We start from the raw sequence: 56,174 nt of genomic DNA, 5'->3' as shown, positions 1-56,174 counted from the left end.
GAGTGGGATGAGTTCGACGCCGGGATGGCGCGCCGACTCCTCGACCGGCACCAGTCCGACGCCGAGCCCCGCGGCGACGAGGCCGGACACCGTCGCGAGCTCCGACGATTCGAAGGCGATCGTCGGCGTGAGATCGTGTGCGGCGCAGATCTCGTCGAAGATCCGCCGCATGCCGTAGCCGTGCTGCATCACGATGAACTCCTCGTCTGCGGCCTCAGCGATACCTATGGTCTCCCGGCCCGAGAAGCGGTGATCGCGGGGTACCACGAGCGCGAGTTCTTGTTCGGCGACGCGCGCCCAGGCCATGTCGGTGCGCATAGGGCGGGGGGCGACGATCGCGAGGTCGGCGTCGCCGTCGACCACATGCCCGACGACGGTCGCCGCCGCATCTTGGGTCAGCGTGAAACGTGCCGATGGGTTCTCCACCCGGAACCGGCTGATGAGGTCGGGCACCAACCCCAGTCCGAACGAATGCAGGAACGCCAACCGCACCGCACCGCGGGCTGGAGCGCGCATCTCCTCGATCTCCCGACGTCCGGCTTCCAACTGCGACGCCGCGCGACGCGCCCTGTCGAGGTAGGCGCGTCCGAACCGGTTCAGCACGAGGCGTCGACCATCGCGGTCGAAGAGCGGCACGCCGAGGTCGCGTTCCAGACGACCCAGGAAGCGCGAGAGCGTCGGCTGCGACGAATGGACCCGGTCGGCGGCCGCGGTCAGGTTCTCTGCCTCGGCGATGGCGATGAACCACCGCAGGTCGTCGTACATCTGGCCATTCTAGCTGTGGTTATTCATTACTGAATGACTCAGTGGTCAAACATTCATTTCCTAATGACCACTGCGCGGCTCAGACTCGATGGAGTGACAGCAACCGTCCTCCCCGCGACCCCCGACCGCGCGCCCGTCAAACACTCCCCCGGCTCGCCCGGATACCGACGTGCCACACTCTCGCTGTTCGCCGCCGGGATGACGACGTTCATGGCGCTGTACTACGTGCAGGGCCTGCTGCCGCAACTCTCGTCGCACTTCGACGTCTCGCCGACGACGTCGGCTCTGGCCGTCTCGCTCACGACCGGCCTGCTCGCAGTTGCGATCATCCCGGCCAGCGCGCTGTCGGAGCGTTATGGCCGGGTGCGACTCATGGTCGGGTCCGCAGTTGCCGCCTCGGTCATCGGACTCCTGCTTCCGTGGGCGCCGTCGATCGAGTTACTCCTGGCCGGCCGCGCCCTGCAGGGACTGCTGTGCGCCGGAGTGCCCGCCGTCGCCATGGCGTATCTGGCCGAAGAAGTCGACGGCATGTCGCTCGGCGGTGCGATGGGGCGCTACGTCGCGGGCACTACGATCGGCGGTCTCGTCGGACGGCTCATTCCGGGTTTTGCTGTCGACTTTGTGTCCTGGCAGTGGGCACTCGAGATCGCCGCGCTGGTGTCTCTTGCATTCGCGATTGCGTTCTGGCGCATGGTGCCCGGCTCACAGTTCTTCACTCCACAGCCAGTCTCGCTGCGCACGACCGGGCGCAATCTGGTTGCGCACCTTCGTGATCCGGGTCTGCTGTCGCTCTTCGCCCTGGCCTTCGTGCTGATGGGCGGCTTTGTCACCGTCTACAACTTCATCGGATATCGGCTTCTGGGTGGACCTTTCGGACTGCCGGCGGGAATCGTCGCGGCAATCTTCTTCATGTATCTGGCGGGTACGGTGTCGTCGGCGTGGGGCGGCAGACTGGCCGACCGGCTCGGTCGACGCCGGGTACTCGTGACTGCGACGTCGATCATGCTTGTGGGATTGTTGATCACGATTCCGGATCATCTGTGGTCGGTGATCGTCGGGCTATTCCTGTTCACCGCAGGGTTTTTCGCCGCGCACTCGGTGGCAAGCGGTTGGGTGTCCGCACGGGCGACCGAGCATCGCGCCGAGGCGTCGTCGCTGTATCTCTTCCACTACTACCTCGGCAGCTCCGTGGTCGGTGCGCTCGGCGGCCTGATGTACTCGGCATTCGGCTGGGCGGGGGTCGCGGTGTACGTCGGAACGCTCACCGCCGCAGGGGTTCTGCTCGCGGCGCTTCCGCGCCGTCGACGTTCGGCGTAATGCGCTCAGGCGCCGTACCGAGCAGCCGCGGCAGCGAGGGCGTCGACCACCGAAGTCACCGCGCGACGCGGTCGCGGCCTGGTCAGCGCCTCGTACACGCGCGCCGCCCGAACACCCTGCAATTCAAGTGGTTTCACTCCGGGATGGCGTGATGCGTGACGCGGCATCAAGGCGATTCCCTGACCAGCCGCGACGAGTGCCTCGATGGTCGTGAAGTCGAGCATTCGCTGCGTGACTCTCGGCGCAACGCCTGTGATGGCCGAGATCGACAGCAGCACATCGTCGACGGGAAAGCCGCCCTCGACGCTGATCCAGTCATGGTCTGCAAGCTCGGTGACCGCGACCGAATCACGCTCTGCAAGAGACGAGTTGCGCGATACGACGACGTCGAGCGGCTCGCGCATCAACTCGGTGACGCGCACACGCGGCGAACTGACAGGTGGCGTGCGCTCGTCTCGGTGTGTCACCACGACGTCGAAGTCGGCGAGAGCGGGCGGAGCGTCGGGGTAGCCGACGTCGAGGTGCGACGCGTCGATCTCGATCGCATCGGAGGCCGCACGGTCGAGGACGGTCGGCAAGAGGAGTGTCGCGCCAGAGGGGAACATCGCGAGCCGGACCCGCGATCGACCCGAGCGGTACGCGGCCATCTCCTCCTGTGCTCGCTCGACCGCAGCGATCACCTCGTCGGCGCGCAGCACGAGAGCCTGCCCCGCCGAAGTCAGTCGCACCCGCCGACCATCGGCCTCGAGCAACTCGACGCCCGCCTCCTTGGTGAGCACCTTGAACTGCTGCGAGACGGCCGACGGCGTCATGTGCATCGCGTCGGCGACCGCCCCAACGGAACCGCGGTCGGCGAACTCCCTCAGCAGCCGCAGGCGCTTGACGTCCATGAAGCGATGCTACGACGACGCTTGGTCATGCGGCCTTGATGCTTAACGATTCCGCGACACGTAGCACCTCTGTTTCTGGCGTCCGTCACGGAATAAATGGACCACGGTCCGGTTATATCTGACATGACCAAGAAAATCGGCTTCCTGTCCTTTGGACACTGGTCGGCGTCTCCGGGTTCGCAAGCCCAGACGGCGTCAGATGTCTTGCATCAATCCATCGACCTCGCCGTTGCCGCCGAAGAGCTCGGCGCAGACGGCGCGTACTTCCGCGTGCACCACTTCGCACGCCAGCTCGGCTCACCATTTCCGCTGCTCGCAGCGGTTGGCGCAAAGACCAACAGCATCGAGATCGGCACCGGCGTGATCGACATGCGCTACGAAAATCCCATGTACATGGCCGAGGACGCGGGCGCAGCCGACCTCATCTCCGACGGTCGACTCCAACTCGGCATCAGCAGGGGATCCCCCGAGCAGGTGATCGACGGGTACAAGTACTTCGGGTACGTCCCGGCCGAGGGTGAAACCGACGCCGACATGGCACGCCAGCACACCGACGTCTTCCTCAAGGTGATCGAGGGCGCGGAGTTCGCACAGCCGAACCCGCGGCCGATGTTCCCCCACCCGCCGGGCATGCTTCGCATCGAGCCCTACTCCGAGGGTCTGCGCGACCGCATCTGGTGGGGCGCGGGCAGCCGGGCCACCGCAAAGTGGACGGCCGAGAAGGGCATGAACCTCATGAGTTCGACGCTGCTGACCGAGGACACGGGCATCCCGTTCCACAAGTTGCAGGCCGAGCAGATCGAGCGCTTCCGCGACGCGTGGGAGAAGGCCGGCCACACTCGCGAGCCACGAGTTTCAGTGAGCCGCAGCATCTTCCCGCTGACCACCGACATGGACCGCGCCTACTTCGGACGTGATCGCAACGACCAGGATCAGGTCGGTCACCTCGAAGGCGGACTGGCACGGTTCGGACGTAGCTACGCCGCAGAGCCCGACAAGCTCATCGAGGAGCTGCGCGAAGACGAGGCCATCGCGGCCGCCGACACGCTGCTGCTGACGATCCCCAACCAGCTCGGCGTCGAATACAACGCCCACGTGATGGAGTCGATCCTCAACGACGTCGCTCCCGCACTCGGCTGGCGGTAACGCTCCGCTGGCGGCAATACGCCTCTGACCCAACGCCGACGGCACCGACTTCCGGTGCCGTCGGCGTTTTGCGTTGTGGGCTGCGATCCTTCGACGCCGTCAGCGCGCCGGCGCGGCGATTTTATGAAGCTGTCCTACATCTTTAGTGCACTTTATTTCGATTGTGCTTCACTCCCGAAGCCTCGAACATGAGTACATGACAACGCGCGACCGCATGCTGGCACTCACCGTCGTCGTGCTGTGGGGTTTGAACTTCATCGCGATTCGCCTGGGCCTCAACCACTTCCCTCCGTTCTTCTTCGCCGCACTCCGGTTCGCGGGCATGGCCGTGCCGGTGGTGCTGTTCGTGCGGTTCCCGCGAATGCAGATCAAATGGTTTCTGTTGTACGCGTTCGGATTCGGCGTCGGACAGTTCGCATTCCTTTTTCTCGCGATGAACATCGGAATGCCGACAGGCCTCGCGTCGCTGGTGCTGCAGACGTCGGCCCCGTTCACGGTGCTGCTCGGCGTCGTGTTCTTGCGGGAGCGACTCGTGCCGGCGCAGGTGGTCGGAATCGCAGTCGCAGTTGGCGGAATCGTTCTGATCGGAGTCGACCGCGCGGGCCACAGTTCGCTCGGAGTCGGCATCGTCGTTCCGATCCTTCTCACCGTTCTGGCGGGACTGTCCTGGGCATTCGGCAACATCGGAAACCGCCTCGCGTTGCCGCCGAACTCCGGTGATGCGCTGCGGATGACGCTGTGGATGTCGGTGGTGCCGCCGATCCCGCTGTATTTGCTGAGTCTCGCTGTCGATGGACCATCCGCGGGCTTCCACGCCATGGCCACACTCGGCTCCACGTCAGGTCTCATCGCGCTGGCTGGGCTGGCATATGTGGTGCTGCTCGGGACCATCGCCGGGTCAGGTCTGTGGACGTCGCTGATGCAGCGCTACCCGGCCAGCCGAGTCGCGCCGATGTCGCTGCTGGTTCCCGTCGTGGGGATCACCGCAGCGTGGCTCTTCCTCGGCGAGCAACCTACCTACGTCGAGATCGGCGGAGCCGCGCTGGTCATCGCCGGATGCGCGGCAGGAGCGCTCGCCGCCCCACGATCACGCGCCCACACCACACCCCCTCCCGTTTTCAGTCATTCCCACGGCGACTCCGCCGCAAAAGACCAGGTCGGAGTAGGCAGCGCCGCCGAAAATGACTGAAAACGGGGCGCGGCAACTAGCTCCCCATCCGAAAGCTCCGGCGCGATCGATACGTTGCCATCGATAGCCGCCCCGCTGCACATGGCGTCGTCGCAGGACGTCGTCACGACCGCAACTGTTAGACGCCCTAGTATTCAGTGGTCGAACCAGCATCAGGGGGTGGGCGATGAGCCCGCCGAGGGACGCACGAGGGGATGATCAACGAGATGTCGCACGCCGAAGGCTCACAGCCGTCATCGTGGCCGAAGTCCGATAGCCACGAAGACGACGAAAGCCGTCTCGACGCGCCGGTCGGTGCGGGTCAGCATCCGTCAGACGCTCCCCAACCGCCGCAAGCGCAGTTCGCGCCACCCGCCGCGCAGGTCAACTGGTACACGGGCCGCTCGGGCGAGACGCCACAGACGCCAGCACCGCCGGTCGCGCAGTACCTCCCGCCCGATCAGCATTTCGAACCACAGCAGCCGAGCCCCGCACCAGCCGCTCCCAACCCGACTGCGCCCGGCACGTCCTACCCGAATGCGCCTGCACAGCAGCCCACTCCCCCGTGGCCCCACCATCCCGAGCCCGGTCAGTACGGCGGCCTCTACGTGGGTGGCGCGCAACAGCCGGGAATGCACCCGGGTGCTCAATTCCCCGGAGGGCCCGGTGCCGGCAATCCGAATCAACAGGCAGCGATACCGTTTTCGGCGCGCGGAACCGGATGGCGTCGTGCACTGAGTACCGTGTCGGGCGGTCTGATCAATCTGGGCCAAAGCAAGTCGCAGCAACAACTCGACGAAATGGTCGCACGCATCCGTCGGCCGATGGCCGGCGATTTCCGCCTGGCGGTGCTCTCCCTCAAGGGTGGCGTCGGAAAGACCACGACCACAATCGGTCTCGGGTCGGCGTTCGCGTCGCTGCGCGGCGACCGGGTGATCGCGGTCGATGCGAATCCCGACTTCGGGACGCTCGGCCGACGTGTCCCGCAGCAAACCGGTTCGACTGTGCGCTCACTACTGAACGATCCGAACGTCACCCGATACGGCGACGTTCGGCGCCATACGTCGCAGTCCGCGAGCCGTCTGGAAGTGCTTGCATCCGAACGTGATCCGGCAGTATCGGAATCTTTCAGCGCCGACGACTACCTCGACGTCATCGGAATTCTGGAGAACTACTACAACATCATCATGACCGACTGCGGTACCGGTCTGTTGCACTCGGCGATGGAGGGGGTCCTGAGTTCGGCGACCGCTATCGTCCTGGTCACGTCACCGGCCGTCGACGGTGCCGAAAGTGCCGCAGCGACACTCGATTGGCTCAACGCTCACGGCTATCAGCGACTCGTCCAGCAAGCTGTCGTGGTGATCTCTGCGTCGAAGCCGGGAGGTGCGCCGATCGATCTGGACATGCTGACGCAGCGCTTCCTCGGCCGCACGCGGGCGGTGCAGATCATCCCGTTCGACGACCATCTCGCGACCGGTGCGCAGATCGACCTCGACCAGATGAATCGCGACACCCGCAATGCGTTCCTTGAACTCGCTGCGACAGTGTCTGATTCGTTCAACCCGGGCATGCCTCCCGCTGGTGCCGGAATCCCGGGATTCCAAGGACCGCCGCCCGGATATCAAGCACCTCCGCCCGGATACCAAGCACCTCCACCCGGCTACCAGGCGCCTCCTGCCGGGTATCAAGCACCTCCACCCGGATTCCAAGGAACACCGCCCGGCTATCAAGCGCCTCCTGCCGGGTATCAGGGTCCCCCGCCTGGATACCAGCCTCCGGCGGGCGCACAGGGGTATCCGACCGGGGAGTCCACCACCCCGCCGCAGCCGTATCCGGCTGCGGCGCAGAGTCATTACGAGCCGGCACCACCGGGATCGATCCCGCAGGCCGACGAACGCTTCTGAGTCAGCTCTCCGACTGGACGCCGCTGAGCTTTCCGAGCTGATCGGGGCAATAGGTCTGTGCCGCGAGGCCGACGACCTGGCCGGACTCGGCGTCGTCGAGTCCGTTGCCCACCTTGCGTATGGCGTCGAGGAGACCGTCGCCCGCCTTCAGATTCGCGCACACCTGCTTGCCCGCTGCAACCGCGGCGGCGTCGTCGGCGAAGCGCACGTTGAGCTGCTTCAGCCCCGCGAGGTAGAGCTGATCACCTTGCAGCGGTGACGCTTTCGCGGCGTCGGGAGTCGAGGAGCTCGGCGGCGTCGAATCGCTCTCGCCTCCGCCGCATCCCGCGAGTCCGACGACCACCGCGGCCGCCGCAGGGATCAGCATTGCCCTGATCCCCGTCGTCCTGATCCCCGTTGCCCCGATCACCGAGCGTCCACTTTTCGGCATCCTCACGCCACATCCCCCATGTAAAAACAGCTGAACTCGCCCCGAACCGTCGACCACTCTACTGATGCACGGTCCGCGTCAGCGCAGGGCGTCGGAAGCCACGGCGGTGAACCGCGAGATCGCTTGATCTGCAACAGAACTGAACGCAGCCATGTTGGCGAACCCGTGGATCAGCGCCCCCTCGCGCTGCAGCGTGACGGGCACCCCCGCGGCACCGAGAGCGTCGGCGTATGCGATGCCCTCGTCGCGCAGAGGATCGAATCCAGCAACTACCACGTGTGCAGGCGGTAGTCCTGAAAGGTCTTGTGCCAGTAGCGGAGAGACGCGTGGATCGGCTCGCTGGGCAGGATCGGGCACGTAGATGTCTGTGAAGTCAGCGATGCGCTCGGCGGTCAAGAAGTAGCCCTTCGAGAACTCGCGGGTTGAGCCGTATTCGCCGACGGAATCGGTCTTCGGGTAGAGCAAGAGTTGCAGGAGCGGCGTCACCTGCTCGCCACGAACTTGCTGCGCGATGACCGCCGCGAGGTTGCCGCCTGCGCTGTCGCCCGCCACGACGATCCGGTCGCTGGGGATACCCCAGCCCGGGGCGGCGGCGACCACACCGCGCCAGGCGGCGAGAGCGTCGTCGACCGCTGCGGGGAAGGGATTCTCCGGCGCGAGCCGATACTCGACCGAGACGACGTCGGCGCCGGTGTCGAGGGCGAGCCTGCGCGCCAGCGGGTCGTGACTCCTGCGACTGCCCGTGGTGAACCCTCCGCCGTGGAAGAACAGGATCAACCCGCGGCTCTCGACACCCGCGCGGTAGCGCGTCACCGGGATCGGGCCTGCCGGGCCGTCGAACTCCAAATCCTCCTCGACTGCAAGCACCGGGAGTTTTTCTGCGGTGAGCGCGGCGACCCGCGCCAAACCGCTGCGCGCCCTGCCGATCGTCGGGCCTCCCATGTCGGCATCCGGGAGGACTGCGGTGGCCACCGCCGCGGCCAGCATCTCGACGCTGACGTGGTCGCCGTCTGCGTTGACCGGACACCATCGCGACACTGCACCGAACACCTGCGGTGGTACGTGGCCGATGACTCGCAACAGCGAGCGAACGGGTCGTAGCGGCGGGGACAGCGTGGGATTGGAGGCGCGACTCACGGCCGCGAGACTACCCGCACGAGGGCGTGGTCTCGACAAGCTCAACCAGCGAAGAGACAGCTCAACCAGCGGGGGTGGTCTCGACAAGCTCGACCAGCGAGGGGGCGGCTCGACCAGCCGGGGGTGGTCTCGACAAGCCCGACCAGCGGGGGGCGGCTCGGCCAGTGGGGGTGGTCTCGACAAGCTCGACCAGCGAAGGGCAGCTCGACCAGCGCGATGCGGCCCGACCAGCGCGGGCGCTGCGCCCCGACGGCACGGCGTGGGGCGCTGTGAAAGACTCTCCCCATGCCCGACCGCGTCCCCGCTCCGGGTGGCTCGACCACCCGTGTCCCCCTTCGTACGTCGCTAGCCCTCGGAGCTGCGTCGGCTGCCCGCTGGGCGTCGCGCACCGCGGGGCGTGGCAAGGGATCGATGATCGGCGGCCTGGTCGCCGAAAAGATCGACCCGAACATCATGGGGCGTCTCGCCGCCGGAAAACGGACCGCGCTGATCACCGGGACGAACGGAAAGTCGACGACCACACGCATGACCGCCGCGGCCCTGGCCGAACTCGGCGAGGTCGCCACCCAGGCCGACGGCGCCAACATGGACGCGGGCATCATCGCGACGCTCAGCTTGCAGCGGACGGCGCCCGTCGCCGCACTCGAGGTCGACGAGTTGCACGTTCCGCACGTGAGCGACGCCGTCGACCCCGAGGTCGTGGTGATGCTCAACCTCTCACGCGACCAGCTCGACCGCGTCGGAGAGATCAACATGATCGAACGACGGCTCCGCGAAGGCCTGGCACGCCACCCCGATACGACGGTGATCGCCAACTGCGACGACGTCCTGATCACCTCTGCCGCGTTCGACGCTCCGAAGATCGTCTGGGTGGCTGCGGGCGCGAGCTGGGTCGGCGACTCGGTGAGCTGCCCGCGCACCGGCGAGCCGATCGCGCGCACCTCCGGCGACCCCACCGACCCGTCGATTCAGAGCGGCGTCGACTGGTATTCGACGGGCGATCCGACGTTCCGCCGCCCGACACCCCAGTGGTGGGTCGACGACGAAAAGATCTATGGCCCTGACGGATTCGAGGCCCCGATGACGCTGAGCGTGCCCGGCCGCGCCAACCGTGGCAACGCCGCGCAGGCCGTGGCCGCTGCCGTCGCGATGGGTGCCGATCCCGCGAAGGCCGTTGCCGCCGTCAGCACCGTCGGCGAGGTGGCCGGACGCTACGGCATCCACCAGGTGGGCAACCATTCCGTGCGCACGCTGCTCGCCAAGAATCCCGCGGGTTGGCAGGAAGCGCTCTCGATGATCGATCAGGACGCCGACGGCCTTGTCATTGCGGTCAACGGTCAGGTCCCCGACGGCGAGGATCTCTCCTGGCTGTGGGACGTGCGCTTCGAGGCGTTCGAGACGATGCAGGTGGTCGCGGCCGGCGAACGCGCCGCCGACCTGTCGGTCCGACTGCTCTACGCGGGCGCAGAGCACACCACCATCCCCGACACCATGAAAGCCATCGCCTCGTGCCCGCCCGGACGCGTCGAGGTGTTGGCCAATTACACGGCGTTCCGCGACCTCGGCGTCGCAATCGAACGCGCCGAGCGCGCACGGAAGGGACAGCAATGAGTACGTCGACTCTGCGCATCGGCCTCGTCCTGCCCGACGTCATGGGCACCTACGGCGACGGCGGCAACGCATTGATCCTGCGTCAGCGGGCGCGCATGCGCGGGGTCGACGCCGAGATCGTGCAGATCACCCTCGACGACGAGGTGCCCGACTCGCTCGACGTCTACACCCTCGGCGGCGCTGAAGACTATGCGCAGCGGCTGGCCACGCGGCACCTCACGCGGTACCCGGGTCTGCAGCGGGCCGCCGCCGCCGGACGTCCCGTGCTCGCCATCTGCGCCGCGATCCAGGTGCTCGGCCACTGGTACGAGACGTCGGCAGGCGAACGCGTCGACGGCATCTCGCTCTTCGACCTGACCACGTCGCCGCAGGCCACACGCAGTATCGGCGAGGTGGTCACCGACCCGGTGATGCCCGAACTGACCGATCAACTCACCGGATTCGAGAACCACCGCGGGGGTACAACGCTGGGGTCCGACGCCGCGCCGCTCGCGAAGGTCCGCCACGGCGTCGGCAACGGTGTCGGCGACGGGACCGAGGGCGTCGTGCAGGGCTCGGTGCTCGGGACGTACATGCACGGTCCGGCGCTGGCAAGGAACCCGCAGCTCGCCGACCTGCTCTTGGCACGCGCGATGGGCGTCGACTCGCTGGCACCGCTGGACCTGCCCGAAGTGGACCGGCTGCGCCGCGAACGGCTCGCCGCCGGGCGTCGAGGCTGAGCTCCCGGCCGCTTCCTCCGCTGGTCGAGCGCTACCCCGCTGGTCGAGCCTGTCGAGACCACCGCCTGCCGAGCGCCTACCCCGCTGGTCGAGCTTGTCGAGACCACCCGCCGGCCGAGCGCTACTCCGCTGGTCGAGCCTGTCGAGACCACGCCCGGCGGAAGCGCGGGCACTTCTCCGGCCCGCAGATGGCGCAATCGGTGCCCGATCGGAAGTGTTCGTGGGCTGCGCGGGGATGGCCGCAGCGGCACGTCGAGTCGGGATCGCGACCTGCGAGCCGTCGCATCTTCTCGCTCATGGACGCCGTCACTTCCGTTCTGCTGCACACCGCTTCGACGCGGACACCGTTGTTGACGCCGATCGTATCCACTCGGCCATAGGCTCCGATACAAAGGCTCACCTCAGCGGCTCGATCAGTCACGCGCTCGCGTCGTCGACAACGGGCAACCCCGCGTGGCGGCCCGCGGCGCGTAGTACCTCGCGCAGCATGGCGGGCGTCAGGCGTCCGGTGAACGTATTGTGTTGGCTCACATGATAACTCGCGAACAAGGTGAGTTCGCGGTCGCCGCGTCGAATCACGGTCTGCGCACCGTGCCCGAACTTCGGTCGGGGTCGCGAAACCTCCCACCCGAGACCTGCGAACCCGGTCAGCGCCGCCTGCCAACCGAATGCGCCAAGTACGAAAACCGATCGCAAAGTCTGTGCGAGAAGGTCGATTTCGTTGTGTAGCCAGTGCGCGCACTGGTCGCGCTCAGCCGGAGTCGGCTTGTTCTGCGGTGGCGCGCAGTGGACGGGCGCGGTGATCCGCACGCCGGTCAGTTCCAGGCCGTCGTCGATCGAGACCGCAGTGGGTTTGTTGGCCAGCCCGACGTCGTAGAGCGCGCGGTAGAGCACGTCGCCGCTCTGGTCGCCGGTGAACATTCGGCCGGTCCGATTGGCGCCGTGCGCCGCGGGCGCCAGTCCGAGGATGAGCATGGCGGCGTCGGCCGGACCGAAGCCGGGAATCGGCTTGCCCCAATAGGTTTGGTCGGCGAAGGCTGCACGCTTCTCCCTGGCGACCTGTTCCCGCCACGCGACGAGCCGCGGGCACGCGCGGCATTGGATCAGCGCCGCGTCGAGTGTCGCGATGCTGCGGTAGGCCATGAGCTCACGGTACGCGGGTCAGTCCAACACCCGGCACCGCTCGCGCGTGCGGTCGACGGCGAACCAGCCGCGCTCGAACTGCTGCCACTTCTCGAGGTGAGGCCGGGATGCCTCGCCGTCGCGCGCAATAGCGCGTTCGAGTCGCTCATCGGGAGCGCCGCCATCGAGCCACAGCGAGTACGTCAAGCGGTCGGCGATACGACGCCGCGCCGCCGACACCCCTTCGATGATCAGCAGGGGCTCCCAGCGATACCAGACCCTTTTGCCGACGCGTGGCTCACCGTCAACCCACTCCCGTGGGCGATATCGGTAGTCGCGACGTCGGACAAAGGCATGCAGCACATCGGATTCCATCTCCGGCCACCACGCCACGGGGTCGTCCCAGGTGGCGAAATCGTCGGTGCGGACGAGCACGACGCCGGTGCCGCGAGCGCGTAACTTCTCGACGAGCGCGTCGGCCACGGTGGTCTTTCCCGATCCGGATGGCCCGTCGATGGCGACGATGCCTGACACCATTTCCGCGGCGAGTTCGTCGAGCTGGATATCGAGTTCAGGTGTCATGGCGGTCAGGCCAGCACCCGCCGCCCCGACAGCGCCCGGCCGAGTGTGAGTTCGTCGGCGAATTCAAGGTCGCCACCCATCGGCAGGCCCGACGCCAGGCGAGTCACCGACAGCCCCGGGAAGTCCTTGAGCATGCGCAGGAGGTAGGTCGCGGTGGCCTCGCCCTCCGTGTTGGGGTCGGTCGCGACGATGATCTCGCTGACGTCGACCCCGTCGGGCTGATTGGCGAGGCGTCGAAGCAGTTCGCGGATGCGCAGTTGGTCCGGCCCGATCCCCGACAGCGGATCGAGCGCACCGCCGAGCACGTGATAGCGACCGTGGAACTCCTTGGTCCGCTCGATCGCGTGGACATCCTTGGGCTCCTCTACGACGCAGATCTTGGTGGCGTCGCGGCGCGCGTCGGAACAGATGCGGCAGAGCCGATCCGCGGAGACATTGCCGCACTCCGCGCAGAAGGTGACATCGTCGCGGACGTGGCCGAGGGCAGCGATGAGTCGGTCGATGTCTGACTTCTCACCGGCGAGCAGGTGGAAGGCGATGCGCTGCGCACCCTTGGGGCCGAGCCCTGGCTGTTTGGCCAGCTCGTCGATCAGATCCTGGATGGGGCCCTCGTACATGAAGTGTCAGCCGAGGCCGGGAAGTCCGCCGCCGAGTCCGCCTGCGAGCGGTCCCATCTTTTGGCTGGTCAGCTCGTCGCGCTTGGACGCGAGATCCGACAGTGCGCCGAGGACCAGATCCTGCAGCGTCTCGACGTCGTCTGCGTCGACGACCTTGGGATCGATGGTCACCGCGGTGACCTCGCCGGTACCGGTTCCGGTCACGGTGACCAGCCCGTTGCCGGCCGAACCGGTGACCTCGGTTGCCGCGATCTCCTCCTGCGCCGCGAGCAACTTCTCCTGCATCTGCTGCGCCTGAGCGAGCAGGCCCGCCATCGGATTCTCGCCGCCGTCACCGCCGCCGAACAGGGAACTGGGGTCAAAAGGTTGAGTCACGTTCACCAGGGTAGTCGGTGCGCTCACCGCAGCAGTCGCTCGACATGCTCGATGATCTCGTCGACGCTCTCGTCACCGACCGGCGTGATCTGGAAGGAGAGCACGTTGTCGCCGAAAAGCCTGCCCGCCTTCGGGGTGAGCGCGAACTCGATCCGGTCGTCGTCGACGCGACGCCACTCGACCACCCCGCCGTAGACGGGCGCACTGGCTCCGGTGGTGACGCAATAGCCTTCGCGGCCGGAGCCTGCACCTCCAGGGCCCACACGGCCACCCGTTTCGGCGTCGACGACCAGGTCGCGCTGAATCTGGAAGCAGCCCATCGATTCGTCGTCGATGAAGACGACGGCCTCGCACCCGAGATCGGGGTGTCGCTCGTAGGAGGCGTGGATGGTCACGAATGTCAGCCTAGCGACGCATTCGCGGCTGATCGAGCCCATGCCCGGGCCCGCAACGGCCACCACTACGTACACAACTCGTACCTGAGCGAGGGGCCGCGACAATAATTTCGATGGTCCTCCGCTGACGACACGATTGTGTACGCACTCGCTCACTCGCCCCGGACGGGCGACTGTTCCGGGTGCCGACCGCTGACGAATCTGCGCGATTCGCCGGTCAGCGGGTCGTCGAACTCCAGGCTGTGCGCGAGTAGGCGCAAAGGTCGGGTGAAGTCGCCTCGATCGGGCAGTTCGGCGAGGTCGGGGCGTACGTCGGGGTACAGCGGATCGTCGACGATGGGCACCCCGAGCAACGCCATGTGCAGGCGGAGTTGGTGGGTGCGTCCGGTGTGCGGGCGCAGACGGTAGAGGCCGTGACCAGACCCGGCATCCTCGAGCAGAGTGATCTCGCTGACCGCGTTGACCTCGCCGTCGACGACCAGAGCCCGCAGGTCACCAGCGGTTTTCTCGATGCGGTTGCGCACGGTTGCAGGGGTACACAGCGCATCGTCGAGCGGTGCCAGCGCACGGTATTCCTTGCGCGCGAGACGTCGGGCGAACAGATCTTGATACGCCGCGCGCACCTGCGGGCGGGCCGTGAACAACAGCACCCCGGACGTCAGGCGGTCGAGCCGGTGAGCTGGCGCGAGCGCGTCGTTGCCGAGTTCACGCCGCAGCCGCACCAAAGCGGTCTGGGTGACGTGCCGCCCGCGCGGCATGGTCGCGAGGAACGGCGGTTTGTCGACGACGACGATGTTCTCGTCGCGGTACAGGATCGGCAGCTCGAATGGGATCTCGATCTCGTCGGGCAGATCCCGATACAGGTAGTACGACGTATTGGCACGGGCGGGAGCGTCGAGGTCGGCGCGATTGCCATCTGCGTCGACCACTTCACCGGCGGCAGTCCGCTCGCGCAGGCCGTCGACGGTCAGGTCGGCCAGCGACGGGCTGGCCAGCAGCGACTCCCCGACGGTCCGCTCCTCGCCGTGGCGCACCACGACGCGCGTCGCGTCGACCCCGTCGCGCACCGGCAGCGGCGAGGGCCGGGCGCGACCGCGACGTCGTGGCGTCCGGGCGTCGTCCTGCGGACTCATCGTGCGAACCGGTCCGCAGAACTGGCCTTTACTTCTCGACCCGCGCCTTCAGGTTCGCGAGCAACTGTGCCTGGATCTTCGCGAGACCCTTGGGCGCGAACGTCTTCTCGAAGAAGCCGCCGATCCCGCTGGCGTTGGAGTTCCACGTGGTGGTCGTGGTGACCTTGGAACCGCTGCCGGCCGGGGTGACCTTGTAGGTGGTGACCATCGACGAGTTCTCGTCGCGTTCGGTGATGGTGTCCGGCACGACGCTGACGGTCGCCTTGACGTCGCGCTGACGCTTCGAGGTCGCCTGCAGAATCCAATGCACCACCGTGCCGTCGCCCTGGCCGCCGCTGATGACCTTGTAGTCGCGGTACTGCTCGGGAAGGATCGCCGGACGCGCGTCGACGTAGTCGGCAAGCACCCCGATCACCTGGTCGGCACTTGCGGCGATGTCGATCGATTGACTGGCGGAAATCTCACCCACGACGGGCACTCCTTCATGGCAGATTGGCGGGCGTGCTGATCAGGTCCTAGGCTAGCCAAGTGACTTCTGGACGGTTGGAGATGGGGGCACAGGCATTCGACGACGGGGTTGCCACCCTTCTGGCCAGCTATCGGGCAATTCCGCCGGGAGCAACGGTCCGTCTCGCGAAAAAGACGTCGAACCTGTTTCGTGCACGCGCCAAGAATCCGCATCCCGGCCTCGACGTATCGGGTCTCGACAGGGCGATTTCCGTCGACCCGGTGGCCAAGACCGCCGACGTCGCGGGGATGTGCACCTACGAGAATCTGGTCGCCGCAACGTTGCCGTACGGGCTGGCGCCGCTGGTGGTGCCGCAGCTCAAGACCATCACCCTCGGCGGGGCGGTCACGGGTCTCGGCATCGAGAGCACATCCTTCCGCAACGGCTTGCCGCACGAGTCGGTGCTCGAGATCGACATTCTGACCGGCGACGGCTCCATCGTCACCGCAACCCCGACCAACGAGAACTCCGAACTCTTCTTCGGCTTCCCCAATTCATATGGGACGCTGGGGTATTCGGTCAGACTGAAGATCGAGCTCGAAACCGTTGAGCCGTACGTCGCGTTGCGCCACATACGTTTTCACGATCTTGCGGCACTGCAGTCGACGATGAACACCATCGCGGACGAGCGTAGCTACGACGGCGAGCGCGTCGACTACCTCGATGGTGTGGTTTTCACCGCCGACGAGGCCTACCTGACCGTCGGCCGCCAAACCGACGAGGCCGGTCCGGTCAGCGATTACACGGGGATGGACATCTACTACCGGTCCATCCAGCACGCCTCGGGGATCAAGCGCGACCGCCTGACCATCCACGACTACCTCTGGCGCTGGGACACCGACTGGTTCTGGTGCTCACGAGCCTTCGGTGCCCAGAACCCCAAGATTCGACGCCTCTGGCCAAAGAAGTTGCTGCGCAGCAGCTTCTACTGGAAGTTGATCGGCTACGACCAGCGCTTCGACATCGCCGACAGACTCAACAAGCGCAAGGGTTTGCCCGCCAACGAGCGGGTGGTGCAAGACATCGAGGTTCCCATCGAGAACACCACCGCGTACCTCGAGTGGTTCCTCGAGAACATTCCGATCGAGCCGGTGTGGTTGTGCCCGTTGCGTTTACGCGAGCCGGCACTGGCTGTCGCCGACGCCGCACGCCCCTGGCCGCTCTACCCACTCGAGCCCAAGCGCACCTACGTCAACGTCGGGTTCTGGTCTGCGGTGCCCGTGACGCCCGACGACCCGGGACACGCCAACAAGCTCATCGAGCGAGAGGTGGCCGATCTCGACGGCCACAAATCGCTGTATTCGGAATCCTTCTACTCCCCCGAAGAGTTCGACGAACTCTACGGTGGCGAACACTATCGACTCCTGAAGAAGCGGTACGACCCTCGCGGCCGGCTTCTCGACCTCTATGCGAAAGCGGTGAAACGGCAATGACCACGTTCAAGGACAACGTACCCGCGTCTCCCTCTCCCTCGGACACCTCGCAGGGCAAAATGACTCTGGCGCAGATCTTCGAGTCACTCGTCGGCGGAAATCTCAGCATCAGGGTCACGGCGTACGACGGCAGCTCGGCAGGTCCCGCCGACGCCGAGTACGGATTGAACCTCAAGAACGCCCGTGGCACAACGTATCTCGTCACCGCACCCGGCGACCTCGGGTTGGCGCGCGCATACGTCTCGGGCGACCTCGAGTTGATCGGTGCCCACCCCGGTGACCCCTACGAGGCGCTGCGCGCTCTGGCCGCCGACCTCGAATTCAAGCGTCCGTCTCCGCTGACGTTGGCACACGTCGCGCGCTCGCTGGGCATCGAGCATTTCAAGCCGATCGCGCCGCCGCCCCAGGAGGCGCTGCCGCGCTGGCGACGCTTCGCGGAAGGACTGCGGCACAGCAAGACTCGCGACGCCGAGGTGATCCACCATCACTACGACGTGTCGAATACATTCTACGAGTGGGTCCTCGGGCCGTCGATGACCTACACCTGCGCGGTCTACCCCGACCTCGAGGCGTCGTTGGAGACCGCCCAGGAGAACAAGTACCGTCTGATCTTCGACAAACTGCGGCTCAAGCCGGGTGATCGCCTCCTCGACATCGGTTGCGGCTGGGGCGGAATGGTGCGCTACGCAGCGTCGCGCGGAGTCAAGACACTCGGCGTCACCCTCTCCGCGGAACAGGCCGAGTGGGCGCAGAAGAAGATCGTCGACGAGGGGCTCAGCGACCTCGCCGAGGTGCGGTTCAGCGACTACCGCGACGTGACCGAGAGCGACTTCGACGCCGTCTCGTCGATCGGACTCACCGAGCACATCGGGGTCCACAACTACCCGGCGTACTTCTCGTTCATCCGCGACAAGCTGCGGGTCGGCGGAATGATGTTGAACCACTGCATCACTCGACCCGACAACTTCAAGAACGCACGCGCCGGATCGTTCATCGACCGGTACGTCTTTCCCGACGGCGAGCTCACCGGCTCCGGCAAGATCATCTCGAAGATCCAGGACATCGGCGGACTCGAGGTGCTGCACGAGGAGGACTTCCGCCCGCACTACGCCATGACACTGCGCGACTGGAACCGCAACCTCGTAGAGCACTGGGACGAGGCCGTCGAAGAGGTCACCGAGGGCACCGCCCGACTGTGGGGCCTCTACATGGCCGGATGCCGAATCGGCTTCGAGCGCAACATCGTTCAGCTCCACCATGTCCTCGCGACCAAGCTCGACGAGTACGGTCAGAGCGATCTCCCGCTGCGCCCGTGGTGGGACGCATAGAGGCGACTCGGATCCGCTGGTAGCGGCGCGAGGTTCGCGCTACTCCAGCGGCCGGGCGCCCAGCTCGGTCTTGAGCAGTTCCATCGCGACCTTGTTCGGGTCGAAGCGTCCCTCGGGGGTGGCGTTCTGCACCTCGGCGACCATCTCCGCACGCTCGGCGTCGGGGATGTCGTCGTCTTGGCGTGGCGGTTCAGGCTCCTCGGGCTCGGCCGGGGCCTCTGGTGCCGCGGCGGCGTCGGACTGCTCACCCGAGCTGCCCCGAGCGCGGCTCGGCCGTGAGAAGGTCTGAGCACGACGCTGCTGCCGATCCGGTTGGCCCGCTGCGTTTTTCGCGGGCGCGCTCACGTCGACGATCTTGTGGATGGTCTGCACGTCGAGTTCGGTTCCGAAGACCTCGTGCAGCGCCTCGCGCATGATGTTCACCGCGTGCGGCGCCGACAACCTGCCGACCAACACCTCGACGGGATGCGCCAAGACCACGACGTTGTCGCGGATCTCGTCGACGACGGCGTTCGACAGCATCGGCTCGAGACTCTTCGACCGCTCACGCACCGCGGCGCGCACTTCCTGGAAACGCTTGCGAGCGGTCTCGACGTCAAGGCCGGTCTGGGGCTCGGGTTCTGGTTCGGGTTCGGGTTCGGGTTCGACGCTGCGCGGCGTGGACGGTCGGCCGTCGTCGGGGACGGGCGCGTCGTAGTCGTCGACTGGCTCGTCGGGCAGCGGGATGTCGTCGTCTGCGGCTACCACCGCGGCCGGTTCCGGCGTCGGGGCAGGTTCGGGCGTCGCCTGCGCTCCGCGCTTCGGCATCGGGCGCGTTGGCTCGGCGGGTGCTGCCGCGGCGGGAACGGGCTCGGGCGGGGTGGTCTCGACACGACCTTCGCTAGCGCTCCGGTCTGCTCGACCAGCGGAGGAATCACCTTCGCTGGCGCTCCGGTCTGCTCGACCAGCGGAGGAATCAGCGCCGCCGCCGGCCGGGGCAGCCTCCTCGCGCGGAGCGGGGAGCGCCACGGCCTCGATGGGAGCCGCATCAGCCTGGGCGGCGGGAGCCGCATCGGCCCGGGCGGCGGGCTCGTCGGCCGTCTTGCGCTGCGAGGGGCGCACGTACTTGGGCGGGTCGACGGGCGGTGGGGCGGGGGCCGCGGTGGGGGCACCCTCGTCGCGTGCGGACGGCGAAGGCGTTGCACCGCCGGCGTTCCCTCCGGCGGGAGCGACGCCCGACTCGAGTCGTTCGAGGCGCTGGAGCAGCGCGGCGTCGTCGGCGGAGACCGATGGCAGCAGCATCCGCGCGCACATCACTTCGAGCAGCAGGCGCGGCGACGTGGTGCCGCGCATCTCGCCGAGCGCTTCGTGCACGATCTCGGCGAAGCGGGTGAGTCCGCCCGGTCCGAGGTGCTCGATCTGACCCTGCATCCGCGCGAGTTGGTCGCCCGGTGCTTCAACCAGTCCACGTTCGGCAGCGTCCGGAACTGCTTGCAGCAGAATGAGATCGCGCAACCGTTCGAGGAGGTCGACGGCGAAGCGTCGAGGATCATGCCCGGCGTCGACGACCTTCTCGACCGTCGCGAACAGCGCTGCGCCGTCGGAGGCGGCGAGTGCGTCGATGGCGTCGTCGATGAGTGCGATGTCGGTGACGCCGAGCAGTGCGAGGGCGCGGTCGTAGGTGACGCCCTCGTCGGATGCACCGGCGAGTAGCTGGTCGAGGATCGACAGCGAGTCGCGGGGCGAGCCGCCGCCCGCGCGGATGACCAACGGATAGACATCCGGCGCCACGACGACGCCCTCTTTGGCGCAGATGTTCTCGAGCAGCCCGCGCATGACCGGCGGCGCGAGGAGGCGGAACGGGTAGTGGTGGGTGCGCGAGCGGATGGTCGGCAAGACCTTCTCGGGCTCGGTGGTGGCGAAGACGAAGATGAGGTGCTCCGGCGGCTCCTCGACGATCTTCAGCAACGCGTTGAACCCCGCGTTGGTGACCATGTGCGCCTCGTCGACGATGAACACGCGATATCGCGACTCCGACGGTGCGTAGAAGGCGCGGTCGCGCAGTTCACGTGTGTCGTCGACGCCTCCGTGGCTGGCGGCGTCGAGTTCGATCACGTCGAGGTTGCCCGGCCCGCCCGGAGCAAGGGCCACGCACGACGAGCAGACGCCGCACGGCATCGACGTCGGGCCCTGCTCGCAGTTCAGTGAGCGCGCCAGGATGCGGGCCGACGACGTCTTGCCGCATCCGCGCGGTCCCGAGAACAGATACGCGTGATTGATGCGGTTTCCGTCGAGGGCGCGGCTGAGCGGATCGGTGACGTGCTCCTGCCCGACGACTTCGGCGAACGTTGCCGGACGATAGGTGCGATACAGAGCCACGCGTCGAGACTACCGGCGATCACCGACAGCGCAGCCGCCTCCCCTATAGCTGTGCACAGCAACCTGTCGCGGCAGGTCAGACCGCCGGGCTCGTGGCGGGAGCTTCCGCACCGAACCGGTCGCGCAGCGCGAACTTGAGCACCTTGCCGGACGGGTTGCGCGGCAGCGCGTCGATGAACTCCAGACGCAGCGGGAGCTTGTAGCGGGCAAGGCGGTCGGCCGCGAACTCGCGCAGTTCTTCCAGGGTCACGGTCTCGCCGGGCGCCGTCGCGACGACCGCGGTAACGGCCTCGCCCCACTTGGCGTCCGGGAGTCCGACGATCGCGACCTCGGCGACCGCGGGGTGGCTGTACAGCACGCTCTCGACCTCGGCGGGGTACACGTTCTCGCCGCCGCTGATGACCATGTCCTTCACGCGGTCGATGACGTAGACGTAACCGTCCTCGTCCTCACGTCCGACGTCGCCGGTATGGAACCACCCGTCGTCGTCGATCGCGGCATCGGTGGCGCCGGGATTGTCCCAGTAGCCCACCATCACCTGGGGTCCACGAACACAGATCTCGCCCGGCTGCCCCGGCGCAACCTCGGCGTTGGTGGCGTCGACGAGTCGCACGTCCGAGAGCGGCAACACCCTGTTGCCCGCGGCTCCGATCTTCTTCTCCGACTCGTCGATGCCCATCACGAGTGCGAGTGGAGCCGTTTCGGTGAGGCCGTAGCCCTGCGCGAACGTGACACCGCGGTCTGCGTAGGTGCGCATCAATGGCTCGGGTACCGGAGCGCCGCCGCAGATGAGGTATCGCAGGGACGAGAGATCGGCGGTGGCAAAGGCAGGCACCTGACTCATGAACAGGAACATCGCGGGCACGCCGAACATCGTTGTGACACGGCATTTTTCGATGTCGGCGAGTGTCTGTGTCGGGTCGAACGCTCCCGACAGGATCACGTGGCCGCCCTTCTGGAGCGTGACCAATGTGGTGACGTTGAGGCCGCCGATGTGGAACAGCGGCGCCGCGGTGTAGGTGATGTCCGTGGAGACGGTGTCGAAGCTGAGCAGCGCATTGATGTTGTTCCAGAACAGGTTTCCGTGCGTGAGCATGGCGCCCTTGGGACGACCCGTGGTGCCCGAGGTGTACATGATGACCGCGACATCTTCGGCGTCGGCGAACACCGGATCGGCGATCGGCTCACCCGACGCCAGCACGTCGTCGAAGTTCTCCCATCCGTGGGCTCCGCCGACCGCGATGAACCGCTGCACGTCGATGTCTGCGCGTACGTCGTCGACGACGCCGGTCAGCGAGGCGTCGGCGATGAGAGTTGTTGCGCCGCAGTCATCGAGGATGTACGCGAGCTCGGGTCCGGTGAGCCGGAAGTTGAGCGGGACGAACGTCGCGCCCGCTCGCGCGCAGGCGAACAGCGCGACCAAAAAGGCCGAATGGTTCGGTCCGAGGTAGGCAACGCGATCGCCGTGCGCGACTCCGCCGTCGACCAGTCGCTCGGCAAGCAGGTCGATTCGACGCTGGAACCCGGCGAACGTCAGCGTCTCGCCGTCGAAGGTCAGTGCTGGGTGATCCGGGATGATCGCTGCACGCCGCGCAATCCACGAACCGAGATCCATCGAATCGGGTACCACCACTCGTCCTGCCATCACTGACTCCCGCCATCGAGGGCGGAGCATGCTCGAGACTCCGCCGAAGTTGGCGACAGCTTATTGCCCACCCGTGTCCGAGTTCAGTGAATTGGCAATAACCGAGTAGTGCTACTGCAGATCGGTGACGCCGGAGCATTCGGGTGCGCGCAGCGTCAGCAGTCCGTGGTTGACGGCACTGATCGTGATCTTCACCTTGCCGCGGCCCGGGATGTCGTCGATCCGATAGCCGCTGTTGTCACCGAGCGTGTGATACGAGTGGGCGTAGTAGGTGTGCGTCGCACCATTGGACAGTTGGGTTACGACGACTCTCGTGTCGGAGGTGTAGAGAAAGAAGCTCTTGCTGTCGCCCCACAGGGTGAATGTGTTCTCGCCCTGTCGCCGCTGGACGGTTACGCCCGCATTGGAGGGGAGATCGATGATGTTGGGGTTGAGGCTGAAACACTGCATCCCGACCTGGCCGACGACCACTTCATCAGCCGCGGCGTGCCCAGCCCCGATCGTGGCTGCGGCTACCGCGCAGGCACCGACGAGCCCTGTGGTCATTCTGCGTGTCATCGAACGTCGAATCATGGTGTGCCTCCTCGAGAATGTGGGGCCGTGGACGTCGGCCCCGTCATGATTCACGTCGAATTGCAGCGACAACTCGTTAGCGCGACTAGCCGACCGTGTCGCGAACGTTATCGGCGCTAGCCTTTTCGGCGGTATTCGACGCCCGATAGACGACGATTGTCGCGATTGCCGTGCCGAGGAAGACCGCGTTGTAGGGATATACCGTGAACCATTCGAGCCAACTGATTCCGTGTTTGAAAAACAGTCCGATGAGATAGGCGTCGGGAACGGTCTTGTTGACGAACCAGATCGGATGCGCGAGATAGGTGCGCCATGAGAACGCCACCAGGATCAGGCCTATGCACGCCGCACCCGCCAATGTTCGACGCAGCGGTGACAGATCAACGCGGAGCACCAGATTCACGCAGATCACCATGATCGGCACGAACCACACCCAGTGATGTCCCCACGACATCGGCGAGATCGCGCATGCCGTCATGCCGACCATGCTCAGTGCGAGCAGTTCCTGGCCGTGACGGTGCGCGAGTACGGCCGCATACATACCCAGCGCGAGCGCTGCGAGGGCTAGGACACCCCACAGCAACGAGTTCGGCGCGTCGGTGTGGATGAGGTTGGCCAACCACCCGCGGATCGACTGGTTACCAACGGTTTGCGGTGCTCCGACTCGGTTGGAATCGAAGAGCTTGTCGGTCCAGTAGGCCCAGGATTCACTGGGCAGCACGATGAATCCGACGATGATGGTGCCGACGAAGCCTGCGATGACCCCGAACATCGCGCGCCATCGACGCAGAATTGCCAGGTAGAGGATGAAGATCAGCGGGGTGAGCTTGATACCCGCGGCGATTCCGGTGCCGATGCCCATGCCGCGGCTGTTGTCGCCCTTGGGTCCGTCGACACGCAGCAGGTCGGCCAGGATGATGAGCAACAGAAAAATGTTGATCTGGCCGTACCAGACCGTCGTGCGGACCGGTTCGAGCAGCAGCGCGACGGCGATCAGCGAGAGCGCGATGAGCCGCAACGGCCACGTCGCCTGCCTGCCGAGCGAGCGGAAGCACAGCATGATCACCAGGTACAGCGCGATGAAAATGCCTGCGGTCCAGACGATTCGGGCCGCTTCGAACGACATCAGCGCGAACGGGATGAAGATGATGGCCGAGATGGGTGCGTACGTGTAGTCCATCTGGCCGAGCAGTTTGGCGTCGTACAGGCTGCCGCCGTCGAGCACGGTTTGCGTTCCCGCGCGGTACACGTCGAGGTCGAGCTGGTTGTCGAAGAGTCCCCAGAACGGCGTCGTGAAGGGAACGATCACATCTTGCAACCACACGGCCACGGCGGCGACGAGCAGGAAGCCGACAGCCACGACCCAACGTCGTGAGGCCCTCACCATTGCCGGACTGTCACACGCGCGCCGTCTCGTCAGGATTCGACGTCGGCGAGGAGCTTCTCCGTCGCGGCAAGAAGTGCACAGGTCGCAACGCCGTCCATCGCGACGCGCAGGTCGTCGGTGCTGGGGAAGGTCGGTGCGAGCCGGATGTTGCGGTCATAGGGATCGTGCTTGTACGGGTAGGTCGAACCCGCGGCCGTCAACGCGATCCCGGCTTCCTTCGCAAGCTCGATGGTCCGCTTGGCGGCGCCGTCGAGGACGTCGAGGCTGATGAAGTAGCCGCCCTCGGGCTCCGACCATGCCGCGACCTTGGAGTCGGAGAGCCGGTCTTGGAGAATCTCGAGCACCAGGCGGAACTTGGGGGCGAGGATCTCGCGGTGCTTGGCCATGTGCGCGCGCACGCCGTCGGCATCACCGAAGAACCTCAGGTGGCGAAGCTGGTTGATCTTGTCCGGGCCGATCGTTGTGAACGCCAGATTGTCGGTCAGCCACTTCACGTTGGCCGCCGACGACCCGAAGAACGCAACGCCCGCTCCGGCGAAGGTGATCTTCGACGTCGAGCCGAACACGTAGACCCGGTTGGGGTGGCCCTCCTGCGCGGCGATGTCGACGATCGGCAGCGGGGTGGGCGGGGCGTCGACAAGCGTGTGGACGGCGTAGGCGTTGTCCCAGAAGACACGGAAGTCCGGCGCCGCGGGCATCGCCATCAGGGCGCGTGCGACGTCTTCGCTGTAGGTGGCGCCGGTGGGGTTGGAGTAGGTGGGCACCGCCCACAGACCCTTGATCGACGGATCGTCGGCAACCAACTGCGCGCAGACGTCGACGTCGGGGCCGTTCGGGAGCATCGGAACCGGGATCATCTCGATGCCGTAGTGCTCGGTGATCGCGAAGTGACGGTCGTATCCGGGCGACGGGCAGAGGAACTTGACGGTCTCGCCGGTCGACGACCAGGGAGCGGGCGAGTCGGGGGTGCCCTTGAGCAGCGAGGACACCACCACCTGGTGCATCAGGTCGAGGCTCGCGTTACCGAAGGCGATCAGGTTGTCGGCGTCGACGGCGAGCAGTTCGGCGAAGATCGCGCGGAGTTCCGGCAGTCCGCTGACGCCGCCGTAGTTGCGGCAGTCCGTGCCGGAGGCGTCGCGGTAGTCGCCGAGGCCGGGCAACGACAGCAGCTCGTTGGAGAGGTCTAGTTGTTCCGGCGCAGGCTTACCACGGGTGAGATCCAGCTTCAGCCCTGCGGAGAGCAAACCCTCGTACAGTTTTTGCAGGTCGTCCTGGGTGGCGCGAAGTTCGTCTGCACTCATCGAGTGGTAGTTCAACGGAGACCTCTCGCCGAACCGGCGCCAGGCTCGATGGCGGCTTTCGGCACGCTTGCGGATCTGAACAAAGTTAGAGGACCCCGCGCACCCGAGAGAGCCCGTTGACCCTTGCTGCCTTCCGGCCCTGGGGGAGTTCACAGGATGCACGCCGCGCGGGATCCGTCGTCAATTGTAGCGAGCCTTCGCCGTGATGTGTCAGGGGGTCGGCGTGGCTGTCGCCCGGAAGCCGATCAGCGCAGGAGTCGCGGGAGCAGAGCGAGGCGGGCCGCGTAGTCGCGCGGCAGGTAGGCGGCGCGGCTGCGGGTCCAGTCCTGCCCGGAGAGTCCGTCATAGGTCGAGGGCATCGCGATACCTGCGGGCGCATAGGCGTCGAGTCCGTTGGCTCGCGTCGTGTAGACGGCGCGCCACAGATGGTCGGAGAACGCGATGATCCCGGCGACGTCGACGCGCGCCGACGGTCCGCGGAGTTGTGCGACCTTGGCTGCGACGCCGTCGGTGGAAAGGTAGACCAGCGTGCCGTCAGGCTTGCGATTCGGCGGGATCTCGACGACGCCTGCGGCATGGAACTTCGCGTGCAGTACGCGGGCGATCTCGGTCTGCGCGTAGATCGGGATGGCGCGATTGCCGCGCGTGCGGATCGCGGTTTCGGCTAACGCTTCGTTGACGGGGCCGGGTTCGCCGACCGTGCGCGTCGGGTCGACGCCGGGCGCGATGCGGTTGCCGAAGCTGTACGCGATGAGCAGGCTGAAGTCGCCCGCTGCGCGCGTCGGGGTGTGCACGGGATCAACGCCACGCTGTGGCGATGCGTGCGCCGGGGCGAAAGCGACCAACGACGCCATCAGGGCCAGGGCGATCGTCGACGCCGCCAGCGCTAACCGACGACTCGGTTGCAATGGACGTGCCGGCCGCGGGCGATGCGGATGCGGGCGGTTGGTCGCTCTGAACGCTGCCATCGTGTCGCTCCTGCCATGGACGGGGTGGGTATGTTCGACCGTCGCCGCGAGCAGCGTTCCGGCTGAACGCGCGTAACCATCCCAGGCGCAGGTGTCCGCGGAGTGAACGCCAACCGGATTCAGAGCAGTGACCTGCGGAAACGAAACGAGCCCGACGCTGACGTAAGCGCCGGGCTCGTTTCTGCTGCGGAGGATAGGAGATTCGAACTCCTGAGGGCTATTAACCCAACCCGCGTTCCAGGCGAGCGCCATAGGCCACTAGGCGAATCCTCCAGGCTTGGCGATAATAACGGCCAATCCACCCCAGACCCAAATTCGTGCGGTCGTCACCGGGCGTCGATCGGTAGCGTCGGAGGTGCTCCCTCGCCACGGAAAGGTCGACGCCATGCCCACATCCGAATCCCCCTACGTCGTTCTCGGCGCGACCGGCAATCAGGGCGGCGCGGTGTTGCACGCGCTGCGCGACGCAGGTAAACCCGTGCGCGGCGTCGTACGGTTTCTGGATTCGGACAGGTCGCTGGAGCTCGCGGACCGCGGCATCCCGCTCGCCGTCGCCGACATCGCGACCGGAAAGGGGCTCGCCGACGCCTTCGCCGGGGCCGCCGGGGTCTTCGCCCTGACGACGCCGTTCGAGTCGGGAGCCGACGCCGAGGTCGGTCAGGGCGAGAACATCATCGCGGCAGCTGAAGCCGCAGCCGTGCCGTACCTGGTGTTCTCGTCGGTCGCCGATGCCGATCACAACACCGGTATCCCGCACTTCGACTCGAAGTACGAGGTGGAGACGAAGCTCGCCGCGTCGAGCATCCCGCACACGATCGTCGGCCCGACGTACTTCTACGACAACCTGCTCGGCAGCCTCGACGCACTCAAAGCCGGCGTGATGCCGCTCGCCCTCCCCGCGGAGAAACCACTGCAACAACTCTCGCGCCGGGACTTCGGCCGATTCGTCGCGATGCTGTTCGACGCCCCGTCCGGTTTCGCAGGCCGACGCATCGACCTGGCCTCCGACGAAATCACCTCGAACGCGATGGCCGCCGCAGTGACTGCCGCGACCGGCCAGGAGGTTCACGCGGAATCGTATGACCCCGAACGTATTTCGTCGCCGGACATGCGGGCGATGTTCACGTTCTTGGCGACCAAGGGGTACAGCGTCGACATCGCGGCGCTGCACGCGGCCTATCCGCAGATCGAGTGGGAGTCGTTCGCAGATTGGGCGCAGCACGCCCTCGGCTGACCCGAGAATGTGTGTCGTATCGAAGGATGTGGGTACTGCAGCACACACATCCTTCGATACGACACACGTTCACTCTCTAGGGCCACTCCCCCAGGCTGGATTCGACGTCGAACGTCGACTGCAGGAACCCCCGGAGGCTTGCATCGGAGTCGTCGGCGGTTCGAACGGCGGTGTACGGCAACACGAATTCGCCGAGCGTCGTGTCGTACGACGCCGCGGCGGGGTGCACCTTCGCGTCCGGGTAGCCCTCGTAGACGGGATACGAGTAGGAGTAGAAGGCCCCCTCGTCGGCCCCACCGGGCCAGAACCCGGCGCTGGAGACCTCCTCGCAATAGGATTCGACCATCACCCGCTCCGGACAGTTGGGGACGACGCCGGAGAACAGCGGAGCGGGACGGCCGGAGAATCTGGTGACCGCGAGATCGAATGAGCCCCAGAAGAAGTGAACTGGGCTGCACTTACCGCGCCACTTCCCACGGAACTCCGCGAAAACGCGCTGCGCGCTGACCAATTGGTGCCAGAAGAGCTTCACGGCGTCGGCGTCGTACGAGGCGTGGGTCGTATCTTGCGGAAACGGAATTGACTCGGCCACTTCGACGGGGCGGTCGTAGATGGGAACGCTGATGCCGAGCGATTCCAATTGTGCCAGATAGTCCGCGTAGAAGTCGGCGGTGGTGCGTGGCTCGAGACGTACCTGTCGCCGTTCGCCTTTCGTCGTCGTGATGTCGAGGACGTGGTCGGCGAAGTCGAAGACGACCTCGACGCCGTAGCCGTCGTAGGGCATCAACGACGTCGTGAGACCCACCGAGTTCACATACAGCGCGACCTGCCACCAATGATTCTCATTCGGGGCCAGCGCCATTCGGGTCTTTCCGACGATCTGACTCCACATGTGCACTGTGTCGCGGGTCTGCTCCCAGTCGGACACACGAAGCTCCGGCCATGATTCGAACGTTGCGGTTGTGGTCATTCGCTACTCATTCCCTTGTGCGACGCCGCGTTTCGACTGCACGACGCCAGATGTCGATGCTCAGTTCGGACCGATCCTGTTTCCCTTCTCGTCCCAGTGGGCACCCACCTTCTTGCTGGGCTGCACGCGCGGAGGCTCACCCGGCATCTTCGGGTAGCTCGGCGGGTAGGGCATGTCGCCGAGACCCTGAGCGTCGTCGCGTTCGACCATCTCCAGCAGCGGCTCGAGACCACGACGATGCGCGGAGATGTCGGCCATCGGATCACCCCGTCGGGCAACGAGTTCCGGGACGCTGCGCATGGTGCAGTCGTCGGGATCGACGTCGGCGAGCTCGGCCCAGGTCACGGGAGTCGATACGCGCGCGATTGCGTTGCGTCGCACCGAATACGGCGCGGCCATGGACCGGTCGCGCGCGTTCTGATTGAAGTCGACGAAGATCCGCTCGCCGCGATCCTCTTTCCACCACGAGGTGGTCACGGCGTCAGGGTCTCGACGCTCCAGTTCGCGCGCGAGCGCGATGCCGCAGCGTCGGGTCGCAATGAAATCCCAGCGCGGCTCGATGGGGATGAACACGTGAATTCCCCTGCCGCCAGACGTCTTTGGGTATCCGACGTAGCCGAGCTCGTCGAGTAGCGGAGCAAGGAGGTCGACGGCGACGCGTCGAACGTCGTCGAAGTCGGTGCCGGGCTGCGGGTCCAGATCGATGCGCAGTTGGTCGGGATGGTCGTTGTCGGCCGCGACGGTCGGCCAGGTATGGAACGTCACGGTTCCGAGGTTGGCCGCCCAGACGATCGACGCCGGGCTCGTCGGACGCAACGCGTCGCCGGTTCGGCCAGAGGGGAACGTGATTCGCGTCGACTCGACGAAGTCGGGCCGCTTCTTCGGTAGATGCTTCTGGTAGATCTCGTCGCCGTCGATGCCGTCGGGGAAGCGCTGCAGGAATGTCGGTCGATCACGGAGGGCGACGAGGAATGGACCGTCGGCACCGTCGTCGCGCGCCTGTGCGATTCGCTGGTAGTAGCCGACGAGATCTCTTTTGCGGCCACCGTTTTCGCCGAGCTCGGGAAAGTAGATCTTGTCGGGGTTGCTCATCCGGACGGCAACACCGTCGACGTCGAGTTCCTCGGCGGGCGAGCGGGATGCCATATCAGCCGTCTCCTTCGAGCACATCGTGAAGGTCGTAGGTCAGCGGGACGTCGAGTTGGTCGTAGCCGCAGCTCTCGGGATCGCGGTCGGGACGCCACCGCAGGAACTTGACGGTGTGCCGGAATCGGTGGTTTTCCATCTGGTCGTAGGCGACCTCGGCGACGAGCTCTGGTCTGATGGGTATCCACTCGCCCGACTTCTCCGATCGCCACCGCGTCGGCTCGCCCGGTGCCGGCTTGTCGGGATCGGTACGCATCGGCGCGAACATCTCTTCGAGTTCGATTCGCTTCTTGTCGGTGAACGCACCGGCGCCGCCGACCATGTGAAGGTCTCCCGAATCGGTGAAGAGGCCCAACAACATCGAGCCCAGACCGGTTCCGCTCTTGTGCACTCGGTAGCCGATGACCACACAGTCGGCTGTGCGCTTATGTTTGACCTTCAGCATCTCGCGCTTGCCCTCGACGTATGCCGAGCCGAGCCGCTTGGCGACCACGCCGTCGAGGCCCGCGCCCTCGAATGCGGAGAACCAGGTGCGCGCGGTGTCGGCGTCGGCGGTGACGCGGCTGACGTTGAACCGCCTGCCCGGCTTGTGCGCACCCACCGCCTCCACGAGCGTGTCGCGGCGTACGGCGAAGGGCTCGTCGACGACGCTGCGGTCGCCGAGTGCGAGCGCGTCGAATCCGATGAAGATCGCTGGTGTCTTCTCGGCGAGCATCCGCACGCGTGAGTCGGCGGGGTGAATGCGCTGCGCGAGCGAGTCCCAGTCGAGGCGGTGCACGCCGTCGATCACGGACGGGACGCCGACCTCGCCGTCGAGGACCACCTTGTCGGGGAGTTCGGCGCGCGCGGCGTCGACGATCTCGGGGAAGTAGCGCGCGAGGTCTTTGCCTCCGCGCGAACCGATGTAGACCTCGTCGCCGTCGCGAAAGACCAACGCACGAAAGCCATCCCACTTGGGTTCGTAGGACCACGACGGCTCACCGTCTGGTTGTTCCGGCACCGCTGAGACAGCCTTGGCGAGCATCGGCGCGACGGGAGGCATGACCGGTAGGTCCACCACCCCATACTCCCCATTGCACGACGATCCCGCAATGAGCCGCGCGTCCCGCGCTGGTCGAGCTCCCCGAGCCGCGTGGCGCAGGTATATCGAGAGCCCGGCCTACGCAGCCTCAATACGCGTTGAGGTACTGCGCTCTCGAGTCGCCGCTCGACCAGCGTATGGTGGCGCGCACGATTCATAGCCAGGTGTAGTTGCCCTCCGCAAGGCCGTAGCTCTCGTTGCGTATGACTTTTCCGGTCAATTTACGTAGCACAGATGCCATCCGGGTGTACATTGCTGACTTGGTTACGACAGCATCAAATTTTGAACCCATTTTTATGTACGTTTCCGGGTTGGTGTGGACGTCGACGAGATTCCACCATTGGTGCTCGGTCTCGGCCTTACCCTCGAACACTCGCCCGCTAATTTGCTGCAGCGATTCTCCGTAGCCCCAATCCAGTTTAGGTACACGATCGCGAGTGTCACGGATGTGAATCGACGGGGTATCCGACCAGACAGCTGTCGACAATGGTGAGCCAAACGTGACAATTCCGATGACGTTTCTCCGCTTGATACGAGCCGCGTTGATAACATCGATTCCGCCTTGGCTGTATCCGACGAGCAGGATTTCTACGTCTGGGTTACCGGTTTCGGAAATGGCGTTGTCGATGGCTGCGAGTACATCAATGTCGGGCACGAACAGCGATGCTCCAACGTTCTCCGCCGCCGACTGTTGCGCATCAGATGCGAAATCGGTGCCAGCGACATACACGATCAACCGCCTGTCGTGGTCGACATCACTCAGGACCTCCTGGACGTAAATCGGCGCGTACTTACTGGTTTTGTCCCATAGCGTCTTGAATAACTCAGATGTCGACTTCGGTGGCACGGTCTTCGGAGTGCTCGAACCGGAATTGTCTTCACCAGCCCGAGAAGGCCTTGGGGCGGGAGTACCGGTGATCTCCACGATCTGGCCGAACAAGGTTCGCTGATAGCCGTTAAGGAACTCGAGTGCAATCTGTGTGCCGATTCGAACACCGCTGAAGCCCTGACGCTCTAGAGCTGCGTCAAGTTGCCTGACGATATTCTCAATTTGAGCGATGGACTTGCTGACGGTGACCAGGGCGTCGGCTACCACGTGCATTGCGTAGGTACGCACGAGGTAGCGCTGCAGGGTGCTGTTGTAGCCATTCAGCTCCGGAGCGAAATCGGCTTCGAGTGCCGCGACCTTATCCTTGTAACCGCGCGCATAAATGGACGAGTCGTTCTTGACGAGTTCGGCCGCAATCACGGCCGTCGGATTCGACCCGGTGGCGAATATGAGTGTGCGTGCTTGTCCAGGTTCCAACCATGTCAATGCCTCGGTGTTACGCACATAAACGTCCTGAATCTGGGTTGCCCGACCACCGTGGCCGTCGTCGACAACAACGGTTATCCGCTCTGAGTAGGCGTAATACTTTATAGATCCGTAGCTGGCGTAACCGACTGGCGTGTAGACGATCACACCGTCCTGGAGCACTGCGCTCCCTCCGTTTGAGGCGGTGAGCGAGACCACCGACACGTCATCGAAGTCATCGTCGGCAAGGGTCAGGATGAACTCGGCATCTGCGACGAACTCTCCTTCGGAACCGGGGACAGAGGTAATAGTGGCCACCGGGTTCTGGTTGTAGAACGGAACGTGGAGGCTGACCGGTACCTTCACGGACCCGCCATCCTGCCCGTCGTCGACGATGATATCGAACGCGGCGTCGTAAGCGCCCTCATGTGCGAGAACGAGATCGGGGATATAACGCACCACCGTTGGCCCACTTTCAGGCCGAGCGACTTCGACTGCGCCCGCTGAAGGCGTAGTGGCGCTGTACCGGACCTGGTCGAACCCGATCCATCCCGAGTACTGGCCCCAATCTATGTCCGATGCAGTGACGAGATAGGTGCGATACCCGAGAGCGCCGCGCGGGTCTTCCGTCTCGCTGACCTGGACCTGCGGTGCGTTGTTCACCTGAATGAAGTCGATGTCGATCTGACCGGCGAGGCCGGTTGGGGTGCCTTTACCGTCGGAAGCGCCCACCACGAACAAGTCCGACACCTTACCGTAGTGAAGGTAGTAGCGGTCGGTGACGGTGTAGGTGAACGTGTCGTCGGCGTTGTGAGTGATCATTCCGCGCGAAGGTTGCGTCAGTACTGAGTAACTGATCAGGTCGTGATCGGCATCGGTTACCGCCGGACGGAACGTCACCGACCGACCGTCGGCGGAGCGCGAAACTTCCAGCAGCTTTCCAGTAGGTGCCTGATTGGTCACCGCGGGAGCATCACGCAGTGGGATCGCCGGTATCCCTTCGGCGGGGGAGTTCGACCTCGGGCCTGCCGGCATGCGCATGATCGAGCCAAGGAGCACCACCGACCCATCGTCAGCTTTGGGCGCCTGGACGGTGACCATCTGCCAGCTGCCGGGAACTGAACTGTAAGTGCCGGATTCGCCAGCTGCGAGCACGTCGAAGCTCAATATCTGGCCTCCGGGAGTCGACCTGGTGATGGCGATCGATGCGGTGCCGTCGTTAAAGACCTTCACTCTGCCGTCGACAACGGCGTAGCTTACGCCTGCGCTGACCGGATTCGCGTAGGTAACCGCGGTGAACACGCTGTTATCGCCAGCGTCGACGAATCGGTTGTCGGGATCTTCGGCGTGATAGTCGGGTATGGACGAGCCGCTAAGCGGGATGTAGTCGAGGGGGGATTCTGTTGCGCTGCCGACGGCTATAGTGTCGCCGAGCAAGGTTGACGGGCTGACGGTGATGCGGCCGACGACCGTGGGTGCGCCGTCAGTTCGAGGCGTCTGCACCGTGTAAGCGGTAAATCCCAGCGGACTGGCCTCGCTCGCGCGAGGCATCTTGTAACTCTCGCCGGACTTGATGACCACCAGGCCCTGGCTGGAGTAGGTGGGGAAGTACAAGTTTACGATTGCGACGTCAACGGCGCTATTGTTATGCAACGTAAAGGCACCAGAGCCGTCATCCGGAACGCTGTAGGTCAGTCCAGGTGGCGGCGGGCTACCTTCAAACCCGGAGCCCCAATCGTTGTCGCCATAGTTCCAGAACCGGTTGTCGGGGTCTGCGGCCTGTTCGTTGGTGGTGAGAGTTGATGATTCCGCGTAGTAGTATCCGGCCTCTTCCTGCGTCACGTCCAAGCGCATTGGTTGCCGTGATGCGCGGGCTCCCAGTGTGATGGTTCCCAGCGCGAGAGCCGTTTCGGTCACGGTAGGCACAGAGGCGCCGTCAGCAGATGCGCTCGGATCGACCGCGGAGACCACGACATCTTGTCCAGAAATGGACGCAAGACTGTCTATTTCAGATTCAGTACGCCATTCCGTGTGCCCGATTGGCTGATCTAGTCCCGACACGACATCCACGGGGTCCCCGGATGCGGCTGGCAGAGGCACTGACTCCGAAGCTGACTGTCGTTCTGCTGCAACTTGATTTGAAGATGCAGTGAATTCCGAGCCTATTCGGCCGCCAGCGCTTAATGCGCGCCCAGTAAGCGTAGAGGCCGAGGCGTGGCGATCGTAAGGGTCGTTCTGGCTGGTTTCAGGTCCGGACTTGGCCTCGGCCTCATGGGACTCGCTCTCGTCGGTGAGTCCGACTGGCCCCATGCCCGTCTCGGTAGTTGGTGCCGGTGCGGCATCTCTGGGAATCGACCCGGCGGGACTAGCACCAGTAGCGACTTCGCTCGGCACGGTCACGCTGGAGGGGTTCAAATCGGGTTCGGAATCGATCGGCGACGACCCCGCTATATTTCTGGAATCCGTTGCGGGAGGATCGCCGTCGGAAATTTCCGTACCCTCCGAGGGGTCGGAATCGTCACTGCTCGAAGAGGCACTGTTTGGTGACTCACTCTGAGTTTCGTCGGCGGAGGCAATGCCGGGAGCGGCGGCGGTCAGTACCGCTGCGCTGAATCCCAATGCGACGGCAACTCGTCGGGTGTTACCGATGTGCTTAATGGCGTGCCTGGACATACGACCTCTTTACTCGAGTCGGGACGCACAAAAAGTACCAGCCGCCTGCGCACCTGCGTCGCGGTAGAACGCGCGCCAACGCAAAAGTTCCCCCATATAGGGGAACGCTGTCCTGGCACTTAGAAAATGTCTGTCGCGTGCCCACCAAACAGCTAGTCAAGATGCGCCTGAAGGTTCGAGTGTCATTCGGCGGTCGCGGCGGGTTTGTTTTCAAGACGCCTTCTGGACTCATAGGGGGGCTGCCGAGCAGAATTCCAACTGTTTGACTCACCGGGCGAATTAGGGTTGCGTGCCAATACATGCTCACGCAACGGTGGCTACCGCAACAACGCTACGACCCGCGCGGGGCACAGAAGACCCAGCAACTCCCACGTGCACCGCCAACTACTGATTTCGACTCGGCAGGTCGCTCCGCGAGCTCCATTCGCTGGTCGAGCCTGTCGAGACCACCGCTAGTGATTTCGACTCGGCTGCTCGCTGCGCTCGCGGCCGCTCAATCAGCGGAGAGGACCACCCACCCGCGGCGGTAGTGTCGTCTCCGATGTCCGCACACGAACCCGCTGCGCAGCCGGCGCTTGCTGCCGGGCGGTACGCGCCGTCGCCGTCGGGCGACCTGCACGTCGGCAACCTGCGCACGGCCGTGCTGGCGTGGCTCTTCGCCCACACCTCGGGCCGCCGGTTTCTGCTGCGGATGGAGAACCTCGACCGCACCGCGGTGGGATCCGATCAGCGACAGATCGACGACCTGCACGCCCTCGGGATCGACTGGGAGCCGCCGGTCGTGTACCAGACCGACCGGCTCGATCGGTACCGCGCGGTGATCGACGACCTGACCATGCGTGGCCGCACCTTCGAATGCTTCTGCACCAGACGTGAGATCCTCGAAGCCCCGTCGGCGCCGCACTCCCCACCGGGCGCTTATCCCGGAACCTGCCGACACCTCACCGCAGAGCAGCGCGAGAGCAAGCGCGCGGCCGGGCGTCCGCCCGCTATCCGGATCGTCTCCGACGTCGACGAGTTCAGCGTCGTCGACATCCTGCACGGCGAATACACCGGCGCCGTCGACGATTTCGTCATCCAACGTGGCGACGGCACGCCCGCATACAACCTCGCGGTGGTCGTCGACGACGCCGAGCAGGGTGTCGACCAGGTGGTCCGCGGCGACGACCTCCTGTCGTCCGCCCCACGCCAGTCGTACCTCACGACGCTGCTCGGGCATACCCCTCCCGTCTACGCGCATGTCCCGATGGTGCTCAACGACAAGCAGATTCGCTTGTCGAAGCGCGACGGGGCTGTCACGCTAGCCGACCTCGCCGCGCGCGGCGTCGGCACCGCAACGGTTCTCGACCACATTGCGGCATCGCTACAGCTGGCCGAGCCCGGCGAACATGTCACCCTCGACGACCTCGCTCAACGCTTCGATCCGACGAAGCTCCCGACGCAGCCGTGGATCCTCACCGAAGACGAATGGACCTGAGAGGCACTCACATCCGCGCTCAGGACGCGGTCGTCAACAGCCTGTCGAGCAGATCGTCGAGAGTCAGCACGCCGAGAACCTCGTCGCCCGCAGATACCAGCGCGATATGTGCGCGCTTGTCGCGCATGCGCGCCATACCCTCGTAGGCCGGCAGCTCGGCAGGCAGGATCAACACGTCTCGGGCAAGGTTGGCTGCCGTGACATCGGCAGCCGCATTGAGACTGTCTCGGACGTGCACCACACCGATCACCGAGTCGCGGGTCAGGTTCTCTTCTGCCCCTGCGCGCACGACGAGCAGTCGAGAGTGCCCCGTCTGACGCGAAACCTCTTGAATCCCAGCAGGAGAAGCATCCGCGGGAACACCGTCGAGTGCGCCGTCGCCTACGACGTCGCCCACCGCGAGCGCCTCCGTGGCCAACGCCGCACTGAGCCTGTTGTGATACTCGTCGTCGAGCATCCCGGTCTCGGCGGAGTGGTCGACCAGCTGTCGCAACGTGGCCGAATCCTGTCCGGACGACACCTGGTCGACTGGCTGCACGCCAACGCGACGCAGGCACCAGTTGGCGAGTTGGTTGAGCACGACGAGCACCGGGCGCACCACCCACATGAAGGCGCGCATCGGAATCGCCAGCAGCACAGCCGATTTCTCCGGGTGTGCGATGGCCCACGACTTGGGTGCCATCTCGCCGACGACCAGGTGAAGGAAGGTCACGATGATCAGCGCGAGTATGAATCCCGCGACGTCGGCGATCCACAGCGGCGCGCCGAGTGCTTCGATCCCCGGCGTGATCCAGTGATGCACAGCGGGTTTGGTCACCGCGCCGAGCGCAAGCGTGCAGACGGTGATACCCAACTGCGAACCGGCCAGCAGCACAGACAGTTCCGACGAGCTGCGTAGCGCGGCTCGCGCGGCACGACTGGTCTGCGCGGCATCTTCGATACGGTGCCGACGAGCGGCGATCAGCGCGAACTCGACAGCGACGAAGAACGCGCTCGCCGCGATCAACGCGACCGTGACCGCGAGTACGACCCAGGGGTTACTCATCGGCGTCTCCGGACTCGGTGATGACGAGGTGGACGGTCGCGGGCACGCGGCGCCTGACCTGCGTCACCGTTGCGGTCACCGTCGGAGCAGCGACAGCGAAAGTGGCGTCGGCAAGCGGCAATTCGACGCTGTCACCGACCTGCGGCAGTCCGCCCGACGTCGAGATCACGAGTCCGCTCAGGGTCTCGTAGTCGCCTTCGGCCACCTCGTGTCCGATCACTCGCGACACCTCGTCGAGGTGCGTGTCGCCACGTGCGAGCCAGCCGTCGTCCGTCAGCTCGATCGGTTCCGACGACGTCGTATCGTGCTCGTCGTCGATCTCGCCGGTGATCTCCTCGGCGATGTCTTCGACGGTGATGATGCCCGCGATTCCGCCGTATTCGTCGATCACGACAGCCATCTCGTCATCTGAGCTGGTGTCGAGGCGTTCGAGCACCGCCGGAAGCGGCAGCGTGGTGGGCACGATCGCGGCGGGACGCGCGAGATCGGCTGCGGTAAGGCTCGTTTCGTCGAGTCGTTCGAGCAGATCGTGCAGGTGCACGATCCCGACGACGTCGTCGGGGTTCGTTCCCACGACGGGATATCGCGTGTGCCCCACCGCCATCAGGTCGCGAACCTCCGACAGCGAGGTATCTGCTGCGACGAAGTCGACGAGGGGCCGGGGCACCATCGCGTGCTCCGCTGTGCGAGTGGGAAAGTCGAGGACACGATCGAGGAGCGTCGACAGTTCGGCAGGCAACTCCCCGACCTCGCGCGACTCGGCGACGATGTGCTCGAGGTCGCGCGGCGACGCGGAGTGCTCGACGTCGTGCACCGGCTCGATGCGCAGCGCTTTGAGCAGAAGGTTCGACGCGGCGTCGAACAGCGAGATGACCGGACCGAACACCTTCAGGTAGATCGACGTCGAGAGTGCGAGTCGACGCGCAACCGGCTCGGGGCGCGCGATCGAGAGGTTCTTGGGGAACAGTTCGCCGAACACCATCTGCACGACCGTCGAGAACAGCACGGCGAGCACGGTGCCGATGGCCACGCCAACGGCTACCGGGATGCCGACGTCGCCCAACAGTTCGCCGACGCCACTGCCGATCAGCGGCTCGGCGACGTAGCCGACGAGTAGTCCGGTCACGGTGATGCCGAGCTGTGCACCCGAGAGCATGAACGAGGTTCTGCGCGTCACCGAGAGTGCGCGGGCTGCCGCGGCGTCGCCGTCTGCGGCGCGGGCCTTGAGTCGCGACCGGTCGACGGCCATGTACGCGAACTCCTGCGCCACGAAGTAGCCGGTCAACGCGGTGATGGCGAAGACGACGAGAATTCCGATCACGATTCCGAGGAGGATCATCATGCGATCACCTCGTCGCGGACCGTCGGAACATGAACCGACGTGTCAGGAGTTGTGAATGCCCCCGAGTGGGGGCTGGATCGTCGAGGTTTCCGTTTTTTGCGCCGAGCGCGGTTCATCGTGTCTTTCTGTCGGGAGGATTCGAAGCTGGAACGTCAGAGTTCAGGATACGTCAATGTCAACGAAACGGACATCGCGATGGTTCCCGGTCTGCAGGACCGTCCTCGAGGCCGAGCCCCAATCCCACTTCGGTCTCCTACAGTCGCGGCGCTGCAGCGTTAACGTTTGTGTCGTGGCGTCGCGTGAAATCGACAACCAGATCGCCGAACTCGGTGGACTTCTACAGGCTCAGGTGGATGACCTTGCCCTACTCATCGTTGCCGCGATCCACGCTGAGGTCGAGTTCTATCACGCAGACAACGCCGTTTCCGGCGACTCGCTGTTTGCTTCCGCCCGCGACAATTTGAGTCACGTTTTCCGCTCGCTGGAAGGCACCACGGGGCCCGATCTGTCGTCGGCCGTCGAGATCGGTCGGCTCCGGGCGGAGCAGGGGGTGCCGTTGGCGTCCGTGATGGACAGTTTCCGAATTGCCGCTCACCAGATTTGGCAATCCCTGAGTGGAGCGATCGCAGGTATGTCAGCCGACGCAGCCTTGGCACTTGCTGCGACCGAGAAGATCTGGTCTGCCCAGGACTCCTACACGGAAGCGATGTCGGGGGCATATCGCGATCACGCAACAGCCCGTGCGATCGACGACGAAGCAGAACGCGCTGCGCTGGTCGAGGCGCTGCTCGAGGGACACCACCTCGCGGATTACACACGCTGGGACATCGCGCGCATGCTGGCGATCCCGGCGCAGGGACCGTATGTCGTCGTCGCGGCGCAACCGCCGATGCCGGGCCGGATGCCGCTACCCGATATTGCCGGACGTCTGCGAACGGTCGACGTCTACTCGGCGTGGAGGCTGCTGCCGGACGTACACATCGGGCTGGTGCACGTCGGCTCGCGGAACGCATATCGCAAGGTTGTCGAACTACTCGGTCGGGTGGCGAACACCCCGGTGGGGGTGAGCCCACAGTTCGACGATCTCACCGACACCGCCGTCAGCATGCGCTACGCACGGCTGGCCATGCAGTCAGTTCCCTCGGGAATGCTGGTCAAGGAGTTCGACGACTCGGTGCTCGGTGTTGCTGCGGTCAGCGCACCGGATGTGACGCGCAAGATCGCCGAGGTGGTCCTGGGCAAGTACGACTCGCTTCAGGACGCCGACAAGGAGTTGTTGGCAGCCACGTTCCGCGCATGGATGCTCGCCAACGGCTCTGTTGATGACGCGGCGGAAGCGCTCTCGTGTCATCCGAACACGGTCCGTTATCGTCTGCGCCGGATCGAGCAGGTGACGCAGAGATCTCTTCGCGTGCCAAAGGAATTGACGGAGTTGTGTCTGGCATTCGAAATTGCGGACCGACTCTGATACGAGCGGTCGTGTCGAGAAGTCGCGGGCACGATCGAGGCGTGCCCACGCGGCGCGGACAGCTGCATCTTCCGTTGTGGCTGAAGACAATATAGATCCAGGGATTTCGGATTCGCGGACGTATACGACGCTGGATGGCGGTCGTTAGCATTCTGTGGCAGCCGACGCTCCGCGTGCGTGCACTTGGCTGCTGAGACAAAGCCGCCGCGCTGACAAATCGAGAACTCTGTTTCGGTCTTGCGCTACGAACATTTTCACGACCCGCGGAAGGCACGATTGAAAGTGACTGCTGCTGCAGTGGTATTGGCTCCGCTGGCGGTGATGATCTTGCCATTCGCTCTTGACTGGTACCACCGAACCGTCGTAGGGGAAACCCTCGACACGATCGATTCAAGAAGTGCGATCTGCACTACGGAAAGGCTGTCGATCATGGATGCACAGTCGGAGAATCCGTCCACCCTGCAAGCGAGAGTGTTCCTGGGCGAGTTCGAAATGCTTGCCGCAGCGTTGATCAAGCAACTCGACGCCGTCGATGTGCCGGCGAGCGAGAGGCGGGCACTGCTCACCGAGCTGTTCAACGTGCGCGCTCAGATAAACCGGCTTCAGGCGGCGTACCACTTCCCTGTCGACGACCGGCCCGCGAAGTCACCGCAGTAGGAGCAGATACTTGTCGGCCGACTCGGCCCCAAGCAAGATACCCGCTTGGTCGGCAATGGGTGATATGAGCCGATCGTCGGCATGTGATTTGTATTGGCGGACAAGGGAATCTGATGATCTTTAGGACCTTTGACCTACCGCGACAAAGTCCGACGAGCGTAGTTTCACTAGTGCATGGGAGTTACGCACTCACCGACGACAGCAACCGACGATCGAGAACCCGGATCGGGGTTCGATCGAGTTTTGACCAACCTGCGAAGTCGAAAGGTAAGACATGTCAACGAATTCAGAATCTACAACTGCCAGCGAGGTCAACAGTGACACGTTGGTTGATGTACGCCTGGACGACCTGCGAAATTTCATCAACAGATTTCTCGACTCCGTGGCCTCAGCCGAGAGGGAGAATCATGAGCAGGTGCAAGCCCGCATTGCCGAGGCCGCCGAAGCAACCGAGAGGGTAGCCGGGGACCTGAAGGTGAAGAGTGATGCGGCCACCGCCGCGGTGACCTCGCATTGGCAGTCATTCACAGATGCATTGTCGGCCAAGAAGGCTGAGGTTGACGCGCAGATCACCGAGCGCGCTCAGGAGCGTGACGTCCGCCGTGCGCAGGAGGCTGCGGATAAAGCCGAACGCATTGCCGACGACTCGGTGAGCGTTGCACGGATCGCGATTCAGAACGCATGGGTGGCCGTACTCGACGCCATCGACGCCGCGCTCTATGCCAAAGATCTCACGGACCCATCAGCCACCCCGGTGGGCAAGGACGCCTGAGGATTCCTGGAAGGACATCATGAGTATGAATAGAATTGTCATCGCTGCCGTGGGTATCGCACTCGTGGTCGGCGCGGTGATCTTCAACAGCAAGCGGCGCACGGTCGATGCGACCACCATGGAGATCCAGGACGCGATGAGCGGACTCGACCCGGTGTCGCGGGCGGCAGTGATCGCCCGATTGGCCGCTGACAAAAAAGCACAGTGGGACGACAAGACAAAACTGGACGAAGAGACACAGCTGGACGAGAAGTAGCGACCGACGGGAAGCACCGACTGCGTACGGAGTGATATCGATATGCACCAGTGAGTGAGCAGCGCGAGCGGACGGATCGCGAGCGGATCGATCCACAGAGTCGATTCGCGGAGCGCCGTCGTCGACTTCATGAGGCCCGGTCGGGTCGGATCACGACCGCGATCGCTGATCGATTCACCGAGATCGACGGCGGTACCGCGGGCACCCTCGTGTCGGTCGAGCTGTTCACCACGGTGATCCCGTTGATCATCCTCGGATTCGGATACTTTTCCGGGTTCGCCTCCAACGCCAGCCCGGGAACGGTGTTCATCCGGGAAACCGGGCTACATCACCCGCTCGACGACCAGGTGCGCGAGGCCTTCGGTAACTCCGCAGGATTGCGATCGAGTTGGACCATATTCGGCGTCGCGGGTTTCCTGGTCTGGGGAATCCCCATGTCGATCACCATCGCCGCCATCTTCGGAAAGGCGTGGCGTCGGGAACAATTCGGAATCGGCCAACGTCTCCTCCGCGGCGCCATCTGGTTCCTGCTGTACCTCGTGATGCTCGCTACGCGCGAATGGCTGACCTACACCGTCGGCACCGGCACGACCACGCACGCGCTGATGTTCGTCGTCGGGCTGCTACCGGTGTGGATCTTCTGGTCGCTGACCCCACCGCTCTTGGTCCGCGACGGGGGTCGAGGTCTGCGCTATCTTCTCCTGGCCGGGTTAGCCGGGGTTGCCGTCGATGGTGTCGTCCTGCCACTCGCCTCGCGAGTAGCGTTTCCGGCACTGCTTTCCGGCTGGAACGGATTCGGCCCGATCGGGGTCGCCATGACGCTGATCCTGTGGTGCGGGGTGATCGGTGTCGGATGGGTGGTCATCGCATGCGTCGGTGCAGTCTTCTGGGAACGCATCACGCCGGAACACACGGTCCTCGAGTCGCAAACGGCCTGATCACCTAGCCATCGCGCAGCTCAGTCGTTGCGATTCCCCGCGTAGTACCGGCCGAGGAATTCGTCGCGGTAGGCGTAGTAGTCGCCGGACTCGATGGCTCTGCGCGCGCCGTCGACCATCTGCACGACGAAGGCGACGTTGTGCAGTGTCGCCAGCGTCGCGCCGAGCCCCTCCTTCGCCTTGAACAGGTGGTGCAGGTAGGCGCGCGAGTACTGCGAGGTGTAGTTGGTGACCTCGGGATCGAGCGATCGGAAGTCGCTGCGGTATCGCGCGTTGGTGATGTTGTAGCGGCCGTCGAGCGAGTAGATGGCGCCGTTGCGCGCGACCCGCGTCGGCGAGACGCAATCGAACGTATCGGCGCCGTTCTCGATCGCGGTGAAGATGTCGTCGGGTTCACTGATGCCCAGTAGATGCTTCGGCTTGTCTTCTGGCAGTTCGGAATTCACCCAGCCGACGATCGTGCCGAGATTGGCCTTCTCCAAAGCGCCACCGATTCCGAAGCCGCCGAAGCCCTTTCCGCCGGAATCCTGGTCGCGCCGCGAGAGTTCGGTCAGGTCGCGGGCCGCCTTACGTCGCAGGTCCTCGTACTGAGCGCCCTGCAGCACACCCCACAGCGACTGCTGAGGTCGATGGCCACGCTCGACGGAAAGCCGATTGTGTTCTGCCAGACAGCGAATCGCCCACTGCCGAGTGCGTTCCAGCGAATTTTCCTGGTAGCCACGGGTGTTCATCAGCGTGGTCAGCTCGTCGAACGCGAAGATGATGTCGGCACCGAGTTGGTGCTGGATCTGCATCGACAGTTCGGGCGTGAACCGATGCGACGACCCGTCGAGATGCGATTTGAAGGTGACGCCGTCGTCGTCGACGCGGGAAAGTCGTTCGCGCCCTTCGGCGATCTTCTCGTCGTCCTGCTCGCCGGTCACGTCCATCGAGATGACCTTCTTGAAACCTGTGCCGAGCGACATGACCTGGAACCCGCCGCTGTCGGTATAGGTGGGACCCGACCAGTTCATGAAGGCGCCGAGGCCGCCCGCGGCGTCGACGATCTCGGGTCCCGGCTGCAGATAGAGGTGATAGGCGTTTGCGAGCACGGCCTGCGCGCCGAGCGCGGCGACCGCCTCGGGTAGGACCGTCTTGACCGTCGCCTTGGTTCCGACCGGCACGAATGCGGGTGTGTGGATCTCGCCGTGCGGCGTCGTGATGACTCCGGTGCGGCCGAGCGAACCGTCGAGTCGCGTGCCCACCGCGTAGGAATGGTCGGGACGCAGGTGCAGACCGGTCGGGTTGGTGTCGGGAGCGTCGATGTCGGGCGGGGTCACCGACCGATCTTCGCAGGTCGAGCGGCCTGAGCTCAAACCAGCTTCCGACGAGGCGTGCTGACGCGAAGCGCGGATTCGCTACGGTGAGTCCATGACGCGCGGAACGAACCTCAAGGTACCCACCCGTATCGTGCTGGCCTGCTGCGGCGCCCTCGGAGCTGCGTCTCTGGTGCTGACCGGCTGTGGCACCGAACAACAAGCCGACACGTCGAGCACAGCGGCGACGCAGGCGAGCAGTTCGACGAGCCCCGTCGTGGTCGGCGGCCCCCGCCCCGGAACACCGACCACCTCCCTACCCCCCGAGACCGCCGCAGGCACCAAGGAGTGCGACAAGATCTCCGGACCCGACGGCGCGCTGACCGTACAGATTCTCGCCGGCGACGTGAGTTGTGCCGACGCCATGACGCTCGCCAAGTCGTACGGACCCAAGATTTCCAGTGGTGAGCCGCAGGACGTCGACGGCTGGTCGTGTGCCCCGGCTACCGGAAACGGCCTGCTCGCCGCGTGCGAGAAGGGCTCGGACAGAGTTGGCTTCGCGCCGTAGGGCCCCCGCCGACTTGACCCTCACGCGACGTCAGGCAGCAGAGTCATCGGCGTGAGCGAAGGAAATGCCCCGTCGTCGGGCGACCTCACCGTCGGTGTGGTCGCCGGTCTCGTCGGTGTCAGTGTGCGGACGTTGCACCATTACGACCAGATCGGTCTGGTCACCCCGACGGGCCGCACGCCCGCGGGATATCGCGTGTACGACGACGGTGACGTCGAGCGCCTGCACCAGGTGCTGACCTACCGGGAGTTGGGCTTTCCACTCGAGCAGATCGCGACCCTGCTCGACGATCCGCACGCAGATGCGCTGGGCCACTTGACCACCCAGCGCGATCTGCTCAATGAGCGGATCGCTCGCTTGCACCGGATGGTTGCAGCAGTGGAGGACATGATGGACGCGAAGAAGTCAGGGATTCAATTGTCAGCCGCCGAACAGAGCGAGATCTTCGGCGACGATTGGCTACCCGAGGAGTACTCAGCCGAGGCGCAGCAGCGCTGGGGTGAGACCGAGCAGTGGACGCAGAGCCAGCAGCGAACGGCGCAGTTCAGCAAGGACGACTGGCGCCAGATCAAAGCCGACGCCGACGCCTTCGAGGCACGCCTCGCCGACGCGTTGGGGCGCGGCGTCGAACCCGGTTCTGCCGAGGCCGACGACCTCGCCGAGCAACATCGGGCGAGTATCGAGAAGTTCTACGACTGCAGCTATGAGATGCAGGTCTGTCTCGGCGACATGTACGTCGCCGATCCGCGGTTCGCCAAGCACTACGACGACGTCGCGCCTGGTCTCGCGGTGTTTTTGCGCGACGTGATCCGCGCGAACGCCGACGGTAAGTAGCTCAGCCCAGTTTCTCGGCTACCCGCTCGAGCGCGGCGACGCGGCTGCCCTTGACCAGCACCGCGTCGCCGTTGCCGAGTCCGGCGAGTGCCGCGACGGCGGCGTCGATGTCGGCGACATGGGTGGCTGTCGAGCCGTAGAAGGGCTCGTCGACGGCTATCACCGCGATGCCGAGCGACTCTGCCTGGAGCGCGATCGCCTCGTGCTCGGCAGCTGAGTCGTGTCCGAGTTCTGCCATCGTTCCCAGCACGGCGAAGCGTCGTCGAGCATCAAGGGCCGCCAGGGAGCGCAGCGCGGCCGACATCGACGTCGGGTTGGCGTTGTAGGCGTCGTTGAGCACGACGACGCCGTCTGCCGTGGTGGAGAGTTCCATGCGCAGGCCCGACAGCGCGGCCCCGAGGAACCCGGCGGGCATCGACTCGACGGGTACGCCGAGTCCGCCCGCGGCCGCCGCGGCGGCGAGCGCGTTGGACACCTGATGCTCGCCGCGCGCCGCGAGCGACACCTGCGTGCTGCCCCACGGCGTGTGCAGGCGGAACGATGCACGGAGCTGATCGTCGACGACGATGTCGGTGGCCACGACGTCGGCCGAGGGAGTGAGTCCGTAGGTCAGCACCTGGGCGGACGTGCGGGATGCCATTGCCGCGACGCGCTCGTGGTCGGCGTTGAGCACGGCGATGCCGTCGGCCGGAAGTGCTTCGACCAGTTCGCCTTTCGCACGTGCGACGGCCTCGATGCTGCCGAAGAGTTCGAGGTGTACACCCTCGACCCGGGTGATGATGCCGACGGTCGGGCGCGCGATCGAGCACAGCAGCTCGATGTGCCCGACCCCGCGCGCACCCATCTCGACGACTGCTGCCTCGGTGTCGTCTGGGGCGTTGAAGAGCGTCAGCGGGAGGCCGAGTTCGTTGTTGAACGACTTCTCGCTCGCGGCTGTGCGGAACGTGGTGGAGAGCAGTCCGGCCAGCAGATCCTTGGTCGACGTCTTGCCCACCGACCCCGTGATCCCGACCACTCGCTCGGGAAGTCGACGCCGAGCTGCGCGGCCGAGGTCGGCGAGTGCGAGCGCGGTGTCGTCGACGGTGATGGCCGGAGCGTCGACGCCATCGACAGGACCGGTCGCGGTGAGGTAGGCGCCCGCGCCCGCCGACACCGCGCCCTTGATGAAGTCGTGTCCGTCGCGAGCAGCGACGATCGGGACAAACAGTTGCCCGGACCGCACCGCGCGCGAGTCGATCGTCGCGCCGTCGACCGTCACGTCGTTTCCGACGAGTTGACCGCCAACCGCGTCCGCCAGCTCAGTTGCCTGCATGTGCACGCCTCAACGCTAGAGGAACGCGCGAAACACCCCGCACGCCGGGGAGAGCGCGGGGGAGCGTCGACGTATCGTGTGACCCATGTCGACTCCCCTGCTTCGCCTGGTTGTTCTCTACGGCGGTGTCTCCGCCGAGCACGATGTGTCCCGCGTGACCGCGGCGCACGTGCTGGCAGCAGCCGACCCGGCCAAGTACAGCGTCGTCCCGATCGGTATCGCGAAGAACGGCACCTGGGTACGCAACGACAAGGTGATCGCCTCGCTGGCCGACAACACGCCGCTGCCCGATGCACTCGACATCGCGGGCACCGTCATCGACCCGCTACGCGAACTGCAGGCCGACGCCGAGGGCGCGATCACCGTCGTGCTGCCGCTACTGCACGGGCCACACGGCGAGGACGGCACCATCCAGGGGATGCTCGAGCTGTTCAAACTCCCCTACGTCGGCGCCGGTGTGCTCAGCTCGGCGGCGTGCATGGACAAGGGCATGGCCAAGGTCGTTGCCGCGCAGGCGGGAATCCCGCAGTGCCGGTGGATCGAATACCGCGACGGCGTCGACGACCCGCGCACCGTGGCGTTCCGCGCCATCGAGGAGCTGGGCCTGCCGCTGTTCGTCAAGCCTGCCAACCTCGGATCGTCCGTGGGAATCACCAAGGCGCACAACGCAACAGAACTCGACGACGCGATCAACCTGGCGCTGCGCTACGACGACGTCGTGGTGATCGAGGAGTTCGTGTCCGGGCGTGAGGTCGAGGTTGCTGTGCTCGGCAACGAGAGCCCCGAGACGTCGGTGCCGGGCGAGATCATCTCCGGCAGCGAGTTCTACGACTACGAGGACAAATACATCACCGGCGCGGCCAAGCTGGTGATCCCGGCGCCGCTGAGCGACGAGGCGGTGCGCGAGGTCCGCGAGCTCGCAGCGAAGACGTTCCTCGCCATGCGGTGCGCGGGCATGGCGCGTGTCGACTTCTTCTACGAGGAGGACGGCCGCGGTTGGCTGCTCAACGAGGTGAACACGATCCCCGGATTCACCCCGGGGTCGATGTACCCGAAGCTGTGGCAGGCCACCGGGATCGCCTACCCCGACCTCATCGACCGCCTCGTCACGCTCGCGCTGGACGCACACCGTCGGCGCGTGGGGTTCTCGACGGAGCACTGAGGCCGTCGTTTCCCGCCTGACAGGGCGTGGGGACGTGCTCTATCCGAAGAGGCTCCAGACCTCTCCCGTTTTCAGTCATTTTCAGAGGCGCCCGGCGGCAAAAGCCCAGTTCGGATCGCCGAGACTGTTCGGAAATGACTGAAAACGGGAGAGCCGAGCGGCGCCGCTCGGTCCCAGACAGCGAAATACCCCCTCACCCGCGTAGGTGAGGGGGTATTTCTTGGCGGTGGCGGAGGGATTTGAACCCTGCGCAGATGACAAGGATGTCCTCCCGAATCGCTTTCACCAGCACAGATTCGACCACTATCAACCAGTCCAACCGTGCTCAACACTGACGAACTGTGCCCAAATTGTGCCCACGGCAGTCAGTCTGTCGTAGGTCACGGCTACCGTGCGAGCACCATTTCCTATCACCAGGAGAACCACATGCAGACACCCGACGAGCCGACGTGGGAGCGGCTGACCCAACTCACCGCCACCACGCGGTCGTACGCCCCGACACGATTCATCCTCGCTATCGCATCGCTCGTCGACGCCGACGCCATCCGCGGAGCAGTGACCACCGTCGACCTCGCAGGGCCGACTGTCTGGACGTCCGTACTCGTCACGGATACCGCACTCTGTCGCGTCTCAGCCTCGTTCGACGCCGAGCACTTCGACCGCGAGGAAGAGTCCCAACAACAATTCCGGTACAACGCCCCAGCCATGACACTGACGGAAGCGTGGACACGTCCGCTCGCTTCCGTGCGCGAGATCTCGATCGCAGACGTGTCTGGCGAGATCGATCGACAGAAGTGGTATCGGGTCGCTGGAATGAAACTCATTCTCGATGACGGAAAGCAGATCGAATTACCGGACCAAGGACGTCTTCACGACACTCGTGAGCGTGAGCAATCGGATGAGTTTCTGACGGCAGTTCGCCGCGGCGTTAGCTTCTGACTCGGTCGTCAGCGGTACCAGCGGCCGACCGCCGGCGGCACATCGGCGACCACGTACACCGATGACACTAGGCCTGTATGAGAGTCGCCCGTTACGCCAGCGTCAAGAACTGCGAGGGTCTCGTCGCTGCTCGCGTCGACGAGCCGAACGGACGTGTTGATCCCGGGGTGTACTGGCTCGACTCGAATCGACGAGTCCTCCATGTCCAGATGCCATTCCGAGCGTTCGCCACGCGACTTGAGGTAGTCCTCCACTCGCTCCGCCTCGAGTTCGACGCACAGGCACGAATGACCAGGATCAGAACCGGTGGGTCGGACTCGATAGAACTCGCCGTCGTACTCGACGGTGTGGCCGATCGGGTTCGCTTTCGCATTCAACCGATCGAGCTCGTGCGCAACCATCTCCGGGACCGTCGGGATCGGCTCACCATCGGGGACCGTGATGTCGAATTCATCGCTCATCGGACGAGGATCGCACGCACGAAGCGCCTGTCCTGCACGTTTCTGCGCGGTTCCCGCAAAAAAATATTTCCACTCACCGGCGAGTGGGGTGCCCGCCCCCTTTCTAGGATTTTCGGGGGGGTGGGTGGAGCGGTGACGCCCCCGGCCCGGAGTGGCGGGTCGGGGGCGTCGGTGTCGGCGCTGGCGGTGTCGTGGGGCTTCTCTCAAGGTGTGGCCCGTGGCCGGCCCTGGCCGCCATGCTGTCCGCGTGTCCCGGAATGGAGTGCGGGGGTGCGGTGAGTTTGACGCCGAGTCAGTAGAACCAGGCGGCTGGTTCGTCGAGGTTGGGTTCGGTTGCGTGGCCGACCTCGGTCATGGGTACGGCTGTTTCGTCGGGGACGGAGGCGAGGACGTCGGCCATGCCGGGGTCTGCGCTGATGAGGTTGACCCAGTGGCCGCGGCGGGATGCGGCGATCTTGCCTTTGCGGATTGCGTCGTCGACTTTGGTCTCGACCTGTTGTTTGGCGGCTGCTGCGGTGAGTCGTCGGCCTTCTGCGGCGTCTGCGCGCAGCGTCGAGAGGGTGTCGGTGTCGACGGCTTCTAGGCCGAGGCGTTTGGCTGCGGCGGCGACGGCGCTGGGTTTGGCGGTGTCGTCGACTGCTTCGCTGGCGAGGTTCTCGATGACTGCGAGGATCGCGTCGACGTCGCTGGTGTCGGTGTCGGCGGGTATGCCGAGCAGCTCGAACAGTTGGGCCGTCTGGTCTTTGGTGAATGTGAGTGCCATGGCGTTGTTCTCCTGTCAGGCCGTGAGGCTGATCTTCTTGGCCGCGTAGGGCTTGTCGACGGCGAACGCGGGTACGGCGTAGGCCTGCACCCATTTCGATCGGGTGGCGCGGTCGTCGTACACCTCGACGGTCAGGGGGGCTTCGAATCCGACGGTGCCGACCTGTCCGGCTGCGAGTGCCCATACGGTTCCGGCGGTGATCCGTGGGTTGCTGTAGAGGGTGACGCCGGCGCTCTTGAGCATGGCGTCGAGGCCGTCGCCGTAGGCGGTGCGTAGCTCGTGGGCTTGCTCGGGGTTGACTGCGACGAGGTCGTGGCGCACGCCGAGTTCCTGGAGGTCGGCGACGAGTTGCGCTTCGGACAGGTGGGCCGAGGGCCGGTCACCGGATGGGGTGAGGCTGTCGGCGGGTCCGACGAATACGAGGTTCTCCCAGTTGCCGTCGATGACGACGCTGTTGTTGGGGCTCGTGACCTTCGCGTTGAGTTCGGCGTAGGCGCGGGTGTCGATCTTGCGGGCGATGGTGTTGGCCAGCTGGGTGGTCTGTTGATCGAGGTAGGACACGTCGTTGCGGCGGATCTGCTCGTCGGTGATCTGGAATTTGCCGCCCCAGTCCTCGACGACTGCGAGTTGCGGGTCGGGATCGACACCCTCGACAACCTTGTATTCGCCTCCAGGTGAACGCTTTTCGACGTCGCTGCTGTAGAAGTCGGACGCCTGGATCACGCTGTAGAGCATGCCGCCACCTTCGACGGGCTTGCCGAGCTGGTGAAAGAACTTCGGTAGCAGAGTCTGGTCGTCGGCGAGCTTCGCGATGCGTTCCCGCAGGATTCTGGTGGGGTCTTTGAGGGCGACGTCGACGGACAGTCGCCGGCCGGACAGTTCGGGAATGAGTGCGCTGGGCATGGGTTGTGGCTCCTCGTCAGATCAGGGCGATTTCGGCGTCGGTGCCCGACGCGGCGGCAGTGATGGTGTAGCCGACGACGACACCAGTGGTGCGGGTGACGGCTTGGCCGTTGGTACCGACTTCGACGTCGACGCCGGCGGCGATCGCAGCGCCAGCGCGAACCTTCACGACGCCGTCGCGCGCGACACCGACGAGTTCACCGACTCCGGCGTCGTGCTTGGCGACACCGAATGCGCGGGCTCCGGCTGCCGGGTGGGCGACGGACAGGCTGCCGTCGCTGGTGCGGCTGCCGGAGATCGCGACGAAGCGGCGGCCGGTGACGGCTGCGGTCGGTTGGGCGGTCACGTCGCCGCCAGGGGCGTAGACGCGCGCATTGGGTAGGACAGTGGACACGAGTTACCTCAGCTTTCGGTGGGCGCGACGTCGGCGGGCGGCCGCGACGAGCACGATGGTGGAGTGGTTGTTCCTGGCAGGCGTAGGGGTGCGGAGCGTCACGCGTCCGCTGGATGCGGCGACGAGCTCCTGGAGGCTCGCGAGGTCGTCGATGCCGGGGTTGGTGGAGCCGAGTAGCGCGACACCGGTGAGGACGAGGGGCCATTCGCGGCCGGTGGTGTCGCGGAACCCTTGCAGCGCTTCGACACTGCGGTCGGGCCAGTGCATGGGTGCCGCGTCGGCGAGCCAACGGGGCAGGACGAGGTCCCCAAGCAGGGTTCGGCCGGCGGATGCGATGCGGAGGTTGTCGACGTACCCGAATGACGGGGTGCCGTCGAATCGGTCGTCGACGTGGCCGAGTTTCACCACGGGTTTGCGGAGCACGCCAGCGCGGAATGCGTCGACGACTGAGCGCAGATCGTCGGTGTCGACCTGCCACCGGCCAGTGGAAATGTCGTGGGTGCCGACCTTGACCAGTTCGACACCGCGCAGGGTGCTGGTATCAGCCACGATGGGCCTCGCTGTCAGGTGTGACGCCGTTCGGCGCGGTCGACAACGGCTCGCGCCGCAAGTAGCCACCGACCGCCGGCTTTTCGAGCCGGTAGACGCCCCCGGCGCGCAAGGTCGCGGACCGCGTCGGATGTGATCCCGAGGACCGCGGCGGCCTGGGCGGTGTCGAACAGTTCATGAGCGAGGTCTACACCCGAATCCGGTTGAGCTGCCTGTTTTCTCGCGTCCACGTGTGTGTCGCGGGTCGGGACGCGAGATGTGGCGCGAGAGAGCTTGTTACGCAACGACGTCAGACGCAGCGAGGGTTGGCGGCGGGTCTCGGCGAGCGCTCGTTCGTAGGCTGCGATGACGCGCAGCACCTCGCGGGCGTCGTCGGCGCCCAGGAGGACGCCCGTCACAGGTTCTATCGACATCGCTCAGTCGTCCTCGTCGGCGTCGCGGACCGTATAGAGCGCGGCGAGGTGGTCGTGTAGTGCGGCAGGTTCATCGAGGCTGCGGGGCAGACGGGACAGCGCCCACAGCAGCGGCCGGAACAGTTCATCTGGCGCGGCCTGTTCGACGCGCGCGAGTTCGGTTGCCGCGCTGTTGAATCCGACGGTGTCTCCGCGGTATCCGTGAAGCACGAGACCCACGACGGCACGCTGGATGCGGAGTTCACGCCTGACCTCGCGGGGGTCACGCTCGGCGGCGGTCACTTCTGATCCCGCTGGTTCGACAGGTACTGCTCGAGGCAGGCGCGGCATGTCCACCCGTGGGTCGATCCGGCCCACACGCGGCACGGGCCACCACACCGCGAGCACGTGTGCGGGCGTTCAGTTCGAGATTGGTTACGGCTCATTGCGATTTCTCCTCTTGTTCGACGGCGTCGTGCAGTTGGTCGGCCAGCTCCTGGGCTTCGATGTCGGACATGCTCATCAGGTGGGGCCCGACTCGCAGTTGCACCGGCCGGTCGGTGTCGTCGACGCGGCGTACCCGCGCGCGTTCGGTGATCCCGTGGAATCTCATCGGGTGGCGTCGTCGCGGGTGCGGTGTGTTGCGCACGCGTCACCGGGGTGGTGCACGACGATGCGGCACGGACGCCCTGACCGGGTGGGGCGGCTGCAGCGCAGAGGCGTGTTGTCGATGCGGGCGCGCCACTCGTCCGACAGAGGGCAGACGCATTCGTGGCTTTGGTTCGGGTCGCCGTGGTCGACGTCGGGCTCGCCTAGTCGGTCGGTCTCGACGAGCCATGCGTGTCTGCGGCCCGCTTGGTCGACGGCCTCGGCGACCTCGATGCCGGGCAGTCCGTAGGGCTCGAGGTCGACGCGTGTGTGTTCGTCGACCAACTGTTGGTGGGTGCGATCGTGGTCGTCGCTCATCGTGATGTCTCCCCTCCGGCGCGGCGGGTCGAGCGGTCGCGGGCGACGCGCTGGTTCTCGCTGTAGATCGTGACGGTCCGTTTCGGTGGTTCTGGGTCGGGCGCGGGAGGCCGTCCGTCGGCGCAGTCTTCGCAGCGGTCACCGATTCGGGCGGCCGGAAGTTCGATGGTGCATTCGACGCATCGTCGGGTCTTCTTCACGGTCGGTTTCGCCGCCTTAGTGTTCGCGAGGACGTGGAGCGTCTGCGGCTCGTGTGGGTGAGCCACAGACGCCTGACTTTCTGTTTTTTCGGGGGGTCCATCGTTGTTTTTGGGTCCATCGCCTCTGACCTGCGGTTTTGGGGGTCCATCGTCTGTGGCTGGACCTGCCGATGGACCCCTGTTTTCGCTGGTCAGGGGCGATGGACCGGGGTGGACCTCGATGGACCCCCCTGCTAACCGATATCGTGTGCCATTCGTCACAGAGATTTCGATGACCGAACCGTCGGCGATGAGGTCGGCAAGTGCGGGCGTGAGAGCGTCTCGCCAGTCCGATCGGGCGCGCATTCGGAGGTCTCGGGTGGCGAGTTCGCCGTCGCGTTCGAGCCATCGGAGGATGGCCGCGCGGGCGCGTTGCAGCTTGCGGTCGGCGATGACTTCGTCGCGTTCGGCGGCCGCGATCGCGCGTGCCTCGTTGACCTTGCGGGCGACCGCTCGCGCCTCCCGTTCGATGCGTGCGCGGGTGCGATCGGAGACCCGCATCAGCACGCCCGCGAGTTCCCAGTCGTCGAGGCTCACGGTGTGCATCCGGCCGTCGAGCACCATGAGTGCGGACGCAACTTTCGCCCGTGTGAGCAACGCGTGACCGTCGAGTGGGTTGACGTCCGGGTCGTCGCGGAGCTTGCGGAGGTGATGAGTTTCCATCGCTCGGACGGCCTCGTCGGGCAGGGCGAGGCGAACCTGGCGGTCGGCCGGCACGAGGGTGCGGGGCACGGTCCACCGTTCAGGCTCGGTAGGTCGGGTGTCGGGTGCGTCGGGGTCGGCGACCGGGAGCCACAGGAACCGTTGCGCGGTGCCAGCGAGATCCGACAGCAGCGGCGCGGCGCGCTCGGGCTGCACTCCGACTGACAGGACGGCGCGGTAGGAGTGGGCCGGCACGATCAGGCGTGTGTGCTTCTGTGCGTTGGCTCCGCCGATCGACTCGCCGGAGTAGAGCTGACGAAGTGCCGACATGATGGTGGCGCCCTGGCGTGAGCCGAGAGCGGCAAGGCCGTCGACCTCGGACGCGGTGAACATGGCCCTGTTGGTCTCACGCTTGCCGTCTGCGTCGGCCGCGAACGTCCGTGCCAGCCCTTCACCGGACCCGATGGGAAGCTCGGGGAACTGCGGCAGGTTCGTCGCGTCACGCGCGGCAGCTTCGGTGGCGCCTTTGCCGTGACCCGATCGGCCGACGAACGCGACGAACACGTTGAGGCTCGCCACACCGCCGATCGTGGGTGGCAACACGACAGTCGGGTCCAGAGATGCGTTGGCGCGCAGGATCAACGAGCCGAGCAGTGCCCACGGGCCAACCATTCGGGCGCGGGCGAACGCGAGGATGTGGGCCAGGACGGGCCGGGAGTTCCAGAACTCGTCGGCGTCGGTCAGCATGCGGGTCTCCTTCGAAGGTCGGGGTGTTCGCGGTCGAACTCGGCGCGATCGCGGATCACCTTGGCTTTGGATGCCCAGCTGGTCGCGGCGGATAGGTCGTGACTCATCTCGCGCAGTCGTTGGCGGGCGAGTTTGTCGTCGGCGCGGAGCTGATCGGCCAAAGTCTCTGCCAGAGTGTGTGTTTCGTACGCCCAGGCGAGGGCGGCTCGCGCGATCGACGACCGCCAACGTGGGTCGGCGGGGTCGAGGTCGAGCCAGCCGGGGGTGGCGAACTGGGGCGAGGGCACCAGCAACCCGGCCCGCACGATGAAGGACCGGGTTGCTGGGTAGTTGACAGCCATCTACTGCGAGACCGCCAGTTTCGCGGCCGCAGTGAGGACGTCAGCGAGTTGCCGAGCCTCGTCGACCGTCAACGACACTCCGACATGCCCTCCGGCCTCAGTCGCCGGTTTCGCGAGCGTCAGCCCGACCATCGCGACGCCGTTGCCGAACAACTTGGCCGACACGTTGACCCGGGCGGTCACCCACTCTTGGTCATCCAGGAAGCTCCAGCCGACCGCGTGAGTCACCGGAACCGATGCGATGGTCGATCGGTAGCAGCTACCGGTCAGACTGGTGCCGATCTGATCACGTTCCCGATCCGCCCAGGTTGGCCGTGGCAGCGGCATCATCTTCTCGAGGTCGCCGCCATGCTTGATGAGCGTCTGGCTGTCTCCGGCCTTGGAAAGATGCGTCCACTCGGTCAGCTCGGCAGGCTCACCGCAGTGCATGTGTGCGGCGTTCCAGTCCTCGACGATCTGGTCGATGTCGTCGGCGGTGTCGTCGGGCCAGGCGCCGACG

The 56,174-nt window shown here is 65.4% G+C and carries 56 protein-coding genes, 1 tRNA gene and 1 other RNA gene (2 of these 58 cut by a window edge); 19 read left to right on the top strand and 39 right to left on the bottom strand.

What is annotated here, in order from left to right; all coding sequences use genetic code 11:
- Positions 1-765, bottom strand: the 5' portion of a protein-coding gene (locus A5788_RS03755; protein WP_064865164.1) for a LysR family transcriptional regulator. The gene continues 111 nt to the left of window position 1, outside the view; only the first 765 of its 876 coding nucleotides appear in the window; the start codon lies at positions 763-765; its stop codon lies beyond the left edge, outside the window.
- Positions 766-828: 63 nt separating this feature from the next.
- Here A5788_RS03755 and A5788_RS03750 point away from each other — a divergent pair, with 63 nt between their 5' ends.
- Complete coding sequence (locus A5788_RS03750) at positions 829-2,082, top strand: MFS transporter (RefSeq protein WP_064865160.1); 1,254 nt, start codon at positions 829-831, stop codon at positions 2,080-2,082.
- Positions 2,083-2,087: 5 nt separating this feature from the next.
- Here the strand turns inward: A5788_RS03750 and A5788_RS03745 are convergent, their stop codons facing one another.
- Entirely contained in the window at positions 2,088-2,972 is an 885-nt protein-coding gene (locus A5788_RS03745) for a LysR family transcriptional regulator (RefSeq protein WP_064865157.1), read from the bottom strand.
- A gap of 123 nt (positions 2,973-3,095) precedes the next feature.
- On the opposite strand from A5788_RS03745, the gene A5788_RS03740 reads away from it, so the two are divergent.
- The 3 genes from A5788_RS03740 (at position 3,096) to A5788_RS03730 (ending at position 7,193) form a co-directional block, all read left to right on the top strand.
- Entirely contained in the window at positions 3,096-4,118 is a 1,023-nt protein-coding gene (locus A5788_RS03740) for an LLM class flavin-dependent oxidoreductase (protein ID WP_049700516.1), read from the top strand.
- A 196-nt stretch (positions 4,119-4,314) separates the two neighbouring features.
- Positions 4,315-5,307 carry an EamA family transporter gene (locus tag A5788_RS03735; RefSeq protein WP_049700515.1) on the top strand — a complete coding sequence of 331 codons (993 nt, stop codon included), beginning with the start codon at positions 4,315-4,317 and terminating at the stop codon, positions 5,305-5,307.
- A 206-nt stretch (positions 5,308-5,513) separates the two neighbouring features.
- Positions 5,514-7,193 carry a MinD/ParA family ATP-binding protein gene (locus tag A5788_RS03730; protein WP_231894110.1) on the top strand — a complete coding sequence of 560 codons (1,680 nt, stop codon included), beginning with the start codon at positions 5,514-5,516 and terminating at the stop codon, positions 7,191-7,193.
- A gap of 1 nt (position 7,194) precedes the next feature.
- On the opposite strand, the gene A5788_RS03725 is transcribed toward A5788_RS03730, so the two are convergent.
- Together A5788_RS03725 and A5788_RS03720 are read right to left on the bottom strand one after the other, a co-directional pair.
- Positions 7,195-7,623: a DUF732 domain-containing protein gene (locus A5788_RS03725; RefSeq protein ID WP_231894118.1), complete on the bottom strand. Its 429-nt coding sequence runs from the start codon at positions 7,621-7,623 to the stop codon at positions 7,195-7,197.
- Positions 7,624-7,701: 78 nt separating this feature from the next.
- Positions 7,702-8,760 carry an alpha/beta hydrolase gene (locus A5788_RS03720; protein ID WP_064865148.1) on the bottom strand — a complete coding sequence of 353 codons (1,059 nt, stop codon included), beginning with the start codon at positions 8,758-8,760 and terminating at the stop codon, positions 7,702-7,704.
- A gap of 285 nt (positions 8,761-9,045) precedes the next feature.
- On the opposite strand from A5788_RS03720, the gene A5788_RS03715 reads away from it, so the two are divergent.
- The gene (locus A5788_RS03715; RefSeq protein WP_064865145.1) at positions 9,046-10,371 is read left to right on the top strand and encodes a MurT ligase domain-containing protein; all 1,326 of its coding nucleotides are present in this window, start codon (positions 9,046-9,048) and stop codon (positions 10,369-10,371) included.
- The gene (locus tag A5788_RS03710) at positions 10,368-11,090 is read left to right on the top strand and encodes a type 1 glutamine amidotransferase (protein ID WP_064865141.1); all 723 of its coding nucleotides are present in this window, start codon (positions 10,368-10,370) and stop codon (positions 11,088-11,090) included. Before A5788_RS03715 ends, A5788_RS03710 begins: the two co-directional genes overlap by 4 nt.
- Before the next feature lie 417 nt (positions 11,091-11,507).
- Here A5788_RS03710 and A5788_RS03705 read toward each other — a convergent pair whose 3' ends face one another.
- The 7 genes from A5788_RS03705 to A5788_RS03675 all read right to left on the bottom strand — a co-directional run bounded on the left by A5788_RS03705 (position 11,508) and on the right by A5788_RS03675 (position 15,783).
- Complete coding sequence (locus tag A5788_RS03705) at positions 11,508-12,233, bottom strand: uracil-DNA glycosylase (protein WP_064865139.1); 726 nt, start codon at positions 12,231-12,233, stop codon at positions 11,508-11,510.
- An 18-nt stretch (positions 12,234-12,251) separates the two neighbouring features.
- Positions 12,252-12,794, bottom strand: a complete 543-nt coding sequence (locus A5788_RS03700) for a uridine kinase family protein (RefSeq protein ID WP_049700507.1) — start codon at positions 12,792-12,794, stop codon at positions 12,252-12,254.
- Between the two features lie 5 nt (positions 12,795-12,799).
- Positions 12,800-13,411, bottom strand: coding sequence for a recombination mediator RecR (gene recR / locus A5788_RS03695; protein ID WP_005208030.1), 612 nt, complete (start codon positions 13,409-13,411; stop codon positions 12,800-12,802).
- A gap of 6 nt (positions 13,412-13,417) precedes the next feature.
- Positions 13,418-13,786 carry a YbaB/EbfC family nucleoid-associated protein gene (locus A5788_RS03690; protein WP_064863322.1) on the bottom strand — a complete coding sequence of 123 codons (369 nt, stop codon included), beginning with the start codon at positions 13,784-13,786 and terminating at the stop codon, positions 13,418-13,420.
- A gap of 23 nt (positions 13,787-13,809) precedes the next feature.
- Complete coding sequence (locus A5788_RS03685; RefSeq protein WP_064865181.1) at positions 13,810-14,181, bottom strand: hypothetical protein; 372 nt, start codon at positions 14,179-14,181, stop codon at positions 13,810-13,812.
- Between the two features lie 152 nt (positions 14,182-14,333).
- Entirely contained in the window at positions 14,334-15,314 is a 981-nt protein-coding gene (locus tag A5788_RS03680) for a pseudouridine synthase (protein ID WP_064865136.1), read from the bottom strand.
- A gap of 28 nt (positions 15,315-15,342) precedes the next feature.
- A complete protein-coding gene (locus tag A5788_RS03675) occupies positions 15,343-15,783 on the bottom strand; it encodes an SRPBCC family protein (protein ID WP_049700628.1) in 441 nt (146 codons plus the stop codon).
- An 80-nt stretch (positions 15,784-15,863) separates the two neighbouring features.
- Here A5788_RS03675 and A5788_RS03670 point away from each other — a divergent pair, with 80 nt between their 5' ends.
- A complete protein-coding gene (locus A5788_RS03670; RefSeq protein WP_064865132.1) occupies positions 15,864-17,255 on the top strand; it encodes an FAD-binding oxidoreductase in 1,392 nt (463 codons plus the stop codon).
- Positions 17,252-18,583 carry a class I SAM-dependent methyltransferase gene (locus A5788_RS03665; RefSeq protein ID WP_064865129.1) on the top strand — a complete coding sequence of 444 codons (1,332 nt, stop codon included), beginning with the start codon at positions 17,252-17,254 and terminating at the stop codon, positions 18,581-18,583. Before A5788_RS03670 ends, A5788_RS03665 begins: the two co-directional genes overlap by 4 nt.
- A gap of 39 nt (positions 18,584-18,622) precedes the next feature.
- Here A5788_RS03665 and A5788_RS03660 read toward each other — a convergent pair whose 3' ends face one another.
- The 8 genes from A5788_RS03660 to A5788_RS03625 form a co-directional block, all read right to left on the bottom strand.
- Positions 18,623-20,941 carry a DNA polymerase III subunit gamma and tau gene (locus tag A5788_RS03660; protein WP_064865125.1) on the bottom strand — a complete coding sequence of 773 codons (2,319 nt, stop codon included), beginning with the start codon at positions 20,939-20,941 and terminating at the stop codon, positions 18,623-18,625.
- A gap of 76 nt (positions 20,942-21,017) precedes the next feature.
- Entirely contained in the window at positions 21,018-22,586 is a 1,569-nt protein-coding gene (locus A5788_RS03655; RefSeq protein ID WP_064865121.1) for an acyl-CoA synthetase, read from the bottom strand.
- A 111-nt stretch (positions 22,587-22,697) separates the two neighbouring features.
- Entirely contained in the window at positions 22,698-23,132 is a 435-nt protein-coding gene (locus A5788_RS03650) for a hypothetical protein (RefSeq protein ID WP_231894221.1), read from the bottom strand.
- A gap of 112 nt (positions 23,133-23,244) precedes the next feature.
- On the bottom strand, positions 23,245-24,546 hold the full coding sequence (locus A5788_RS03645) for a glycosyltransferase 87 family protein (protein ID WP_197494537.1): 1,302 nt from the start codon (positions 24,544-24,546) through the stop codon (positions 23,245-23,247).
- Between the two features lie 29 nt (positions 24,547-24,575).
- Entirely contained in the window at positions 24,576-25,862 is a 1,287-nt protein-coding gene (locus tag A5788_RS03640) for an aminotransferase class I/II-fold pyridoxal phosphate-dependent enzyme (RefSeq protein ID WP_064865112.1), read from the bottom strand.
- Positions 25,863-25,931: 69 nt separating this feature from the next.
- Positions 25,932-26,026: signal recognition particle sRNA small type (ffs, locus tag A5788_RS03635), an RNA gene on the bottom strand.
- Positions 26,027-26,092: 66 nt separating this feature from the next.
- A complete protein-coding gene (locus A5788_RS03630) occupies positions 26,093-26,815 on the bottom strand; it encodes a hypothetical protein (protein WP_231894222.1) in 723 nt (240 codons plus the stop codon).
- Between the two features lie 187 nt (positions 26,816-27,002).
- Positions 27,003-27,088, bottom strand: a tRNA-Ser gene (locus tag A5788_RS03625).
- 112 nt (positions 27,089-27,200) lie between these two features.
- On the opposite strand from A5788_RS03625, the gene A5788_RS03620 reads away from it, so the two are divergent.
- Entirely contained in the window at positions 27,201-28,049 is an 849-nt protein-coding gene (locus A5788_RS03620) for an NmrA family NAD(P)-binding protein (protein ID WP_064865178.1), read from the top strand.
- 76 nt (positions 28,050-28,125) lie between these two features.
- On the opposite strand, the gene A5788_RS03615 is transcribed toward A5788_RS03620, so the two are convergent.
- The 4 genes from A5788_RS03615 to A5788_RS03600 form a co-directional block, all read right to left on the bottom strand.
- Positions 28,126-29,019, bottom strand: a complete 894-nt coding sequence (locus A5788_RS03615; RefSeq protein ID WP_064865106.1) for a DUF5996 family protein — start codon at positions 29,017-29,019, stop codon at positions 28,126-28,128.
- A 60-nt stretch (positions 29,020-29,079) separates the two neighbouring features.
- A complete protein-coding gene (locus tag A5788_RS03610; protein ID WP_064865104.1) occupies positions 29,080-30,165 on the bottom strand; it encodes a DNA polymerase domain-containing protein in 1,086 nt (361 codons plus the stop codon).
- Between the two features lies 1 nt (position 30,166).
- Positions 30,167-31,222 (bottom strand): ATP-dependent DNA ligase, encoded by a 1,056-nt coding sequence (locus tag A5788_RS03605; RefSeq protein WP_064865102.1) that lies wholly within the window; start codon positions 31,220-31,222, stop codon positions 30,167-30,169.
- 178 nt (positions 31,223-31,400) lie between these two features.
- Positions 31,401-34,610 (bottom strand): Ig-like domain-containing protein, encoded by a 3,210-nt coding sequence (locus tag A5788_RS03600; protein WP_156525441.1) that lies wholly within the window; start codon positions 34,608-34,610, stop codon positions 31,401-31,403.
- A 1,144-nt stretch (positions 34,611-35,754) separates the two neighbouring features.
- On the opposite strand from A5788_RS03600, the gene gluQRS reads away from it, so the two are divergent.
- The gene (gluQRS, locus tag A5788_RS03590) at positions 35,755-36,690 is read left to right on the top strand and encodes a tRNA glutamyl-Q(34) synthetase GluQRS (protein ID WP_049700137.1); all 936 of its coding nucleotides are present in this window, start codon (positions 35,755-35,757) and stop codon (positions 36,688-36,690) included.
- Positions 36,691-36,709: 19 nt separating this feature from the next.
- On the opposite strand, the gene A5788_RS03585 is transcribed toward gluQRS, so the two are convergent.
- Both A5788_RS03585 and A5788_RS03580 read right to left on the bottom strand, forming a co-directional pair.
- Entirely contained in the window at positions 36,710-37,735 is a 1,026-nt protein-coding gene (locus tag A5788_RS03585) for a hemolysin family protein (protein WP_049700138.1), read from the bottom strand.
- The gene (locus A5788_RS03580; protein WP_049700139.1) at positions 37,728-39,077 is read right to left on the bottom strand and encodes a hemolysin family protein; all 1,350 of its coding nucleotides are present in this window, start codon (positions 39,075-39,077) and stop codon (positions 37,728-37,730) included. The genes A5788_RS03585 and A5788_RS03580 overlap by 8 nt, the downstream gene beginning before the upstream one ends.
- Before the next feature lie 289 nt (positions 39,078-39,366).
- Between A5788_RS03580 and A5788_RS03575 the strand changes: the two genes are divergently transcribed.
- The 5 genes from A5788_RS03575 (at position 39,367) to A5788_RS03555 (ending at position 43,168) form a co-directional block, all read left to right on the top strand.
- Positions 39,367-40,545, top strand: coding sequence for a PucR family transcriptional regulator (locus A5788_RS03575; RefSeq protein WP_064865093.1), 1,179 nt, complete (start codon positions 39,367-39,369; stop codon positions 40,543-40,545).
- A gap of 237 nt (positions 40,546-40,782) precedes the next feature.
- Positions 40,783-41,202, top strand: coding sequence for a hypothetical protein (locus tag A5788_RS03570; RefSeq protein WP_152930119.1), 420 nt, complete (start codon positions 40,783-40,785; stop codon positions 41,200-41,202).
- Positions 41,203-41,476: 274 nt separating this feature from the next.
- Positions 41,477-41,974 carry a hypothetical protein gene (locus A5788_RS03565; protein WP_049700141.1) on the top strand — a complete coding sequence of 166 codons (498 nt, stop codon included), beginning with the start codon at positions 41,477-41,479 and terminating at the stop codon, positions 41,972-41,974.
- 19 nt (positions 41,975-41,993) lie between these two features.
- Entirely contained in the window at positions 41,994-42,230 is a 237-nt protein-coding gene (locus A5788_RS03560) for a hypothetical protein (RefSeq protein WP_152930121.1), read from the top strand.
- A gap of 50 nt (positions 42,231-42,280) precedes the next feature.
- Positions 42,281-43,168: a hypothetical protein gene (locus tag A5788_RS03555; protein WP_049700143.1), complete on the top strand. Its 888-nt coding sequence runs from the start codon at positions 42,281-42,283 to the stop codon at positions 43,166-43,168.
- A gap of 20 nt (positions 43,169-43,188) precedes the next feature.
- Here A5788_RS03555 and tgt read toward each other — a convergent pair whose 3' ends face one another.
- Positions 43,189-44,487, bottom strand: a complete 1,299-nt coding sequence (gene tgt / locus A5788_RS03550; protein ID WP_420841306.1) for a tRNA guanosine(34) transglycosylase Tgt — start codon at positions 44,485-44,487, stop codon at positions 43,189-43,191.
- Between the two features lie 91 nt (positions 44,488-44,578).
- On the opposite strand from tgt, the gene A5788_RS03545 reads away from it, so the two are divergent.
- On the top strand, positions 44,579-45,031 hold the full coding sequence (locus A5788_RS03545; RefSeq protein WP_049700144.1) for a hypothetical protein: 453 nt from the start codon (positions 44,579-44,581) through the stop codon (positions 45,029-45,031).
- 51 nt (positions 45,032-45,082) lie between these two features.
- On the top strand, positions 45,083-45,865 hold the full coding sequence (locus tag A5788_RS03540; RefSeq protein ID WP_049700145.1) for a MerR family transcriptional regulator: 783 nt from the start codon (positions 45,083-45,085) through the stop codon (positions 45,863-45,865).
- A gap of 1 nt (position 45,866) precedes the next feature.
- On the opposite strand, the gene A5788_RS03535 is transcribed toward A5788_RS03540, so the two are convergent.
- On the bottom strand, positions 45,867-47,177 hold the full coding sequence (locus A5788_RS03535) for a UDP-N-acetylmuramoyl-tripeptide--D-alanyl-D-alanine ligase (RefSeq protein ID WP_049700146.1): 1,311 nt from the start codon (positions 47,175-47,177) through the stop codon (positions 45,867-45,869).
- An 85-nt stretch (positions 47,178-47,262) separates the two neighbouring features.
- Here A5788_RS03535 and A5788_RS03530 point away from each other — a divergent pair, with 85 nt between their 5' ends.
- Positions 47,263-48,339 (top strand): D-alanine--D-alanine ligase family protein, encoded by a 1,077-nt coding sequence (locus A5788_RS03530; RefSeq protein ID WP_064865091.1) that lies wholly within the window; start codon positions 47,263-47,265, stop codon positions 48,337-48,339.
- Between the two features lie 426 nt (positions 48,340-48,765).
- On the top strand, positions 48,766-49,278 hold the full coding sequence (locus A5788_RS03525; protein WP_064865088.1) for a hypothetical protein: 513 nt from the start codon (positions 48,766-48,768) through the stop codon (positions 49,276-49,278).
- A gap of 8 nt (positions 49,279-49,286) precedes the next feature.
- Here the strand turns inward: A5788_RS03525 and A5788_RS03520 are convergent, their stop codons facing one another.
- The 12 genes from A5788_RS03520 to A5788_RS03470 form a co-directional block, all read right to left on the bottom strand.
- Positions 49,287-49,739, bottom strand: coding sequence for a hypothetical protein (locus A5788_RS03520; RefSeq protein ID WP_064865085.1), 453 nt, complete (start codon positions 49,737-49,739; stop codon positions 49,287-49,289).
- Positions 49,740-50,031: 292 nt separating this feature from the next.
- Positions 50,032-50,502 (bottom strand): phage protease, encoded by a 471-nt coding sequence (locus tag A5788_RS03515; protein WP_064865081.1) that lies wholly within the window; start codon positions 50,500-50,502, stop codon positions 50,032-50,034.
- A gap of 15 nt (positions 50,503-50,517) precedes the next feature.
- Positions 50,518-51,405 (bottom strand): major capsid protein, encoded by an 888-nt coding sequence (locus tag A5788_RS03510; RefSeq protein WP_064865078.1) that lies wholly within the window; start codon positions 51,403-51,405, stop codon positions 50,518-50,520.
- Positions 51,406-51,421: 16 nt separating this feature from the next.
- Positions 51,422-51,799, bottom strand: a complete 378-nt coding sequence (locus A5788_RS03505) for a capsid cement protein (protein ID WP_064865075.1) — start codon at positions 51,797-51,799, stop codon at positions 51,422-51,424.
- A gap of 3 nt (positions 51,800-51,802) precedes the next feature.
- Entirely contained in the window at positions 51,803-52,348 is a 546-nt protein-coding gene (locus A5788_RS03500) for a hypothetical protein (protein WP_197494538.1), read from the bottom strand.
- Positions 52,349-52,362: 14 nt separating this feature from the next.
- Positions 52,363-52,761 (bottom strand): helix-turn-helix domain-containing protein, encoded by a 399-nt coding sequence (locus A5788_RS03495; protein ID WP_064865072.1) that lies wholly within the window; start codon positions 52,759-52,761, stop codon positions 52,363-52,365.
- 3 nt (positions 52,762-52,764) lie between these two features.
- Positions 52,765-53,043 carry a hypothetical protein gene (locus tag A5788_RS03490; protein ID WP_231894223.1) on the bottom strand — a complete coding sequence of 93 codons (279 nt, stop codon included), beginning with the start codon at positions 53,041-53,043 and terminating at the stop codon, positions 52,765-52,767.
- A 139-nt stretch (positions 53,044-53,182) separates the two neighbouring features.
- A complete protein-coding gene (locus A5788_RS23785; protein ID WP_156525440.1) occupies positions 53,183-53,353 on the bottom strand; it encodes a hypothetical protein in 171 nt (56 codons plus the stop codon).
- On the bottom strand, positions 53,350-53,706 hold the full coding sequence (locus A5788_RS03485; RefSeq protein WP_064865069.1) for a hypothetical protein: 357 nt from the start codon (positions 53,704-53,706) through the stop codon (positions 53,350-53,352). The genes A5788_RS23785 and A5788_RS03485 overlap by 4 nt, the downstream gene beginning before the upstream one ends.
- Positions 53,703-55,334 carry a hypothetical protein gene (locus tag A5788_RS03480; protein ID WP_064870079.1) on the bottom strand — a complete coding sequence of 544 codons (1,632 nt, stop codon included), beginning with the start codon at positions 55,332-55,334 and terminating at the stop codon, positions 53,703-53,705. Before A5788_RS03480 ends, A5788_RS03485 begins: the two co-directional genes overlap by 4 nt.
- Positions 55,328-55,675 carry a hypothetical protein gene (locus A5788_RS03475; protein WP_064864682.1) on the bottom strand — a complete coding sequence of 116 codons (348 nt, stop codon included), beginning with the start codon at positions 55,673-55,675 and terminating at the stop codon, positions 55,328-55,330. Before A5788_RS03475 ends, A5788_RS03480 begins: the two co-directional genes overlap by 7 nt.
- A protein-coding gene (locus tag A5788_RS03470; RefSeq protein WP_064864684.1) for a hypothetical protein crosses the window boundary here: on the bottom strand, positions 55,676-56,174 show its 3' portion. 74 nt of this gene lie beyond the right edge of the window; only the last 499 of its 573 coding nucleotides appear in the window; its start codon lies off the right edge, out of view; the stop codon is at positions 55,676-55,678.

Source organism: Gordonia sp. 852002-50816_SCH5313054-c (assembly GCF_001665925.1).
Taxonomy (GTDB): domain Bacteria; phylum Actinomycetota; class Actinomycetes; order Mycobacteriales; family Mycobacteriaceae; genus Gordonia; species Gordonia jacobaea.
This window is presented reverse-complemented; position numbering and strand designations above follow the sequence as displayed.

What these genes read in the sequence shown, in the direction of transcription:
- A5788_RS03750 (WP_064865160.1), top strand. Translation starts at nt 829, where the DNA reads ATGACCACTGCGCGGCTCAGACTCGATGGAGTGACAGCAACCGTCCTC.
- A5788_RS03745 (WP_064865157.1), bottom strand. Translation starts at nt 2,972, where the DNA reads ATGGACGTCAAGCGCCTGCGGCTGCTGAGGGAGTTCGCCGACCGCGGT.
- A5788_RS03740 (WP_049700516.1), top strand. Translation starts at nt 3,096, where the DNA reads ATGACCAAGAAAATCGGCTTCCTGTCCTTTGGACACTGGTCGGCGTCT.
- A5788_RS03735 (WP_049700515.1), top strand. Translation starts at nt 4,315, where the DNA reads ATGACAACGCGCGACCGCATGCTGGCACTCACCGTCGTCGTGCTGTGG.
- A5788_RS03730 (WP_231894110.1), top strand. Translation starts at nt 5,514, where the DNA reads ATGTCGCACGCCGAAGGCTCACAGCCGTCATCGTGGCCGAAGTCCGAT.
- A5788_RS03725 (WP_231894118.1), bottom strand. Translation starts at nt 7,623, where the DNA reads ATGCCGAAAAGTGGACGCTCGGTGATCGGGGCAACGGGGATCAGGACG.
- A5788_RS03715 (WP_064865145.1), top strand. Translation starts at nt 9,046, where the DNA reads ATGCCCGACCGCGTCCCCGCTCCGGGTGGCTCGACCACCCGTGTCCCC.
- A5788_RS03710 (WP_064865141.1), top strand. Translation starts at nt 10,368, where the DNA reads ATGAGTACGTCGACTCTGCGCATCGGCCTCGTCCTGCCCGACGTCATG.
- A5788_RS03705 (WP_064865139.1), bottom strand. Translation starts at nt 12,233, where the DNA reads ATGGCCTACCGCAGCATCGCGACACTCGACGCGGCGCTGATCCAATGC.
- A5788_RS03700 (WP_049700507.1), bottom strand. Translation starts at nt 12,794, where the DNA reads ATGACACCTGAACTCGATATCCAGCTCGACGAACTCGCCGCGGAAATG.
- recR (WP_005208030.1), bottom strand. Translation starts at nt 13,411, where the DNA reads ATGTACGAGGGCCCCATCCAGGATCTGATCGACGAGCTGGCCAAACAG.
- A5788_RS03680 (WP_064865136.1), bottom strand. Translation starts at nt 15,314, where the DNA reads ATGAGTCCGCAGGACGACGCCCGGACGCCACGACGTCGCGGTCGCGCC.
- A5788_RS03670 (WP_064865132.1), top strand. Translation starts at nt 15,864, where the DNA reads ATGGGGGCACAGGCATTCGACGACGGGGTTGCCACCCTTCTGGCCAGC.
- A5788_RS03665 (WP_064865129.1), top strand. Translation starts at nt 17,252, where the DNA reads ATGACCACGTTCAAGGACAACGTACCCGCGTCTCCCTCTCCCTCGGAC.
- A5788_RS03655 (WP_064865121.1), bottom strand. Translation starts at nt 22,586, where the DNA reads ATGGCAGGACGAGTGGTGGTACCCGATTCGATGGATCTCGGTTCGTGG.
- A5788_RS03650 (WP_231894221.1), bottom strand. Translation starts at nt 23,132, where the DNA reads ATGACCACAGGGCTCGTCGGTGCCTGCGCGGTAGCCGCAGCCACGATC.
- A5788_RS03645 (WP_197494537.1), bottom strand. Translation starts at nt 24,546, where the DNA reads ATGGTGAGGGCCTCACGACGTTGGGTCGTGGCTGTCGGCTTCCTGCTC.
- A5788_RS03630 (WP_231894222.1), bottom strand. Translation starts at nt 26,815, where the DNA reads ATGGCAGCGTTCAGAGCGACCAACCGCCCGCATCCGCATCGCCCGCGG.
- A5788_RS03620 (WP_064865178.1), top strand. Translation starts at nt 27,201, where the DNA reads ATGCCCACATCCGAATCCCCCTACGTCGTTCTCGGCGCGACCGGCAAT.
- A5788_RS03615 (WP_064865106.1), bottom strand. Translation starts at nt 29,019, where the DNA reads ATGACCACAACCGCAACGTTCGAATCATGGCCGGAGCTTCGTGTGTCC.
- A5788_RS03610 (WP_064865104.1), bottom strand. Translation starts at nt 30,165, where the DNA reads ATGGCATCCCGCTCGCCCGCCGAGGAACTCGACGTCGACGGTGTTGCC.
- gluQRS (WP_049700137.1), top strand. Translation starts at nt 35,755, where the DNA reads ATGTCCGCACACGAACCCGCTGCGCAGCCGGCGCTTGCTGCCGGGCGG.
- A5788_RS03585 (WP_049700138.1), bottom strand. Translation starts at nt 37,735, where the DNA reads ATGAGTAACCCCTGGGTCGTACTCGCGGTCACGGTCGCGTTGATCGCG.
- A5788_RS03580 (WP_049700139.1), bottom strand. Translation starts at nt 39,077, where the DNA reads ATGATGATCCTCCTCGGAATCGTGATCGGAATTCTCGTCGTCTTCGCC.
- A5788_RS03565 (WP_049700141.1), top strand. Translation starts at nt 41,477, where the DNA reads ATGTCAACGAATTCAGAATCTACAACTGCCAGCGAGGTCAACAGTGAC.
- A5788_RS03560 (WP_152930121.1), top strand. Translation starts at nt 41,994, where the DNA reads ATGAGTATGAATAGAATTGTCATCGCTGCCGTGGGTATCGCACTCGTG.
- A5788_RS03545 (WP_049700144.1), top strand. Translation starts at nt 44,579, where the DNA reads ATGACGCGCGGAACGAACCTCAAGGTACCCACCCGTATCGTGCTGGCC.
- A5788_RS03535 (WP_049700146.1), bottom strand. Translation starts at nt 47,177, where the DNA reads ATGCAGGCAACTGAGCTGGCGGACGCGGTTGGCGGTCAACTCGTCGGA.
- A5788_RS03530 (WP_064865091.1), top strand. Translation starts at nt 47,263, where the DNA reads ATGTCGACTCCCCTGCTTCGCCTGGTTGTTCTCTACGGCGGTGTCTCC.
- A5788_RS03525 (WP_064865088.1), top strand. Translation starts at nt 48,766, where the DNA reads ATGCAGACACCCGACGAGCCGACGTGGGAGCGGCTGACCCAACTCACC.
- A5788_RS03520 (WP_064865085.1), bottom strand. Translation starts at nt 49,739, where the DNA reads ATGAGCGATGAATTCGACATCACGGTCCCCGATGGTGAGCCGATCCCG.
- A5788_RS03515 (WP_064865081.1), bottom strand. Translation starts at nt 50,502, where the DNA reads ATGGCACTCACATTCACCAAAGACCAGACGGCCCAACTGTTCGAGCTG.
- A5788_RS03510 (WP_064865078.1), bottom strand. Translation starts at nt 51,405, where the DNA reads ATGCCCAGCGCACTCATTCCCGAACTGTCCGGCCGGCGACTGTCCGTC.
- A5788_RS03495 (WP_064865072.1), bottom strand. Translation starts at nt 52,761, where the DNA reads ATGTCGATAGAACCTGTGACGGGCGTCCTCCTGGGCGCCGACGACGCC.
- A5788_RS23785 (WP_156525440.1), bottom strand. Translation starts at nt 53,353, where the DNA reads ATGAGATTCCACGGGATCACCGAACGCGCGCGGGTACGCCGCGTCGAC.
- A5788_RS03485 (WP_064865069.1), bottom strand. Translation starts at nt 53,706, where the DNA reads ATGAGCGACGACCACGATCGCACCCACCAACAGTTGGTCGACGAACAC.
- A5788_RS03480 (WP_064870079.1), bottom strand. Translation starts at nt 55,334, where the DNA reads ATGCTGACCGACGCCGACGAGTTCTGGAACTCCCGGCCCGTCCTGGCC.
- A5788_RS03475 (WP_064864682.1), bottom strand. Translation starts at nt 55,675, where the DNA reads ATGGCTGTCAACTACCCAGCAACCCGGTCCTTCATCGTGCGGGCCGGG.